This window comes from Pseudomonas sp. ENNP23, from assembly GCF_001728945.1.
GTDB classification, from domain to species: domain Bacteria; phylum Pseudomonadota; class Gammaproteobacteria; order Pseudomonadales; family Pseudomonadaceae; genus Metapseudomonas; species Metapseudomonas otitidis.
This window is the reverse complement of record NZ_LYSP01000006.1, coordinates 112,494-162,330: the sequence shown is the minus strand read 5'-3', so window position 1 is coordinate 162,330 and position 49,837 is coordinate 112,494. Positions and strand designations below refer to the sequence as shown.

The 49,837-nt window shown below is 68.4% G+C and carries 44 protein-coding genes and 1 pseudogene (1 of these 45 running past the window's edge); 22 read left to right on the top strand and 23 right to left on the bottom strand.

Features of this window, described 5'->3' with window-relative positions:
- The 7 genes from A9G05_RS05710 to A9G05_RS05680 all read left to right on the top strand — a co-directional run.
- The coding region (locus A9G05_RS05710; RefSeq protein WP_139131083.1) for an OprD family outer membrane porin at positions 1 to 229 on the top strand (229 nt) is incomplete at its 5' end.
- 326 nt (positions 230 to 555) lie between these two features.
- Complete coding sequence (locus A9G05_RS05705; RefSeq protein ID WP_069560041.1) at positions 556 to 1,194, top strand: peroxiredoxin; 639 nt, start codon at positions 556 to 558, stop codon at positions 1,192 to 1,194.
- Between the two features lie 187 nt (positions 1,195 to 1,381).
- Entirely contained in the window at positions 1,382 to 2,347 is a 966-nt protein-coding gene (locus A9G05_RS05700) for a sulfonate ABC transporter substrate-binding protein (RefSeq protein ID WP_069560040.1), read from the top strand.
- Positions 2,348 to 2,455: 108 nt separating this feature from the next.
- A complete protein-coding gene (ssuD, locus tag A9G05_RS05695) occupies positions 2,456 to 3,613 on the top strand; it encodes an FMNH2-dependent alkanesulfonate monooxygenase (protein ID WP_069560039.1) in 1,158 nt (385 codons plus the stop codon).
- Positions 3,614 to 3,623: 10 nt separating this feature from the next.
- On the top strand, positions 3,624 to 4,409 hold the full coding sequence (gene ssuC, locus A9G05_RS05690; RefSeq protein ID WP_069560038.1) for an aliphatic sulfonate ABC transporter permease SsuC: 786 nt from the start codon (positions 3,624 to 3,626) through the stop codon (positions 4,407 to 4,409).
- Positions 4,406 to 5,215 (top strand): aliphatic sulfonates ABC transporter ATP-binding protein, encoded by an 810-nt coding sequence (gene ssuB, locus A9G05_RS05685; RefSeq protein ID WP_069560037.1) that lies wholly within the window; start codon positions 4,406 to 4,408, stop codon positions 5,213 to 5,215. Before ssuC ends, ssuB begins: the two co-directional genes overlap by 4 nt.
- Before the next feature lie 36 nt (positions 5,216 to 5,251).
- Positions 5,252 to 5,467 (top strand): molybdopterin-binding protein, encoded by a 216-nt coding sequence (locus A9G05_RS05680; protein WP_069560036.1) that lies wholly within the window; start codon positions 5,252 to 5,254, stop codon positions 5,465 to 5,467.
- Between the two features lie 323 nt (positions 5,468 to 5,790).
- Here A9G05_RS05680 and aguA read toward each other — a convergent pair whose 3' ends face one another.
- From aguA to A9G05_RS05645, 7 genes are all read right to left on the bottom strand, one after another.
- The gene (aguA, locus tag A9G05_RS05675) at positions 5,791 to 6,897 is read right to left on the bottom strand and encodes an agmatine deiminase (protein WP_069560035.1); all 1,107 of its coding nucleotides are present in this window, start codon (positions 6,895 to 6,897) and stop codon (positions 5,791 to 5,793) included.
- Positions 6,898 to 6,958: 61 nt separating this feature from the next.
- Positions 6,959 to 7,840, bottom strand: a complete 882-nt coding sequence (gene aguB, locus A9G05_RS05670) for an N-carbamoylputrescine amidase (RefSeq protein WP_069560034.1) — start codon at positions 7,838 to 7,840, stop codon at positions 6,959 to 6,961.
- A 187-nt stretch (positions 7,841 to 8,027) separates the two neighbouring features.
- A complete protein-coding gene (locus A9G05_RS05665) occupies positions 8,028 to 8,672 on the bottom strand; it encodes a TetR/AcrR family transcriptional regulator (protein ID WP_069560033.1) in 645 nt (214 codons plus the stop codon).
- A 63-nt stretch (positions 8,673 to 8,735) separates the two neighbouring features.
- The gene (locus tag A9G05_RS05660; RefSeq protein ID WP_069560032.1) at positions 8,736 to 9,191 is read right to left on the bottom strand and encodes an NfeD family protein; all 456 of its coding nucleotides are present in this window, start codon (positions 9,189 to 9,191) and stop codon (positions 8,736 to 8,738) included.
- Between the two features lie 2 nt (positions 9,192 to 9,193).
- Complete coding sequence (locus tag A9G05_RS05655) at positions 9,194 to 10,114, bottom strand: SPFH domain-containing protein (protein ID WP_069560031.1); 921 nt, start codon at positions 10,112 to 10,114, stop codon at positions 9,194 to 9,196.
- A 122-nt stretch (positions 10,115 to 10,236) separates the two neighbouring features.
- The gene (locus tag A9G05_RS05650) at positions 10,237 to 12,021 is read right to left on the bottom strand and encodes a GspE/PulE family protein (RefSeq protein ID WP_069560030.1); all 1,785 of its coding nucleotides are present in this window, start codon (positions 12,019 to 12,021) and stop codon (positions 10,237 to 10,239) included.
- Positions 12,022 to 12,153: 132 nt separating this feature from the next.
- Positions 12,154 to 12,486, bottom strand: coding sequence for a hypothetical protein (locus A9G05_RS05645; protein ID WP_083265742.1), 333 nt, complete (start codon positions 12,484 to 12,486; stop codon positions 12,154 to 12,156).
- A gap of 126 nt (positions 12,487 to 12,612) precedes the next feature.
- On the opposite strand from A9G05_RS05645, the gene A9G05_RS05640 reads away from it, so the two are divergent.
- Positions 12,613 to 13,083 (top strand): Lrp/AsnC family transcriptional regulator, encoded by a 471-nt coding sequence (locus tag A9G05_RS05640; RefSeq protein ID WP_069560029.1) that lies wholly within the window; start codon positions 12,613 to 12,615, stop codon positions 13,081 to 13,083.
- A gap of 386 nt (positions 13,084 to 13,469) precedes the next feature.
- On the opposite strand, the gene A9G05_RS05635 is transcribed toward A9G05_RS05640, so the two are convergent.
- From A9G05_RS05635 to A9G05_RS05620, 4 genes are all read right to left on the bottom strand, one after another.
- Positions 13,470 to 13,910, bottom strand: coding sequence for an NUDIX hydrolase (locus A9G05_RS05635; RefSeq protein ID WP_069560028.1), 441 nt, complete (start codon positions 13,908 to 13,910; stop codon positions 13,470 to 13,472).
- 100 nt (positions 13,911 to 14,010) lie between these two features.
- Positions 14,011 to 14,958 carry an N-acetyl-gamma-glutamyl-phosphate reductase gene (gene argC, locus A9G05_RS05630; protein WP_069560027.1) on the bottom strand — a complete coding sequence of 316 codons (948 nt, stop codon included), beginning with the start codon at positions 14,956 to 14,958 and terminating at the stop codon, positions 14,011 to 14,013.
- A 75-nt stretch (positions 14,959 to 15,033) separates the two neighbouring features.
- Positions 15,034 to 15,699 carry a DUF502 domain-containing protein gene (locus A9G05_RS05625; RefSeq protein ID WP_069560026.1) on the bottom strand — a complete coding sequence of 222 codons (666 nt, stop codon included), beginning with the start codon at positions 15,697 to 15,699 and terminating at the stop codon, positions 15,034 to 15,036.
- Positions 15,700 to 15,741: 42 nt separating this feature from the next.
- Positions 15,742 to 17,109 carry an inorganic triphosphatase gene (locus tag A9G05_RS05620; protein WP_069560025.1) on the bottom strand — a complete coding sequence of 456 codons (1,368 nt, stop codon included), beginning with the start codon at positions 17,107 to 17,109 and terminating at the stop codon, positions 15,742 to 15,744.
- A 133-nt stretch (positions 17,110 to 17,242) separates the two neighbouring features.
- On the opposite strand from A9G05_RS05620, the gene argE reads away from it, so the two are divergent.
- Together argE and argA are read left to right on the top strand one after the other, a co-directional pair.
- Positions 17,243 to 18,406 (top strand): acetylornithine deacetylase, encoded by a 1,164-nt coding sequence (argE, locus tag A9G05_RS05615; RefSeq protein WP_069560024.1) that lies wholly within the window; start codon positions 17,243 to 17,245, stop codon positions 18,404 to 18,406.
- A 268-nt stretch (positions 18,407 to 18,674) separates the two neighbouring features.
- On the top strand, positions 18,675 to 19,973 hold the full coding sequence (argA, locus tag A9G05_RS05610) for an amino-acid N-acetyltransferase (RefSeq protein ID WP_069560023.1): 1,299 nt from the start codon (positions 18,675 to 18,677) through the stop codon (positions 19,971 to 19,973).
- A gap of 45 nt (positions 19,974 to 20,018) precedes the next feature.
- On the opposite strand, the gene A9G05_RS05605 is transcribed toward argA, so the two are convergent.
- The 4 genes from A9G05_RS05605 to hslO all read right to left on the bottom strand — a co-directional run bounded on the left by A9G05_RS05605 (position 20,019) and on the right by hslO (position 25,939).
- A complete protein-coding gene (locus A9G05_RS05605; RefSeq protein ID WP_069560022.1) occupies positions 20,019 to 20,621 on the bottom strand; it encodes a nitroreductase family protein in 603 nt (200 codons plus the stop codon).
- A 99-nt stretch (positions 20,622 to 20,720) separates the two neighbouring features.
- Positions 20,721 to 22,661 carry an ATP-dependent DNA helicase RecQ gene (locus A9G05_RS05600; RefSeq protein ID WP_069560021.1) on the bottom strand — a complete coding sequence of 647 codons (1,941 nt, stop codon included), beginning with the start codon at positions 22,659 to 22,661 and terminating at the stop codon, positions 20,721 to 20,723.
- Positions 22,662 to 23,142: 481 nt separating this feature from the next.
- Positions 23,143 to 24,687 carry a phosphoenolpyruvate carboxykinase gene (locus tag A9G05_RS05595; RefSeq protein WP_069560020.1) on the bottom strand — a complete coding sequence of 515 codons (1,545 nt, stop codon included), beginning with the start codon at positions 24,685 to 24,687 and terminating at the stop codon, positions 23,143 to 23,145.
- Positions 24,688 to 25,045: 358 nt separating this feature from the next.
- A complete protein-coding gene (gene hslO / locus A9G05_RS05590) occupies positions 25,046 to 25,939 on the bottom strand; it encodes an Hsp33 family molecular chaperone HslO (protein WP_069560019.1) in 894 nt (297 codons plus the stop codon).
- Between the two features lie 103 nt (positions 25,940 to 26,042).
- Here hslO and A9G05_RS05585 point away from each other — a divergent pair, with 103 nt between their 5' ends.
- On the top strand, positions 26,043 to 26,834 hold the full coding sequence (locus A9G05_RS05585) for a phosphatase PAP2 family protein (protein WP_083272505.1): 792 nt from the start codon (positions 26,043 to 26,045) through the stop codon (positions 26,832 to 26,834).
- Position 26,835: 1 nt separating this feature from the next.
- Here A9G05_RS05585 and A9G05_RS05580 read toward each other — a convergent pair whose 3' ends face one another.
- Positions 26,836 to 27,231: an RNA-binding S4 domain-containing protein gene (locus tag A9G05_RS05580; protein ID WP_069560017.1), complete on the bottom strand. Its 396-nt coding sequence runs from the start codon at positions 27,229 to 27,231 to the stop codon at positions 26,836 to 26,838.
- A gap of 179 nt (positions 27,232 to 27,410) precedes the next feature.
- On the opposite strand from A9G05_RS05580, the gene A9G05_RS05575 reads away from it, so the two are divergent.
- Positions 27,411 to 27,821 carry an ATP-dependent zinc protease gene (locus A9G05_RS05575; RefSeq protein WP_240915804.1) on the top strand — a complete coding sequence of 137 codons (411 nt, stop codon included), beginning with the start codon at positions 27,411 to 27,413 and terminating at the stop codon, positions 27,819 to 27,821.
- Entirely contained in the window at positions 27,818 to 28,723 is a 906-nt protein-coding gene (gene rimK / locus A9G05_RS05570; protein WP_069560015.1) for a 30S ribosomal protein S6--L-glutamate ligase, read from the top strand. Before A9G05_RS05575 ends, rimK begins: the two co-directional genes overlap by 4 nt.
- 18 nt (positions 28,724 to 28,741) lie before the next feature.
- Here rimK and A9G05_RS05565 read toward each other — a convergent pair whose 3' ends face one another.
- From A9G05_RS05565 to ompR, 3 genes are all read right to left on the bottom strand, one after another.
- Entirely contained in the window at positions 28,742 to 32,518 is a 3,777-nt protein-coding gene (locus tag A9G05_RS05565) for an EAL domain-containing protein (protein WP_069560014.1), read from the bottom strand.
- A gap of 164 nt (positions 32,519 to 32,682) precedes the next feature.
- Positions 32,683 to 33,996 carry an ATP-binding protein gene (locus A9G05_RS05560; RefSeq protein ID WP_069560047.1) on the bottom strand — a complete coding sequence of 438 codons (1,314 nt, stop codon included), beginning with the start codon at positions 33,994 to 33,996 and terminating at the stop codon, positions 32,683 to 32,685.
- Between the two features lie 56 nt (positions 33,997 to 34,052).
- Complete coding sequence (gene ompR / locus A9G05_RS05555) at positions 34,053 to 34,784, bottom strand: two-component system response regulator OmpR (protein WP_044405307.1); 732 nt, start codon at positions 34,782 to 34,784, stop codon at positions 34,053 to 34,055.
- Between the two features lie 190 nt (positions 34,785 to 34,974).
- Between ompR and A9G05_RS05550 the strand changes: the two genes are divergently transcribed.
- The 4 genes from A9G05_RS05550 (at position 34,975) to rmf (ending at position 39,731) form a co-directional block, all read left to right on the top strand.
- The gene (locus A9G05_RS05550; RefSeq protein ID WP_069560013.1) at positions 34,975 to 37,293 is read left to right on the top strand and encodes a Tex family protein; all 2,319 of its coding nucleotides are present in this window, start codon (positions 34,975 to 34,977) and stop codon (positions 37,291 to 37,293) included.
- A 4-nt stretch (positions 37,294 to 37,297) separates the two neighbouring features.
- Positions 37,298 to 37,681, top strand: coding sequence for a PaaI family thioesterase (locus tag A9G05_RS05545; protein WP_069560012.1), 384 nt, complete (start codon positions 37,298 to 37,300; stop codon positions 37,679 to 37,681).
- A gap of 123 nt (positions 37,682 to 37,804) precedes the next feature.
- The gene (gene gshA, locus A9G05_RS05540; RefSeq protein ID WP_069560011.1) at positions 37,805 to 39,391 is read left to right on the top strand and encodes a glutamate--cysteine ligase; all 1,587 of its coding nucleotides are present in this window, start codon (positions 37,805 to 37,807) and stop codon (positions 39,389 to 39,391) included.
- Between the two features lie 124 nt (positions 39,392 to 39,515).
- A complete protein-coding gene (gene rmf / locus A9G05_RS05535; protein WP_069560010.1) occupies positions 39,516 to 39,731 on the top strand; it encodes a ribosome modulation factor in 216 nt (71 codons plus the stop codon).
- A gap of 60 nt (positions 39,732 to 39,791) precedes the next feature.
- Here rmf and A9G05_RS05530 read toward each other — a convergent pair whose 3' ends face one another.
- Complete coding sequence (locus A9G05_RS05530; protein WP_069560046.1) at positions 39,792 to 40,691, bottom strand: LysR family transcriptional regulator; 900 nt, start codon at positions 40,689 to 40,691, stop codon at positions 39,792 to 39,794.
- Positions 40,692 to 40,801: 110 nt separating this feature from the next.
- Here A9G05_RS05530 and A9G05_RS05525 point away from each other — a divergent pair, with 110 nt between their 5' ends.
- From A9G05_RS05525 to sstT, 5 genes and pseudogenes are all read left to right on the top strand, one after another.
- The gene (locus A9G05_RS05525) at positions 40,802 to 42,040 is read left to right on the top strand and encodes a 3-hydroxyacyl-CoA dehydrogenase (protein ID WP_069560009.1); all 1,239 of its coding nucleotides are present in this window, start codon (positions 40,802 to 40,804) and stop codon (positions 42,038 to 42,040) included.
- Between the two features lies 1 nt (position 42,041).
- Positions 42,042 to 42,200, top strand: a pseudogene (locus A9G05_RS26425) (acyl-CoA dehydrogenase N-terminal domain-containing protein); the annotation flags it as partial.
- Between the two features lie 113 nt (positions 42,201 to 42,313).
- Positions 42,314 to 43,477, top strand: coding sequence for an iron-containing alcohol dehydrogenase (locus A9G05_RS05515; protein WP_069560007.1), 1,164 nt, complete (start codon positions 42,314 to 42,316; stop codon positions 43,475 to 43,477).
- A gap of 11 nt (positions 43,478 to 43,488) precedes the next feature.
- The gene (locus A9G05_RS05510) at positions 43,489 to 43,926 is read left to right on the top strand and encodes a thioesterase family protein (RefSeq protein ID WP_069560006.1); all 438 of its coding nucleotides are present in this window, start codon (positions 43,489 to 43,491) and stop codon (positions 43,924 to 43,926) included.
- Between the two features lie 307 nt (positions 43,927 to 44,233).
- Entirely contained in the window at positions 44,234 to 45,481 is a 1,248-nt protein-coding gene (gene sstT / locus A9G05_RS05505) for a serine/threonine transporter SstT (protein ID WP_069560005.1), read from the top strand.
- A 20-nt stretch (positions 45,482 to 45,501) separates the two neighbouring features.
- Here sstT and A9G05_RS05500 read toward each other — a convergent pair whose 3' ends face one another.
- The 3 genes from A9G05_RS05500 to A9G05_RS05490 all read right to left on the bottom strand — a co-directional run.
- Positions 45,502 to 46,374, bottom strand: a complete 873-nt coding sequence (locus tag A9G05_RS05500; protein WP_069560004.1) for an ABC transporter substrate-binding protein — start codon at positions 46,372 to 46,374, stop codon at positions 45,502 to 45,504.
- Positions 46,375 to 46,885: 511 nt separating this feature from the next.
- Positions 46,886 to 47,494, bottom strand: coding sequence for a nucleotidyltransferase family protein (locus A9G05_RS05495; RefSeq protein WP_256548277.1), 609 nt, complete (start codon positions 47,492 to 47,494; stop codon positions 46,886 to 46,888).
- A 99-nt stretch (positions 47,495 to 47,593) separates the two neighbouring features.
- Positions 47,594 to 49,837: the 3' portion of an FdhF/YdeP family oxidoreductase gene (locus tag A9G05_RS05490; RefSeq protein WP_069560003.1), read on the bottom strand. It continues 78 nt past the right edge of the window; 2,244 of the gene's 2,322 nt are visible here — the last part of the coding sequence; its start codon lies beyond the right edge, outside the window; its stop codon occupies positions 47,594 to 47,596.

Below are 49,837 nucleotides of genomic sequence, written 5' to 3'. Positions count from 1 at the left end.
CCTGACCTTCATGACCCGCTACCTCTCCGGCGACAACGTCGACCTGGGCGCCGGCAAGCCGGATGGCAAGGAATGGGAACGCAACACCGACATCGCCTACGTGTTCCAGGACGGCCCGCTGAAGAACCTGGGCGTGAAATGGCGCAATGCCACCGTGCGAACCACTCACTTCGGTAACGATATCGACGAAAATCGCCTGATCGTCAGCTACACCTTGCCGCTGCTGTAAGCAGCGTCATCGAGCCCCGCTTCCGCCCCTGGCGGAGGCGGGGCTTTTTTGTGCCAGGGATTCGGGGGAGGGCAGGGCGTTGGCCTGCTGGGAGGGCGTTCGCCTGGCGTGCGGTACGGCGCCCCAACCGGTCCACGCAGCCAGGAAAGGCCGTCGTCCGGGGCACGGATTTGGCGAGCAGCGCGCGCTCCTGCGGGGAGGGAAGTGAGCCGATCTATATAGATTTTAAAGTTATAAATAAATTGTCATTTATTCTTTTTAATTTTCAAAAGCCTTGCGCATAGTGAGCTCCACGGAACGCCACCCCACGACAGAGGAGCCACACCATGACCATCCGACTCGGCGACATCGCCCCCGACTTCGAACAGGATTCCAGCGAAGGCCGCATCCGCTTCCATGAGTGGCTCGGCGGCAACTGGGGCATCCTGTTCTCCCACCCGGCGGACTTCACCCCGGTGTGCACCACCGAGCTGGGCCTGACCGCCAAGCTCAAGGACGAATTCGCCGCCCGCGGCGTCAAGGCCATCGCCCTGTCGGTGGACCCGGTGGACTCCCACATCCGCTGGATCGATGACATCAACGAGACCCAGAACACCGTGGTCAACTTCCCGATCATCGCCGACGCCGACCGCAAGGTGTCCGACCTCTACGACCTGATCCACCCCAACGCCAACGACACCCTCACCGTGCGTTCGCTGTTCATCATCGACCCGAACAAGAAGGTGCGGCTGATCATCACCTACCCGGCCAGCACCGGCCGCAACTTCAACGAGATCCTGCGGGTGATCGACTCCCTGCAACTGACCGACAACCACAAGGTCGCCACCCCGGCCAACTGGCAGGACGGCGACGACGTGGTGATCGTCCCCTCGCTCAAGGACGAGGACGAGATCAGGCAGCGCTTCCCCCGTGGCTACAAGGCTGTACGCCCCTACCTGCGCCTGACCCCGCAGCCCAACCGCTGAGCCTGGAGGAGGTCGCCCCTATCCGGCAGCCTCCGCCCGAGCTGATGCTCCACCGCCCTGCGCCACGCGCGCTGGAGCGTCTGACACCTATCACCGGCTCCCTGTGGAGCCATCGAACCGGCCTTACTCTCCCGCCAACGAGGTGAGCAGGCGCACACAAGCACGAGCGAAGTACGAGGAGAGCGCCATGCGCACCATCACTTTGCGTCGGAGCCTGGCTGCGCTGTTCACCGCGGCCCTGGCATTCGGCGCCATCACCCAGGCCCAGGCCGAGACCCTGCGGATCGGCTACAAGAAGTACGGCACCCTGGTGCTGCTCAAGGCCAAGGGCTCCCTGGAGAAGCGCCTGGCCGCCCAGGGCATCGACGTCAAATGGACCGAGTTCCCCGGCGGCCCGCAGCTGCTGGAAGGCCTCAACGTCGGCTCCATCGACTTCGGCGTTACCGGCGAGACTCCGCCGGTGTTCGCCCAGGCCGCCGGCGCCGACCTGCTCTACGTCGCCTACGAACCGCCGGCGCCCACCAGCGAGGCGATCCTGGTGCCGAAGGATTCGGCGATCCAGTCGGTCAAGGAACTGGCCGGCAAGAAGGTGGCTCTGAACAAGGGCTCCAACGTGCACTACCTGCTGGTCCGCGCCCTCGAAGAGGCGGGCCTGAAGTACAGCGACATCCAGCCCGTGTACCTGCCCCCGGCCGATGCCCGCGCCGCCTTCGAGCGTGGCAGCGTCGACGCCTGGGTGATCTGGGACCCCTTCCAGGCCGCCGCCGAGCAACAACTGCAGGCACGCACCCTGCGCAACGGCAGCCAGCTTGTGGATAACCACCAGTTCTACCTGGCCACCCGTGACTACGCGACCCAGCACCCGCAGGTGATCAGCGCCCTGGTGGAAGAGGTCCGCGCCGTGGGCGAGGACTCCAAGGCCGACCCGGACAAGGTGACCGAGCAGGTCGCACCGCTGCTCGGCCTGCCCAGGGACATCACCGCCATCGCGGTGAAGCGCCAGGGCTATGGCGCCCAGTTCCTCAGCCCGGAGGTGGTCACGGCGCAGCAGAAGATCGCCGATACCTTCACCGACCTGAAGCTGATCCCGAAAAAACTCAGCATCAAGGATGTGATCTGGACGCCGCCCGCCAAGGTCGCCCAGCAACCCTGACCCACGCCTTCCCCGCGCCCGCACGGCGCGGGGAAGGCCCTGCCAGCGCACACGGACCATCATCGCGCGGCTACGCCACGCCGGCGCCCTCACCCTGGAGTTATTGCGATGAGCCTCAACCTCTTCTGGTTCCTGCCGACCCACGGCGACGGCCACTACCTCGGCACATCCGAAGGCGCCCGCGCCGTCGACCACGGCTACCTGCAGCAGATCGCCCAGGCCGCCGACCGCCTCGGTTTCGGCGGCGTGCTGATCCCCACCGGCCGTTCCTGCGAGGACTCCTGGCTGGTCGCCGCCTCGCTGATCCCGGTGACCCAGCGCCTGAAGTTCCTCGTCGCCCTGCGCCCGGGGATCATTTCGCCCACCGTCGCCGCACGCCAGGCCGCCACCCTCGACCGCCTCTCCGGCGGCCGGGCCCTGTTCAACCTGGTGACCGGGGGCGACCCGGACGAGTTGGCCGGCGACGGCCTGCACCTGAACCATGAGGCGCGCTACGAGGCTTCCGTCGAATTCACCCGCATCTGGCGCCGCGTGCTGGAGGGCGAGACCGTCGACTACGACGGCAAGCACATCCAGGTGAAGGGCGCCAAGCTGTTCTACCCGCCGCTGCAGCAACCGCGCCCGCCGCTGTACTTCGGCGGTTCCTCCGAGGCCGCCCAGGACCTGGCCGCCGAACAGGTGGAGCTGTACCTGACCGGGGGCGAGCCACCGGCCGCCGTGAAGGAGAAGATCGAGCAGGTGCGCGCGAAAGCCGCCCGGCTCGGCCGCAGCGTGCGCTTCGGCATCCGCCTGCACGTGATCGTGCGCGAAACCAATGAAGAAGCCTGGGCTGCCGCCGACCGCCTGATCGCCCACCTCGACGACGCCACCATCGCCAAGGCCCAGGCGGCCTTCGCCCGCTTCGACTCGGTCGGCCAGCAACGCATGGCCGCCCTGCACAACGGCAAGCGCGACCAGTTGGAGGTCAGCCCCAACCTCTGGGCCGGCGTCGGCCTGGTGCGCGGCGGTGCCGGTACCGCACTGGTGGGCGATGGCCCCACCGTGGCCGCGCGGGTCAGGGAATACGCGGACCTGGGCATCGACACCTTCATCTTCTCCGGCTACCCGCATCTGGAAGAGTCCTACCGCGTGGCGGAACTGCTGTTCCCCCACCTGGACGTGGCGCGCCCGCAAGCGAGCGATGGCCTGGCCTTCGTCAGCCCCTTCGGCGAGATGGTGGCCAACGAGGCGCTGCCCGAGCGTCGCCTCAAGGTCTCGCAGAGCTGAGGACGCCCCGATGAACCTGCAATCAATCCTCCAGCGCCTGGCGCCCTGGGCACTGCCCTTCGTGCTGCTGGCCACCTGGCAGATCGCCGTCGAGACCGGCCTGCTCTCCACCCGCATCCTCCCGGCGCCCAGCGCCGTGGTCACCGCTGGCTGGCAACTGGTGGCCAGCGGCGAGATCTGGACCCACCTGGCCATCAGCGGCTGGCGCGCCAGCATCGGCTTCGCCATCGGTGGCGGCCTCGGCCTGCTGCTGGGCTTCATCACCGGCCTGTCGAAATGGGGCGAGCGCCTGCTCGACAGCTCGGTGCAGATGATCCGCAACGTGCCGCACCTGGCGCTGATCCCGCTGGTGATCCTGTGGTTCGGCATCGACGAGTCGGCGAAGATCTTCCTCGTCGCCCTCGGCACCCTGTTCCCCATCTACCTCAACACCTACCACGGCATCCGCAACGTCGACCCGGCGCTGGTGGAGATGGCGCGCAGCTACGGCCTTTCCGGTTTCGGCCTGTTCCGCCAGGTGATCCTGCCCGGCGCGCTGCCCTCGATCCTGGTGGGGGTGCGCTTCGCCCTCGGCTTCATGTGGCTGACGCTGATCGTCGCCGAGACCATCTCGGCCAGTTCCGGCATCGGCTACCTGGCGATGAACGCCCGGGAGTTCCTGCAGACCGACGTGGTGGTGCTGGCGATCCTGCTCTACGCGGTGCTCGGCAAGCTGGCCGACCTCGCCGCCCGTGGCCTGGAGCGCCTGTGGCTGCGCTGGCACCCGGCCTACCAGGCCAAGGGAGGTGCGGCATGAATGCGTTGTCCACGCCGCAGCACCTCAAGCGCGGCATTCCCCTGGTGGTGCAGGGCATCGGCAAATCCTTCGGTGAGCGGGAGGTGCTCAAGGGCATCGACCTGCTGATCCCCGCCGGCCAGTTCGTCGCCGTGGTCGGCCGCAGCGGCTGCGGCAAGAGCACCCTGCTGCGCCTGCTGGCCGGGCTCGACCAGCCCAGTCGGGGCGAACTGCTGGCCGGCTCGGCCCCTCTGGCCGAGGCCCGCGAGGATACCCGGCTGATGTTCCAGGACGCGCGCCTGCTGCCCTGGAAACGGGTGATCGACAACGTCGGCCTCGGCCTTTCCGGCAACTGGCGGCCCAAGGCCCTGGACGCCCTGGAAGCGGTGGGCCTGGCCGACCGCGCCCGGGAATGGCCGGCAGCGCTGTCCGGCGGCCAGAAGCAGCGCGTGGCCTTGGCCCGTGCGCTGATCCACCAGCCGCGCCTGCTGCTGCTGGACGAACCGCTGGGCGCGCTGGACGCGCTGACCCGCATCGAGATGCAGCAACTGGTCGAGCGGCTCTGGCAGCAGCACGGCTTCACCGTGCTGCTGGTGACCCACGACGTGAACGAGGCGGTGGCCATCGCCGACCGGGTGATCCTGATCGAAGACGGTGCCATCGGCCTCGACCTTACGGTCGACCTGCCCCGGTCGCGTACCCGTGGCTCGGCCCGGCTGGCGGCGCTGGAGGCCCAGGTCCTCGAGCGCGTGCTGTCGCAGCCGGCCCCGCCGCCGGAACCCGAGCCTGTTTCACCCCTGCCCACGCAGTTGCGCTGGGCACTCTGATCTTCATCCCACGACCCCGAGCCAAGGAAAAACGCCATGACCATCAAAGCCATCAACGTGCGCAACCAGTTCAAGGGCACCATCAAGGAAATCATCGAAGGCCCGGTGCTGTCGGAGATCGACGTGCAGACCGCCGCCGGCATCGTCACCTCGGTGATCACCACCCGCTCCGTGCGCGAGCTGGAGCTGGGCATCGACTCCGAGGTGATCGCCTTTGTGAAGTCCACCGAGGTGTCCATCGCCAAGCTGTGAGGCAGCGGGGCGTGATCGTGGGGGGAGGCGGAGATCGCTGCGCGGTCCTTCGCGGATGAATCCGCTCCCACGTGAACGTGCCTTGTACCGACATGAAGAGCCCCCGCGTTTGCGGGGGCTCGTTCGTTGGGGACCGCTGCGCGGTCCTTGGGCGAATGAATTCGCCCCTACAAACCGATCCGCGTGGGAACGCATTCGTGACGACGCACGGTGCGCCCCCGGGGTGTAGGGGGCTGCCCGACGAAACCGCTCCCACAGGAAAGTGTCTTGTGCCGGAATGAAAAAGCCCCGCATTCGCGGGGCTTCGTTCATCCAGCGGTGGCTCAGCGCTTCTGCGGTGCCGGCTGCTGCTGGGTGATGCAGTGGATGTTGCCGCCGCCGAGGAGGATCTCGCGGCCGGGCACCATCACCACCTCGTGCTGCGGGAACAGGCGCTTGAGGATCGCCTCGGCTTCGGCGTCCTTCGGGTCGTCGAACTTCGGCGCGACGATGCCGCCGTTGACGATCAGGAAGTTGACGTAGGAACCCGCCAGGCGGATCGATGGGTCGCGTTCCTGGGTGCCTTCCACCAGGTCGACGCCGGCGCATTCTTCCTCGGTGGCGTGGATCGGGCCGGGGATCGGCATCTTGTGCACCACCAACTGGCGGCCCTTGGCGTCGCGGGCCTGCTCCAGCACCTTCATCGCGGCCTGGCAGCGCGGGTAGTTGGGGTTGGCCGGGTCGTCGGTCCAGGCCAGCAGCACTTCGCCCGGGCGCACGTAGCAGCAGAAGTTATCCACATGGCCGTCGGTCTCGTCGTTGTAGAGGCCATCCGGCAGCCAGATGATGGTGTCCACAGCCAGGTGGTCGCGCAGCACCGCTTCGATCTCCTCGCGGTTCAGGTGCGGGTTGCGGTTGCGGTTGAGCAGGCATTCCTCGGTGGTGATCAGGGTGCCTTCGCCATCCACATGGATGGAGCCGCCTTCGAGCACGAAGCCTTCGGTGCGGTAGCGGGCGCAGCCTTCGATCTCGAGGATCTTGCGGGCCACCTGGTCGTCACGCTGCCAGGGGAAATAGAGGCCGCCGTCGAAGCCGCCCCAGGCGTTGAACGCCCAGTCCACGCCGCGCACTTCGCCCTGGTCGTCGATGACGAAGGTGGGGCCGGTGTCACGCACCCAGGCGTCGTCGGTGGTGATCTCCACCAGGCGGATGTTGGCGTCGTCCAGGCGCGCGCGGGCGTTCTCGTACTGGGCGGCGGAGGCGCACACGGTCACCGGCTCGAAGCGGGCGATGGCCTTGGCCACGGCGGTGAAGGCGGCCTGGGCAGGCTTGCCGCCGAGGCGCCAGTTGTCCGGGCGCTCGGGCCAGACCATCCAGGTGCGGGTGTGGGGCGCCCACTCGGCGGGCATGTGGAAGCCATCGGCGCGGGGCGTGCGGATCGGGGTGCTCATGGGGCGGTCCTTGGTGGAGGGCGCAGGCCGTTGATGAGGCCGGCCTGCGGCGCCGGGTCGGTCATTCGGAGAGGGTTTCGCCGTCGAGGGTCGCGATCGGCCAGTACAGGTTAGGACGGCGGTCGCGGAACACGCCCCAGGCGGTGCGTACCTTCTCCAGTTCGTCGAGGTCGAAGCGGTGGACAAGGATACCTTCTTCGACCTCGTTGAGTTCAGCCACCTTCCGGCCGAACTGATCGGCGATGAAGGAGGAGCCGTAGAAGGTGATGGCGTAGCCGTCCTGCTCTTCGCGGCCGATGCGGTTGGAGGCGATCAGCGGCATGACGTTGGCGCCGGCATGGCCCTGTTGCACGCGCTGCCAGTGGTCGCGGGAGGTGATGGTGGCGTCGTGGGGTTCGCTGCCGATGGCGGTGGGGTAGAGCAGCAGTTCGGCGCCCATCAGCGCCATGCTGCGGGCGCACTCGGGGAACCACTGGTCCCAGCAGATGCCGACGCCGATGCGGGCGTAGGCGGTGTCCCAGACCTTGAAGCCGGTGTCACCGGGGTTGAAGTAGTACTTCTCGTGGTAACCGGGGCCGTCCGGGATGTGGCTCTTGCGGTAGACGCCGAGGTTGCTGCCGTCGGCGTCGAGGATGGCGATGCTGTTGAAGCGGGCACGACCGGCGCGTTCGAAGAAGCTGATGGGCAGCACCACCTTGAGCTCGGCAGCGAGCCGGCTGAAGTGGGCGATGGCGGCGTTCGCCTCCACCGGGGTGGCCAACTGGGTGTAGTCGGCGTTGGGCTTCTGGCAGAAGTAGGGCGTCTCGAACAGTTCCTGGATCAGGATGATCTGCGCGCCCTGGGCGGCAGCCTGGCGCACCAGCTTCTCGGCGTTGGCGATATTCGCGGCACGATCCCAGGAGCAGGCCATCTGGGTGGCGGCGACGGTAACGATGCGGGACATGGAACACCTCGTCGAACGGTTGCGGGCCGGTGCCGGATATTCATCGGCATTCCGGGGGATTCCGTGCGATCGGTCGCGGTCCAGTCGCGCGGATGGCATCGTTATATTCGATAAAAATCCGTTTTTAAAGGGATTTTTAGCGCTCGTTCAGCACGGTTAGGCTTTTAGCTCGATAACTATCGGCTTTTCAGGCGTCCTGGATGACGTCGCGCTTGGGCAGGCAGTGCGGCAGGTAGAGCCCCAGGTAGGCGTCGAACACGCGCATGCCTTCCTCGGCCAGGCGCGGGGTGATGTGGCCGTACTGCTGCACGGAGCGCGCATAGACGCGGTCGCCCAGCTCCATGGCCAGGGAGAAGACGTTCAGGTCCTCGGGCAGGGCGGGCAGCGGGAAATGGCGTTCGAACACGGCGTGCATCAGGTGGCCCAGCTCGATGTCCAGTTGGCGGTCGGCCTGGGTCACTTCGGTGAGTCCGTGCTGGGCGAGGATCAGTTGGCGGGCGGCGGCGTCGGCGTCGTAGATCGCCAGCATGCGCTCCTCGACGATCCGCGACAGGTCGCGCCAGTTGCGCAGCGCGGCGTGGTCCACCGGTTGCTGCAGGCTGGCGCGGAAGGCGGCGTGGACGTCGGCGGTCAGCGCTTCGAGGATCGCCGGGACGCTGGAGAAGAAGTGGTAGACGGAGGAGGGCGGCATCTCCGCCCGCTCGGCGACGCTGTAGATCGACAGGTTGGCCACGCCCTGTTCGGCGAGCAGGCCCCGGGCGGCGTCGAGGATGGCGGCGATGCGCAACTGGCTGCTGGCGCGGGGCTTGCGGGCGGTGGCAGGGCGGGACATCGGCGGCTCCTCGGCGGTGAGGCGCTATTGGACGCCAGCCGCCGGGGCCGGGGCAAGGGGGGCTCAGTCCGTTGGGACGGGCTCGACCTTGAGCAGCACGCCGTCCTGACCGACCACCCGGACCTGGCTGCCGGCCGGCAGGTCCGGGCCGACCACCAGCCACACCGAGTCGCCGGCGCGGATCTTGCCGCGCCCACCTTCGATGGCCTGGGACAGGGTGAACTGTCGGCCCAGAAGCTCCTGGCCGCGATGGTTGAGGCCGGGCTGATCGGAGGTGCGGATCGCCACCCGCTGGCGCCGCCACCAGTAGGCGGCGGTGGCCACGGCAAGCAGCCCGAAGGTCACGAATTGCGCCTGCCAGGGCAGGTCCGGCACGAAGAACACCAGGGCTCCAACCCCGGCGGCGGCCAGGCCGATCCACAGCAGGTAGCCGCCGGCGCCGAAGACTTCGAGGATCAGCAGCAGGGTGCCGAGGGCCAGCCAGTCCCAGAAGGCGAGGTTCTGCAGGTACGCCAGCATGTTCAGCCCTTCTTGTCGCCGAAGGTGGCCTTGACGATCTCGCCGATGCCGCCGACCGAGCCGATCACCTGGCTGGCTTCCAGCGGCATGAGGATCACCTTGCTGTTGTTGGCGCTGGCCAGGCTGCCGAGGGCTTCGACGTACTTCTGGGCGACGAAGTAGTTCACCGCCTGGACGTTGCCGGTGGCGATGGCATCGGACACCACGCGGGTGGCCTCGGCTTCGGCGGCGGCGGCCCGTTCGCGGGCTTCGGCTTCGAGGAAGGCGGCGGCGCGCTGGCCTTCGGCGCGGAGGATCTCGGCCTGCTTCTGGCCTTCGGCGGTGAGGATGGCGGCGGAGCGGGAGCCTTCGGCCTCGAGGATCTGCGCGCGCTTCAGGCGCTCGGCCTTCATCTGGCTGGCCATGGCTTCCACCAGGTCGTTGGGCGGGCTGATGTCCTTGATCTCGATGCGGGTGACCTTCACGCCCCAGGGCGCGGTGGCCTCATCCACGGTGTGCAGCAGGCGTTCGTTGATGGCATCGCGCTGGCTGAGCATGGCGTCCAGTTCCATGGAGCCGAGCACGGTGCGGATGTTGGTCATCACCAGGTTGCGGATGGCGTGTTCGAGGTTGTTCACCTCGTAGGCGGCCTGGGCGGTGTTGACCACCTGGAAGAAGCACACGGCGTCGATCTGCACCATGGCGTTGTCAGCGCTGATGGCCTCCTGCGGGGGGATGTCCAGCACGCTTTCCATGACGTTGAGCTTGCGCCCGATGCGGTCCACCACCGGGACGATGATGTTCAGGCCGGGCTTGAGGGTGGTGGTGTAGCGGCCGAAGCGCTCGACGGTCCACTCGAAGCCTTGGGGCACGATCTTGAACCCCATGAAGACGATGGCCACCGCGAGGGCGACGAAGAGGATGACGACGGTACTGATGCCCATGCTGTTCTCCTTGGCTGTGTGTCGGGCGGGGCATTGCGCCCCGTGGTCCAGGTCGGGTGGCCCGGCACGTTGCACAGCTCAGTGTGGCCTGCAAATGCCCGGGGCGCTGCCGAGTCCTGCGTTTATTTCTGCTCGCTCTGGGGGGTGACGCGCAGCACTTCCTCTACCGTGGTCTGGCCGGCGGCGATCTTCTGCGCGCCGGACAGGCGCAGGCTGCGCATGCCGTCCTTGAAGGCCTGGCGGCGCAGGGCGACGAGGTCGGTGTCGGCGGTGATCAGGCTCTTCACGCCGTCGCTCAGCAGCATGATCTCGTAGACCCCGGCGCGGCCGCGGTAGCCGGTGTCGCGGCATTCCAGGCAGCCCACGGCGCGGTGCGCGCCGGTGGGCAGCGGGGCGCTCCAGGGGCGGGTGAGGTTCTGCCAGTCCTCTTCCTCAAGCTCCATGGGCGCCTTGCAGTGCGGGCACAGGGTACGCACCAGGCGCTGGGCCATGACCCCGAGCAGGGTGGCGCGCAGGAGGTAGTAGGGCACGCCCAGTTCCAGCAGGCGGGTGATGGCGCTGGGGGCGTCGTTGGTGTGCAGGGTGGAGAGCACCAGGTGGCCGGTGAGGGCGGCCTGGATGGCCATCTCGGCGGTCTCCAGGTCACGGATCTCGCCGACCATGATGATGTCCGGGTCCTGGCGCATCAGCGCGCGCACGCCGCTGGCGAAGCTGAGGTCGATGTTGTGTTGCACCTGCATCTGGTTGAAGGCGCCTTCGATCATCTCGATGGGGTCTTCGATGGTGCAGACGTTCACCTCGCTGGTGGCCAGCTGCTTGAGGGTGGTGTAGAGCGTGGTGGTCTTGCCCGAGCCGGTGGGGCCGGTGACCAGGATGATGCCGTTGGGCTGGTGGGTCATGCTCTGCCAGCGCTTGAGGTCGTCCTGGGAGAAGCCCAGTTGGTCGAAGCTCTTGAGCAGCACTTCGGGGTCGAAGATCCGCATCACCATCTTCTCGCCGAAGGCGGTGGGCAGGGTCGACAGGCGCAGCTCCACCTCGCCGCCGTCCGGGGTCTTGGTCTTGACCCGGCCGTCCTGGGGTTTGCGCTTCTCGGCCACGTTCATCCGCCCGAGGCTCTTCAGGCGGCTGACGATGGCCATCGTGACCTGGGGCGGGAACTGGTAGACGTTGTGCAGCACGCCGTCGATGCGGAAGCGCACCGTGCCCTGCTCGCGGCGTGGTTCGATGTGGATGTCGCTGGCGCGCTGCTGGTAGGCGTACTGGAACAGCCAGTCGACGATGTTGACGATGTGGGCGTCGTTGGCGTCCGGCTCCTGGTCGCTGGCGCCGAGCTTGAGCAACTGTTCGAAGTTGCCCACGCCGCTGATCTTCTGGTCCACGGCGGTGGCGCCGCTGACCGACTTGGCCAGGCGGTAGAACTCGGTGGTGAAGCGCTGCAGGTCGGCGGGGTTGGCCACCACGCGCCTGATGGGGCGCTTGAGCACGTGGGTGAGGTTGCTCTCCCAGCTGTGCACGAAGGGCTGGGCGCTGGCGATGGTGACGCTCTCGCTGTCCACCGCCACGGCGAGGATCTTGTGGCGCTGGGCGAAGGCGTAGGACATCAGCGGGGTGACGGCGGCGACGTCGATCTTCAGCGGGTCGATGCGCAGGTACGGCTGGCCGCAATAGTCGGCCATCCACTGGGTGAGGGTCTCCAGCTCCAGCTTGCGGCCGGGGCGCTTGAGGTCGTCCACCTGCTGGCTGGCGAGGAACTCCAGCGGGTGCTGCTGGTTGTTCACCGCGCTGCGGCGGATGGCCATGCATTGCTCGGCGGTGTCCTGGGCGATCCGGCCCTGATTCACCAGCTCCCGGAGCAGGTCATTGAGATCCAGCCAGCGATCCTGGGCGGCCGATGCGAAAGCCGACATGCGTTCTCCTTGGTCGTACAGTCCCGACGGGAAAGCGTAGTCAATGCGCCTTCCCTGCAGGGTGCCAAGGATGCCCGAAACCACCCTCCCAGGGCCAAGCTGTTTGCGTGACCCGGTCGGCAGCCTGACCGATCAGCCCGTGACCTGCAGCTCCACACCGAGGATGCCGACCTGGCCACGCAGGCGCCGGGCGATGACCTCGGCGCGGTGCAGCGGCAGGTCGGTGAGGACCACCTCGATGCGCAGGTCGTCGTCCAGGTGGCGGGCCTCCACCCGCAGCGGCAGCACCTGCAATTGGGCGAAATGGCCGAGCAGGCGCAGCAGCAGGTCCGCTTCGGCAGCGGCGTGCACGGCGAAGCGCAGTGGGCGGGTGGCCTCGTCGGGCTTCCAGGGGTCGACGCGCGTCCCTTCGGCGGACGGGGTGACGGGCAGCGGCTGGCAGGCGGCGGATTCGCGTTCGAACATGGCGGGGGCTCCGGTTGGGATGGGCACAGTTTCCCAGCCGAAGCGGCAAAATATCTGCCTATCTCGCGGGCTTATCCGGTTTTTTGCACATAGAATTTCCCCGTATCGCCTGATGAGGGGAAAAACATGCCTTTGGAACTGGACGCCTATGACCGCCGCATCCTCGACCTGTTGCAGGAAGACGCCGGGCTTTCCACCGCCGAGATCGCCGAGCGCGTGGGGTTGTCCCAGTCGCCGTGCTGGCGACGCATCCAGCGGCTCAAGGAGGAGGGGGTGATCCGCCGCCAGGTCACCCTGCTGGACCGGCGCAAGATCGGCCTCAACGCGCAGATCTTCGCCCAGGTGAAGCTCAACGCCCACGGCCGCTCCAACCTCACCGAGTTCGCCGAGGCCATGCGCGGCTTCCCGGAGGTGCTGGAGTGCCATGTGCTGATGGGGGCGGTGGATTTCATGCTGCGCGTCGTCACCCGGGACATCGAGGCCTATGAGCGCTTCTTCTTCGAGAAGCTGTCCATGGTGCCGGGCATTCAGGAGGTGAACTCCATCGTCGCCCTGTCGGAGATCAAGTCCACCACCTGCTTGCCGGTGGAGGGGTAGGGGGGAGGCACGGCTTGTGGAAGGTACCCGTTGGAGCGAATTCATTCGCGATGGCAGCCGGCAGGCTGCTGCTCGTTGTTGGATCGCACCTGGGGCCGCTGCGCGGCCCTTTCGCGAATGAATTCGCTCCTACCGGGCAGGTCCGCGTTGCTCGGCGGGACTGCTGCGCAGTCCTTGGGCGAATGAATTCGCCCCTACGGGAGCTACCCATGTGCCGGCGTGCGTAGGGTGGACCGCGCTTCATCGGTCCACCATGTGGGCTCACGGCGAACGCCATTGGTGGATGGAAAAAGCGCCATCCACCCGACGCCCCGACTGGCGACACGCCGCTCCTATCGGGAGGCCCACGGTGCACGGGGCGGGCTATTCCCGGGCTGAAGCCCGGGCTACTGGTGTGGCGAGCGGGCCAGCAGTTCTGCCAGGCCCTCGGGATACAGCGGCAGTTCGGGGCCGAACTCGTCCAGGCTGCGCCAGGTGGCGGTGAAGGTTGCGCCGTCGCTTTCCACCACGGACAGGTGAGTGGCGTTGTAGAGCGTCGGATCGACGAACTCGCCGTCGTAGATCATCACCAGTTCGTGCCCCGGCTTGCCGTTGTAGATGAAGAGGTTTTCCAGCGTGCCGAGCAGGCGCAATGCCTTGACCTCGGCGCCGAGTTCTTCGCGGATTTCCCGGGCCACGGCCTGCGCCGAGGTTTCTCCGAATTCGATGCCGCCGCCCAGTGGCCGGCAGAAGGTCTGCTGCTTCAGCGGGTCGTGGGCTTGGTTGACGAGAATGCGGTTGCCCTGGCGGAGCAGGCAGAGGGCGACGGCGCGTATTTGTTTCGACATGACGGGTGCGTTCCTTGTACCGGGGTGGGCCTTGAGGCCCGAGGGGAGGCCACAAGCGAGAAGGGCCGGCAGAGGCCGGCCCTTCTCGTTGTGCGGCGGATCAGGCGTTGAGGCCGGTGGCCTCGTCAGCGCCGATGTGCACGTTCATGCACTGCACGGCGGCGCCGGCGGCGCCCTTGCCGAGGTTGTCCAGGCGGGCGACCAGGTTCAGGCGGTCGGCGGAGCCGAAGACGAAGAGGTCGACGCGGTTGGTGTCGTTGCAGCCCTGGACGTCGAAGAAGCCGCCGTCGAGGTTGCCTTCGTCACCGGCCGGCATCACCCGCACGAACTGCTCGCCGGCGTAGTGCTGGCGGTAGATCTCGGCGATCTCGGCGGCGCTGGCCTTGCGCGCCAGGCGCTCGGTGCAGAGCGGCACGGTCACGGCCAGGCCCTTGAGGAAGGGGCCGACGATGGGGTTGAACACCGGTGCCTGGGCCAGGCGGGCCTGGACGCGCATTTCCGGCAGGTGCTTGTGCTCCAGGCCCAGGGCGTAGGGGCGCGGGCTCATCAGCCTGGCGTCATTGCCGGCTTCGTACTCGGCGATCATGCCCTTGCCGCCGCCGCTGTAGCCGGTGAGGGAGAAGGCGGAGAGCGGGTAGTCGGCGGGCAGCAGGCCGGCGTCGATCAGTGGGCGCACGGCGAGGATGAAGGCGCTGGCGTGGCAGCCGGGCACGGCGATGCGCTTGCTGGTGCGGATCTTCTCGCGCTGGCCGGCGGCCAGTTCCGGCAGGCCGTAGGCCCAGCTTTCGTCGGTGCGGAAGGCAGTGCTGGCGTCGATGATGCAGGTGTTCGGGTTGGTCACCAGGGACACCGCCTCGCGGGAGGCGACGTCGGGCAGGCAGAGGAAGGCGACGTCGGCGGCGTTGAGGAAGCGCGCGCGCTCGGCCGGGTCCTTGCGCTTGTCATCGGCGATGCGCAGCAGCTCCACGTCGGAACGGCCGGACAGGTAGTCGAGCAACCGGAGGCCGGTGGTGCCTTCCTGACCATCTACGAACACTTTGAAAACCATGGCGGACTCACTCGGTAAAGACGAAGGAACCCCAGCCGGGGCTGATGGGGCGTGCATTGTAACCAGGCCCGCAGGTCACGGCGATGGGCGTTCCTCGGCGGCCTTGCGGGCGGCGCCCGGGGGCGTCAGGCCCATGGAGACGTAGACGCTGGTGAGGGCGTCGACGCCCATGTCGGCGGGGCGTACCCAGTCCACTGGGACGTAGAGCAGCCCGCCGCCCACCGGGATCGGCGCGGTGGGCACGAGGATGGCGCAGTAGGCGCGGCCTTCCAGCTCGATGGGCTCGGAGCTGGGCTGCAGCGCCAGCACGGCGGCACCGTCGCCGCCGAAGAAGCACCACACCGGCTGCATGGTGGTGATGTCGGCGTTCTTGTCCTTGTCGAGCATGCCGACGAAGCGGTCGGCGACGTTGTAGACGTTGCCGATCAGCGGGGTGCGGCGCAGGGTCTGGTCGAACAGCCAGGCCAGCGGCCGGCGCAGGCCCAACTGCACGGCGAGGCCCAGGGGGTAGAGGCTGCCCAGCAGCACCAGGGTGCCGACGAACCAGGCCAGGACCGGGTTGCTTGCGAACGGCTGGCCGAGGGCGGCGAGCAGTTGGCCGATGAGGGTGGAGGGGCCCACCAGGCGGTTCAGCAGGCTGACGATCCAGGCCAGCAGCGCCAGGGTCAGGACCAGCGGCAGCAATGCCAGCAGGCCGGTGAGCCAGGTGGTGATCAGGGAGCGGAGGCTGTGCTTGAACATGCAGGGGCTCCAGGCCCGCCACCTGGGTGGCGGGCCGGCGGGTCACTTCAGCAGGTGTTTCCAGCCCTTCAGGGTCAGCAGGTGCTGGGCCTGGGCGCTGCGGGCTTCACGGCTGGCGTCGTCCAGGGGCTGGGCAGCCAGCTCGGCGAGCTTGCTCAGTTCGCCGAAGCAGCGGTCCACCTCGGGCACTTCCACCAGCACGCCCCGGGCCAGGCGCAGCCAGACCAGCAGGCGCTCGATGCGAGGCAGCTGCTCGGCCAGGTCTTCCGGCTGGCGGCGGTAGCGGTCCAGTTGCAGGGCGACGGCTTCCTCGGCCAAGAGGCGCGGCAGCCAGCGGCCGATGGCCGCCTGGCCCTGGCGCTCGCCGCGGGCGTTGCGGCCCTGGGTCCAACTGCGGCCCAGCAGCCAGCGCGAGGCTTTCAGGGAGAACAGGCCCCAGCGGGTACCGGCCAGTTCCTCGGCGAAGCGCGCCGGGGCGGTCTGGCGAACGCTTTCGTCGTCCTGGCCGGCGTTGACCACCGGGCGCCAGTCGCCGATCAGTGCATCCAGGGCCTGGCGCAGCTCGTGGCTGGTGGGGCGCGGTGCGGCCTGGCCGAGGCTGCCCAGCAGGGCGCGCAGGTCGACCAGTTGCTGCAGCCAGTCGGCCAGCAGCTTCCAGTGACCGTTGAAGCGGTACTGCTCGGCCAGGCGCTGGCTGTTGCCCAGCAGGGTCCAGCCGAGGGCGGGGATGGTGTCGTCCAGCGGCTGTTCGAAGGCGAGTTCGGGGGCGGGCAGGCTGACGTTGTAGCTCTGGGCGTCATACAGGCGGTAGCCACGCTCGGCCTTGCTGATGTCGCAGGGCATCAGCGGCAGGTCGGCGGCCAGGGCCTCGGCCAGCTCCAGCAGGGCTTCGGGCTCGCCCTGGCGCAGTTCCAGCTCCAGCTCGCAGATTTCTTCTTCCTGGTCGCCGGCGATGACCTTGCCCAGGTCCAGGGCGGCTTCGATCACCACCTTGGCCTTGCCACGGCCCCAGGCCACTTCGGCGCGCTGGCGGACGAAGTCGGTGGTGAACAGCGGGGCCAGGGTCTTCTTGTCCAGCTCGGCGAGGCTGGCGGGCCAGCACTCGTCGCTGAGCTTTTTGGTGTCCAGCTTGGCCTTGGGCAGGTACCAGTCCCACTCGTTGCGCTCGGACAGCCCGGCCACGCTCTGGCCACGGGTCTTCAGGGTCTGGATGAACTGGTCGCCGTCGCGGCGCATGCGCAGCGCCACGCGGGCCTGGGCCAGGTCGCGGGCGGGGGTGTCGTAGTACTGGTTGAACAGTTCGCGGGTCTCCCAGCCACCCTTGATGCGCTTCTTCAGCAGCGGGTGGTCGCGGAGGGCGTCGAGGGTCTCGCGGCTGGCGCGGAGCTTGATTTCGGTTTCTTTCTGCATGGCCGGACTTTCTGGTGCAGCGCGGGATGGCTGTCGAGGGCGTGAAGTCTACAGCAGCGCGGCGGGGCCTGCCGGGTGGTTTCGCCAGCGGTGACGCCTGCCTATGATGGGCGCTCGTCGGTGGAGAACCCCCATGCGCCTTCCAGACCTGAAGACCCAGTTCGCTGCGCTGATCGCGGCGCCCTCGGTCAGTTGCTCCCAGCCCCATTGGGACCAGTCCAACCTGCCGGTCATCGAGCTGTTGGCCGCCTGGCTGGGCGAGCTGGGCTTCACCTGCGAGATCCAGACCGTGGCGCCGGGCAAGGCCAACCTGCTGGCCACCCTGGGCAGCGGCCCCGGCGGCCTGGTGCTGGCCGGGCACAGCGACACCGTGCCCTTCGATGCGGCCCTGTGGAAAACCGACCCGCTCGCCCTGACCGAGGTGGGCGACCGCTGGTACGGGCTGGGCAGTTGCGACATGAAGGGTTTCTTCCCGCTGGTGATCGAAGCGGTGCGCGAGCTGGACGGGCAGATGCCGTGCCAGCCGCTGATCATCCTCGCCACCTGCGACGAGGAAAGCTCGATGTCCGGTGCCCGCGCGCTGGCGGCGGCCGGTCGGCCCCTGGCGCGGGCTGCGGTGATCGGTGAGCCCACCGGGTTGAAGCCGATCCGCCTGCACAAGGGCGTGATGATGGAGCGCATCGACATCCTCGGGCAGAGCGGCCACTCCTCCGACCCGGCCCTGGGCCGCAACGCCCTGGAGGCCATGCACGAGGGCATCGGCGAGCTGCTGGCGCTGCGCCGCGAATGGCAGGCGCGCTTCCACAACCCGCTGTTCAACGTGGCGGGGCCGACCCTCAACCTGGGCTGCATCCACGGCGGCGACAACCCCAACCGCATCTGTGGCCAGTGCAGCCTGGAGTTCGACCTGCGGCCCCTGCCGGGCATGGAGCCCGACATGCTGCGCGAGGCCATCGGCCAGCGTCTGCGCCCGGTGGCCGAGCGCCACGGTGTGGCCCTCGACTACCGGCCGCTCTACCCGGCGGTGCCGCCGTTCGAGGAGCCGGCCGACAGCGAGCTGGTGCAACTCGCCGAACGTCTGACCGGGCATGCCGCAGAAGCGGTGGCCTTTGGCACTGAAGCACCGTATCTTCAGCACCTCGGCTGCCAGACCCTGGTGCTGGGCCCTGGCGACATCGCCTGCGCGCACCAGCCCGACGAGCACCTCGAACTGTCACGGATCACACCTACGGTGGCGCTGTTGCGCCAGTTGATCCGTCACTACTGCATCACCCCAACCCAACCAGGGCACCTCTGAAAACGTAGGCGAGGCCGTCAGCGCAAGGCAAAAACAGGCGAAAAAGCGCAGTTTACGTACGGTAAATGAGCATTTTGATCGGACTCGCGCACGAGCCGGTTTTTAACGCCGCGATGACAACGCAGGTAGTTTTCAGAGGTGCCCGCCAGATGACTCCCCAGGAGGGCTTCCGCTGATGTTGCTGCGACGACGATAAACGCAACGCCACCTGCTCCGTTTCCGGAGTAGCACCGTTCATTTCGCCCCCGTCACAGGCACTCGGAATCCCATGCACGACTACGTTAACTGGCTGCGCCATGCTTCGCCCTACATCAACGCCCACCGGGACTGCACCTTCGTGGTGATGCTGCCCGGCGAGGGGGTTGCCCACCCGAATTTCGGCAACATCGTCCACGACCTGGTGCTGCTGCACAGCCTGGGCGTGCGCCTGGTGCTGGTGCACGGCTCGCGCCCGCAGATCGAGGCACGCCTGGCCGCGCGCGGGCTGACCCCGCACTTCCACCGCGACCTGCGCATCACCGACGGTCCGACCCTGGAGTGCGTGATCGATGCCGTGGGCCAGCTTCGTATTGCCATCGAGGCGCGCCTGTCCATGGACATCGCCGCCTCGCCGATGCAGGGCTCGCGGTTGCGGGTCACCGGCGGCAACTTCGTCACCGCGCGGCCCATCGGCGTCGTCGACGGTATTGACTACCACCACACCGGCGAGGTGCGCCGGGTCGACCGCAAGGGCATCGGCCGCCAGTTGGACGAGCGCTCCATCGTGCTGCTCTCGCCCCTGGGTTATTCCCCCACCGGGGAGATCTTCAACCTCGCCTGCGAGGACGTGGCGACCCGCGCCGCCATCGACCTGGGCGCGGACAAGCTGGTGCTGTTCGGCGCCGAACGCGGACTGATCGACGAACACGGCCGGCTGGTGCGCGAGCTGCGCCCGCAGCAGGTGCCGCAGCACCTGGCGCGGCTGGGCAACGGTTACCAGGCCGAGTTGCTGGATGCGGCGGCCCAGGCCTGCCGCAGCGGGGTAAAGCGCAGCCACCTGGTGAGCTATGCCGAGGACGGTTCGCTGCTCACCGAGCTGTTCACCCGTGACGGTGGCGGCACCCTGGTTGACCAGGAGCAGTTCGAGTCCCTGCGCGAAGCCACCATCGATGACGTGGGCGGGCTGATCGAGCTGATCACGCCGCTGGAGGAGCAGGGCATTCTGGTGCGCCGTTCGCGGGATGTGCTGGAGCGGGAGATCGGCCAGTTCAGCATCGTCGAGCGCGACGGGCACATCATCGCCTGCGCGGCGCTCTACCCGATCGCCGAGTCCGAGGCGGGGGAGCTGGCGTGCCTGGCGGTGAACCCGGAGTACCGCCATGGCGGTCGCGGGGACGAGCTGCTGGAGCGCATCGAGGAGCGGGCGCGGGCCCTGGGCCTGAAAACCCTGTTCGTCCTCACCACCCGTACCGCCCACTGGTTCCGCGAGCGCGGCTTCCAGTCCAGCGGTGTGGAGCGTCTGCCGGCGGCGCGGGCCTCGCTGTACAACTTCCAGCGCAACTCCAAGATCTTCGAGAAGGCGCTGTAACGACGCGGGCGGCGCACCCAGGGTGCGCCGCCCGGTGGGGCCGGATCAGAAGCGGTCGCGGATCACGGCTTCATCCAAGGCCAGCTTGCCGATGCGCGGTTTGGGCTCCAGGGCCTGTTTGCCGACGGCGACCATCAGGCCGATGACGTGGTTGTCCGGCAGGTTGATCAGCTTGGCCACGGCGTCGAAGTCGAAACCGTCCATGGGGCAGCTGTCCAGGCCACGGCCGCGTGCGGCCAGCATCAGGGTCTGGGCCACCAGACCGCAGCTGCGCATGGTCTCGTCACGCTGTACCTGGGGTTTGTCACGGTAGTAGTTATCGATGGCGCCTGCCATGAACTCCTGCACCGGTTGCGGCGCGTCGGCCCAGACGCGGGCGGCGTCCTGTTCCCAGGCGTCGAGGCGGGCGCAGACCACCACCAGCATCGAGGCCTCGGTCACCTGGGCCTGGTTCCACGCCACGTCGCGGATCTGCTGGCGCAGGACCGGGTCGCTGACTTCCACCAGGCGCACATGCTGCAGGTTGAAGGCGGTGGGGGCGAGCAGGGCCAGCTTCAGCAGCTCGTCCTTCTCTTCGCGGCTCAGGCTGTGCTGGGTGTCGTAACCCTTGACGGCGCGGCGGGTGCGGATGGCTTCGTCGATGTGCATGGTCGGCTCCTGGTTAAGCGCAACGGTGGAAAGGGTGCGCCATCCTAAGCAGGCCGGCGGGAGCCGACCAGTGAGGAATGGCGATAAAACGCATCGAATTCATTGCGCCAGGGCATCGGCCAGGTGCTGGCGTACCTCGGCGTAGGGGTAGGCCTCCAGGGTGCCGAAGGCCGGCAGGTTGCGGGCCTTTAGGCGGGTGAGCACCGGGGTGGCGATGCCGCAGAGCAGGCGCGTGAGGCAATCGACGCTGGGCGCGCGGCCCTTGGCCTCGCGGTAACGCTCGATGAAGGCCTGGCAGCGGCCGAACAGGTCCTGCCCGGCCAGGGGGCTCAGCGGGGCCGGCGGCGGCAGCACGGCCACCTGGCCGGCGCACACCGAGCAGTGGCCGCAGGCGGCAGGGGCGGCCTGGTCGCCGAAGTAGCGGGCCAGCCGGGCGCTGAGGCAGGTGTCGCTGGCAAACAGCGCGAGCATGGCCTGTATGCGGGCGATCTCGCTGTCTTCCTGCTGGCGGAAGTAGCGGTAGAGCTCATCGGCCAGGGCCTCGGCGTCGAAGTCGGGCTGGCGCAGGGCGTAGACCTCGGTCATCTGCTTGCTCTCCAGCTCGATCCAGCCGCGCTCCTGGAAGAAGTCCAGGGCCTTCACGGCCCGCGCGCGCTCGGCGGCGTGGTCGCGGTAGAGCCGGTCGAAGTCCACGGTGCACCAGGTACGCGCGCGGGTGGAGCTGTCCACCAGGGCCTGGACGAACTGCCGGCGCTCGCCCTCGAAGCGCGCCAGAAGCGCCTCGGGCTCGATCAGGTACTTGAAGCGGTATTCGGCGAAGTAGGCGAACAGCGGGGCGATCAGGCCGCGCAGCTCCAGTTGCACCAGCAGGGTCTTCAGCGGCAGCGGGCGGATGTTGCTCTGCTCGGAGAGGGCGCCGGCCATCAGCTCCCAGCGCCCGTCGGGGCCGGTGGCGCTGCGCAGTTCCTGCAGCACCTCGGCGATGCCGTCGCGCTCGGGGGTGTCGCCGTAGACGAAGTTCTCCAGCACGTTGAGGCCGTCGCGGTTGGCCAGCACCAGGCATTCCGAGGGGTGGCCGTCGCGGCCGGCACGGCCGATCTCCTGGCTGTAGTTTTCCACCGACTTGGGCAGGTCGTAGTGCACCACCAGGCGGATGTCGGCCTTGTCGATGCCCATGCCGAAGGCGATGGTGGCGACCATCAGGTTCACCTCGCCGCTCATGAAGCGCCGCTGCAGGCCCTCGCGCACGCTGTGCTCGAGGCCGGCGTGGTAGGCGCAGGCGTCGATGCCCTGGCGGGTGAGGTGGGTGGCCAGCTCCTCGGCGGTCTTCTGCTGGGTGACGTAGACGATGCCGGGCTTGCCGGGCCGGGCCCGCAGCCAGTCCGCCAGGTAGCGGCGGCGCTGCTCGCCGGCCACGGGCTCAACCTGCAGGTGCAGGTTGGGCCGGTAGAAGCCGGTGGTGACCACGTCGGCGGAGTCGATGGCGAACTTGCGCTGCATGTCGGCGATCACCGCCGGGGTGGCCGTGGCGGTGAGCAGCAGCACCTGGGGGATGCCGAACTCGCGCTGGTAGTCCGGCAGCTTGAGGTAGTCGGGGCGGAAGTTGTGGCCCCACTCGGAGATGCAGTGGGCCTCGTCCACCACCAGCAGGGAGATTGGCACCTGCTGGATGAAGTGACGGAAGCGTTCGTTCTTCAGCCGCTCCACCGAGATCATCAGGATCTTCAGCTCGCCGCTGCGGGCGCGGGCCATGACGTCGGCAGCCTCTTCGCGGCTCTGGGCCGAGTCGATGCTGGCGGCGGCGATGCCGTGGGCGTGGAGGAAGGCCAACTGGTCCTGCATCAGCGCCAGCAGCGGTGACACCACCAGGGTCAGGTGCGGCAGATGCAGTGCGGGCAACTGGTAGCACAGCGATTTGCCGGAGCCGGTGGGGAAGATCGCCGCGGCCGAGCGGCCGGCCAGCACGGCGCTGACGGCGGCTTCCTGGCCGGGGCGGAAACGGTCGTAGCCGAAGACGCGGGCGAGGGTGGCGAGGGGCATGGCGTCACTCCGTTGTGAGGGCTGGGGATGATGGACTATCTGTGGGGGGGTGTTGGGCCGAGGGGCAACCCGCTGGTACCCGCCCTGTGGCCACGGCCAGGCTGGTTATCGCGTTTTGCGGATGTCTTCTGTTTCGCCCCGCCGGGCGAGTCTCTTTTCTCAATCGCCCAGAAAAGTAACCAAAAGGGCTCGCCCCTGCATCCGGGTCCCGCTTCGCGGGACTTCCCTCGCTCCGTCGCCGCTACGGGGGCCAGCGCGATGGGCCATCCCTGGCCTGGCGCGCCTCTCGCGGCATCCATGCCGCTCGTCCCCCTGCGCAACGACTGCGCTCGGCCTCCTGAAGGGGCAGGTTCCCCGCCCCACCATCCTGGTCAGGTTTGGCTCCGGAGCGCGCTTCTATGCTGTGTAGATCGGGCAAGTCTATAGGGACACGAAAAATGAAAAAGCCGCCCGTAGGCGGCTTCTTCGTACAACGGGTCCCTTACAGCTTGGGACCGGCGTTGCGGATGGCGTCGGAGACGTCGAACTTCTTGAAGTTCTCGACGAATTTCTCGGCCAGGGCCTTGGCGGCCGCGTCGTAGGCGGCCTTGTCAGCCCAGGTGTTGCGCGGGTTGAGCAGCTCGGTCTCGACGCCCGGAACGGCTTTCGGCACGTCCAGGTTGATGATGTCCAGGTGCTCGGTTTCGGCACCGATCAGTGCGCCGCTCTGGATGGCTGCGATCACGCCACGGGTGGTGGGGATGCTGAAGCGCTTGCCGACGCCGTAGCCACCGCCGGTCCAGCCGGTGTTGACCAGGTACACCTTGGAGCCGAAGCCCTGGATGCGCTTGATCAGCAGTTCGGCGTACTCACCGGCCGGGCGCGGGAAGAAGGGGGCGCCGAAGCAGGTGGAGAAGGTGGACTTGATGCCGCCGCCGGAGCCCATTTCGGTGGAGCCGACCAGGGCGGTGTAGCCGGACAGGAAGTGGTAGGCCGCCTGTTCGTTGTTGAGGATGGAGACGGGCGGCAGTACGCCGGTCAGGTCGCAGGTCAGGAAGATGACCGCGTTCGGCTCGCCGGCACGGTTGGCTTCGACGCGCTTTTCCACCAGGTGCAGCGGGTAGGCGGCACGGGTGTTCTGGGTCAGGCTGTCGTCGCTGTAGTCGGGCAGGCGGGTTTCCGGGTTGAGCACGACGTTTTCCAGCACGGCACCGAACTGGATGGCTTTCCAGATCACCGGCTCGTTCTTCTCGGACAGGTCGATGCATTTGGCGTAGCAGCCGCCTTCGACGTTGAACACGGTGCCCACGCCCCAGCCGTGCTCGTCGTCACCGATCAGGTAACGGCTCGGGTCGGCGGAGAGGGTGGTCTTGCCGGTGCCGGACAGGCCGAAGAACAGGGTGGTGTCGCCGTCTTCGCCGACGTTGGCGGCGCAGTGCATCGGCAGCACGTCTTTTTCCGGCAGCAGGAAGTTCTGCACGGAGAACATGGCCTTCTTCATCTCGCCGGCGTAGCGCATGCCGGCGATCAGGACTTTCTTGGCGGCGAAGTTGAGGATCACGCAACCGTCGGAGTTGGTGCCGTCACGCTCGGGCTCGCAGACGAAGTTCGGGGCGTTGATGATCTGCCATTCCTGGCGGCCCTGCGGGTTGTACTGCTCGGGGTTGATGAACAGGCAGCGGCCGAACAGGTTGTGCCAGGCGGTCTCGGTGGTCATCTTGACGGCCAGGTAGTGCTCGGGGTCGGCACCGACGTGTACGTGGGAGACGAAGCGCTCGCGTTCGGTCACATAGGCTTCGACACGGGCCCACAGTGCATCGAACTTGTCCGCCGGGAAGGGACGGTTGATGGCGCCCCAGGCGATCTTGGCGTCGGTGCTCGGCTCCTGGACGATGAAGCGGTCAGCCGGAGAACGGCCGGTGCGATGGCCGGTCTGCACGACCAGCGAACCGTTGGCGGCCAGTTCACCTTCGCCACGGCGGATGGCTTCTTCCACCAGTTGCGCGGCGCTGATGTCGGTGTACACGGCTTTATTGGCTTGCGTCATGTGGTTCCCCGTCGGCCAGAGGCCGAGTCCTCCAATGCGAAATGTAGTGAGCCTTGCGACCCGCTACAGCGAAAAAAGTGCGCCGGATTATGCCAGAGGAAACCGGGCGATTGCGAGATGACTGGACGTAAGGCACGCCCCGCCTGGGGTCCAGGCGAAATCGGGGGGCGCTGGAAGGGTTCTCCGTGACCACTGGTCGGGGGCCGAAAGGCCGCTACAAGACTTGAATCGCATCCGCCGGTCACGTTCCGGACCGCAGCCGCTGAAGCGACGATGCAGCGGGGGCCCCGGCGACATATCCACAGGGGCGTCCTCGCTACAAATGGGTAGCAGCCTTACGAATTCCGCCGAGGGGTGCTCAGTGGCGGGTTTGCGACGGCGCGTGGCTGCCGCCACCGGCGAAGAGCTGGGCTACGTCGGCGGCGTCGAAGCGGTAGCGCTGGTTGCAGAACTGGCAGTCGATCACCACGGCGCCGCCCTGTTCCTCCACCAGTGCCTCGGCGTCGGCCTGGCCGAGGCTGACCAGGGCGTTGGCCGAGCGCTCCCGCGAGCAACTGCAGTGGAAGCGCAGCGGGCGGGGGTCGAACAGGCGCACGGTCTCTTCGTGGAACAGGCGGTGCAGCACGGTTTCGTTGTCCAGCCCCAGCAGCTCCTCGGCGGTGAGGGTGTCGGCCAGCGTGGTCAGGTGCTGCCAACTGGCGGCTCGGGCTTCCGGGTCCTTCTGGCGGTCGGCGGGCAGGGCCTGCAGCAGCAGGCCACGGGCGTTGCGACCGTCTGCGTTGAGCCAGAAGCGAGTCGGCAACTGTTCGGAGTTGGCGAAGTAGGTGGACAGGCACTCGGCCAGGTTGGCGCCTTCGAGGGTGACGATGCCCTGGTAGCGCTGGCCCTGGCGCGGGTCCACGGTGAGGGTCAGCACGCCCTCTGGCATCAGTTGCTGGAGGTCGGCGCCGGGGCTGATCTGCTCGGCGTGGTAGCGGGCGATGCCGCGGATCTCGCGCTCGCTGGAACATTCCACCATCAGCAGTGGCACGGCGCCGCTGGAGCGTGCCTGCAGCACCAGCAGGCCGTCGAACTTCAGGGTACCCACCAGCAGGGCGGCAGCGGCGAGGATCTCGCCCAGCAACTGGGCCACCGGTTCCGGGTAGGGGTGCTTGGCCAGGACGTGGGTGTAGCTCTCGCCGAGGGACACCATTTCACCGCGCACGTCGGTGTCGTCGAAGAGGAAGCGCTGGGTATTGTCGGAAATCGGCATGGGGGGCAACCACAAGAAGGTGACAGATCGGTGACGTCGCACTATAAAGCGCGCCATTCCGCTGCCCGCGATAGATGAGGATGGGAATTTTATGGAGAAACCAATGCGTGTCCAAGCCTCCTGGCGATGGCCGGCCCTGGTCGGGCTGCACCTGCTGGCGGCCCTGGTACTGGCCAGTTGGCTGTGGCCGGCCACCCGTGAGCTCTGGGACCTGGCCGATGCTGCTGTCTACCGGGCGCTGAACGGCTCCCTCGAGGGTCGCCCGGTGTGGATGGCTTTCTGGGCCTTCGCCAGCACCCGCCTGTTCGACATCCTCGCCGGCGGCCTGATGCTGGCGCTGCTGATCCGCCAGGACTGGACCTTCCGTCGCCATGAGCTGCGCCCGGCGCTGTTCACCTTCCTTGCCCTGCTGGCGATGTTGCTGGTGGTGCGCTCGCTGTTCACCAAGATCGGCGTGCACTTCGGCTGGCAGCACGCGAGCCCCTCGGTGGTGCTGGGCGGTATCCAACTGAGCGACCAGTTCCCGCTGCTGGAAAGCGTGTTCGAGGTGAAGGACCGCTCCAGCCGCAGCTTCCCGGGGGACCACGCCTCGGTGCTGATGCTCTGGGGCCTGTTCATGGCGATCTTCGCCCGTGGCTGGGCGCGTGTGACCGTGCTGGCCATCGCCACGGCGCTGATGCTGCCGCGCCTGGTGGCCGGCGCCCACTGGCTGACGGACGATGTGGTCGGTGGCCTGGTGATCACCCTGGTGGTCATCGCCTGGGGCTTCTGCACCCCGGCCGGCAGCCACCTGGCGCACCTGCTGCAGTGGCTGGCCAGCCCGGCGCTGCGCCTGGGCGGCTACATCCCGCTGGTGAACCGCCTGGCGCTGCTGGACACCAAGCGCCTGCGCTGACCTATTCGGCGGCGCCGCGCAGGGAATGGATCTGCCGGCGCTGCTTCTTGGTGGGCCGTCCGTCGGTCTGCACCCCCAGGGCCCCGGCCTTGCGCAGGGCCGCTGCCTCTTCCCGGCGGGCAATGCTGTCGGCCGTTTCCTCGTACAGCGCCTGGGCCTCCGGCGCGCCCCGGCGCACCACCGACAGGGCGCGGACCACCACGGTGCGTTCGTCGAAGCCGGTGCGGATCACGTACTCGTCGCCGATACGTGGCTCCTTGCCCGGCTTGCAGCGCTCGCCCCGGTGATGGACCTTGCCGCCCTCGATGGCCTCCTTGGCCAGGGCGCGGGTCTTGTAGAAGCGCGCGGCCCAGAGCCACTTGTCCAGGCGCACCTTGTCGTCGTCTTTCTCGCGCATCGTTGCTTTCCCTCCGGGGCGCCCTGCGGGCGCCCGCACATCGTCGGCCGGTGGCGGATGCAGTTGTCACGCGGCCCATCTAGAATGCCGGCAACTCTACCGGAATCCCCACCGTGAAGACCTTCGATCACCTCTCCGTGGTCGGCCTGCGTGAATGGATCGCCCTGCCGGAACTCGGCATGGTCGGTCTGCGAGCGAAGGTCGACACCGGGGCGAGTACCTCCAGCCTGCACGCCAGCGACATCGTGCCCTTCGAGCGCGATGGCGAGCGCTGGGTGCGCTTCACCGCGCACCTGGGCACCCTGGTGCAGCGGCGCCACCGCTGCGAGGCGCGACTGGTCTCGGTGCGCACGATCAAGAGTTCCAACGGCCAGGCCCAGAGCCGCTATGTCATCAGCACCACTGTGGTGCTGGGTGATCGCGCCTGGCCCATCGAATTCACCCTGGCCTGCCGCAAGACCATGCGCTACCGCGTGCTCATCGGCTCCAAGGCCCTGGTGGACGGGCAACTGGTGGTCAACCCCGCCCTCAGCTACGTACAGGACAAGCCGACCCTGCCGGCGTTCGACTCCCTCCCAGGTGCCCAATGAAGATTGCCGTGCTGTCGCGCAACCCGCGTCTGTATTCGACCCGTCGTCTGGTGGAGGCCGGCCAGCAGCGCGGTCACGAGATGGTGGTGATCGACACCCTGCGGGCCTACATGAACATCGCCAGCCACAAGCCGCAGATCCACTACCGTGGCCGCGCGCTGGACGGCTTCGACGCGGTGATCCCGCGCATCGGTGCCTCGGTCACCTTCTACGGCTGCGCGGTGCTGCGGCAGTTCGAGATGATGGGCGTGTGCCCGCTCAACGAGTCCGTGGCCATCACCCGCTCCCGCGACAAACTGCGCTCCCTGCAACTGCTCGCGCGCAAGGGCATCGGCCTGCCGGTGACCGGCTTCGCCCACTCGCCGGACGACATCCCCGATCTGATCCGCATGGTCAACGGCGCTCCGCTGGTCATCAAGGTGCTGGAAGGCACCCAGGGCATCGGCGTGGTGCTATGCGAGACGGAGAAGGCCGCCGAGTCGGTGATCGAGGCCTTCATGGGGCTGAAGCAGAACATCATGGTGCAGGAGTACATCCGCGAAGCCGGCGGTGCCGACATCCGCTGCTTCGTGGTGGGGGACAAGGTGATCGCCGCCATGAAGCGCCAGGCCAAGCCCGGCGAATTCCGCTCCAACCTGCACCGGGGCGGCACCGCCAGCCTGATCAAGATCACCCCGGAGGAGCGCATGACGGCGATCCGCGCCGCCAAGGTCATGGGCCTGTCGGTGGCCGGGGTGGACATCCTGCGTTCCAACCACGGCCCGCTGGTGATGGAGGTGAACTCCTCGCCGGGTCTGGAAGGTATCGAGACCACCACCGGCAAGGACGTCGCCGGCATCATCATCCAGCACCTGGAGAAAAACGCCGGCCCCAACCTCACCCGCACCAAGGGCAAGGGCTGAGGCCCGTCTCCCTGCTCCTCAGACCGAATCGGCCAGGGCGCGCTCGCGGTGCTGCACCCAGGCCAGGAAGGCCGGCCCGTCCAGCGGCGGGCTGATGTGGAAGCCCTGGCCCAGGGCGCAGCCCAACTGGCGCAGGGACTGGTACTGGCCGTCCGCCTCGATGCCTTCGGCCACGCATTCCAGCCCCAGGTTGCGGCCGATGGCGAGGATGGTCTCCACCAGGGCAGCGTCGCTGCCCTCGCGCTCCAGCCCCTCGACGAAGCTGCGGTCGATCTTCAGCCGGTCCAGCGGCAGGCGCTTGAGGTAGATCAGCGAGGAGTAACCGGTGCCGAAATCGTCGATGGCAAAGCGCACCCCCAGCCGTTTCAGCTCCAGCATGGCGGCGATGCAGCGCTCCACGTCCTCCATCAGGCTGCCTTCGGTGATCTCCAGCTCCAGCGCATGGGCCGGCACGCCGTGGCGCTGCAGGCAGGCGCTGACCCGGGCGACGAAGTCCGGCTGGCGCAGGTCGCGGGGGCTGATGTTGATCGCCAGCACCAGGGCGGGCCGGTGTGGCAGCCACTGGGCGAGGTGGGCGCAGGCCTGGTCCAGCACCCAGTTGCCCAGTTCGAGGATCAGCCCGGTTTCCTCCGCCAGGGGGATGAACTGCGACGGTGACACCACGCCCCGGCTGGGCGTGCACCAGCGCAGCAGCGCCTCGGCGCCCACCACCTGGCCGCCGGCCAGCTCCAGTTGCGGCTGGAACTGGAGGAACAACTGGTCCCGCGCCAGGGCCTGGCGCAGCTCGCTCTGCAACTGCAGGCGCTGGTCGATGGCGGCCTGCATGGCCGGGGCAAAGAAGTGCAGCGCGTTGCGCCCGCCCTGCTTGGCCCGGTACATGGCGGTGTCGGCCTGCTTGAGCACGTCGGCGGCGCCCTGGCGCTCGAAGGGGTGCAGGGCGATGCCGATGCTGGCGCTGACCGCCAGCTCGTGCTCGCCGATGCGGTAGCTGCCGCGCAGGCTCTGCAGCAGTTTGGCGCCCACTTCGGCGGCGTGCTCGGCGGCGCCGTCGGCATCCGGCGCCAGGGCCTCCAGCAACACCACGAACTCGTCGCCGCCCAGCCGCGCCAGGGTGTCCTCGGCGCGCAGGCAGCCGGCCAGGCGCGCGGTCACCTCGCGCAGCAGGGCATCGCCCACCGGGTGGCCGAGGCTGTCGTTGACGGTCTTGAAGTGGTCCAGGTCGATGAACAGCAGTGCGCCGAAGCGCCCGTCGCGGCCCTCGCGGGCCATGGCGTGCTGCAGGCGGTCCAGCAGCAGGCGGCGGTTGGGCAGGCCGGTGAGTTCGTCGCTGTAGGCCAGGCGCTCGATCTCGCGCTGGTAGCGCTGACGTTCGGAGATGTCGGTGATGCTCAGGCGGATCAGTTGCCGATCGCGTCCCGGCAGGCGCACCAGGCGCACCTCGCAGGGGCGTATGCGCCCGGCGAAGTCACGCATCAGCCATTCGAACAGTGGCGTCTCGCCGGCCAGGGCGGCGCGGGCGTGGGTGCGGCCGACTTCCTGGGAGCTGCGCCCGTCGGCCTGGTGGGGCGGGCTGAAGCTGTCGGGCATGCGGCCGAGCAATTGCTCGCGGGGCAGGCCGTAGAGCCGTGCGGCGTTCTCGTTGGCGTCGGTGATGCCGTGTTCCGGGTCGAACACCAGGATCGCCTCGGGGGCGTGCTCCACCAGCACGCGGTAGCGGTCCTCCGCCTCGCGCCGGGCGCTGACGTCTTCCACCAGGATCAGCAGGGCATACAGCTTGCCCTCGGCGTCACGCACGCCGCGAACGTTGACCCGGGTGTCCACCACACTGCCGCCTGGCCGCAGGAAGCGCTTGTCCAGCTCGTAGCCGTCCCGCAGGCCCTGGCGCAGTTCCACCAGCAGTTCGTCTTCCTGGGGGCGGTCATCCGGGTGGGTGATGCTCATCCAGTCTCGCCCCTGCAATTGCTCGCGGGAGCGCCCGAGGATGCTGCACAGCTTGAAGTTCACTTCCTGCCAGCCCTGTTCCGGCGAGCACAGGGCCATGCCCATCAGCGGGGCCTCGAAGAACAGGTGCAGGTGCTCGTCGCGCTCGCGCTGGCGGCGTTCGGTGCGCTTCTGCTCGGTGAGGTCCTGCACTGCGCCGTAGATGCGCATCACCTGGTCGCCGTCGCATTCGGCCAGGCCCTTGAAGCGCAGGGTGCGCGGGATGCCCTTGGCACTGGTGATGTGCAGCTCCATGTCGAAGGGGGTACCGGTTTCCAGCACCCGCTGCAGGGTGGCTTCGGCCTGTTGGCGGCTGGCGGCGTCGAAGAAGTCCAGCACCTGTTCGAAACTGGGCGCACCGTCGGCGGGGTCGAGGTCGAAGATGCGGAAGGTGCCTTCGCTCCAGAACAGCGTGCGTGCCGGCAGTTGCAGCACCCAGCCGCCCAGGTCGGCGATGGCCTCGGTCTGGCTCAGCAGGTGGGTCTGGCGCAGCAGCTCCTCGCGGCGCATGGCCAGCTCCTCGGCCAGCAGCTCGCGGGTGCTGACGTCGTGCTGCAGGGCGACGAAGTGGCTGATGCCCTCGCCGTCGCGCATCGGCGCCAGGGTCACCTCGTTCCAGAACAGGCTGCCGTCCTTGCGGTAGTTGCGCAGGATCACCTGGGTCGGTTCGCCCTGCTCAATGGCAGTGCGCAGGCGTTGCAGGGCGGACTGGTTGCGGTCGTGCCCGACGAGGAAGCGGCAGTTGCGGCCGATTGCATCCTCGCGGCGGTAGCCGGTGATGCGCTCGAAGGCGCTGTTGCAGTAGATCAGCGGGAAGTCGGGGTCGCGGGCGTCGGCGATGGTGACGCCCAGCGGCGTCGCCTCCATGGCCAGGCTGGCCATGGCCAGCTCGCGTTGCATCTCGGCGCGTCGCCGCAGGTTAAGGCGCAGGTCGCTGAGGCTGCGGCCCACCAGCAGGGCGGAGACCATCAACAGCAGCACGCTGAACTGCAGCTCGTTGCGCCGCGTCTCCAGCCACTGGCTGGCGTCGCCGAGCTCGCGCAGGGCCGGCAGCGCCAGCACGCTGATGGTGGTGACCACGGCACCCCAGAGTGCGCCGCTGAAACCCCAGCCCAGGGCCAGGCTGAGGATCGCCAGGCCGATCACCGGCAGGGTCATGGGCAGTGGCATCACCGCCATCAGCAACGGCAGCGCCACTGCCGGCAGCAGCAGGACGGGCCACGGCGGCAGGCGGCGGATGGCCTCCGGCAGCGGCTCGTAGACGCCGAGCGCCCAGCCGTTGCGACGCAGCCAGGGGGTGCCGTAGACCAGCAGCGGCAGACTCAGCACCAGGGTGGTGAGGCTGTCGCCCAGCCACATCTCCAGGCTGGCCAGCAGCCAGGCTTCGTGGGTGATGACGCCGGTGGCCAGCAGGTTGCCCTGAACGCCGAGGCTGACCAGGGTCACCGGCACCAGCACGCCCAGCAGCATGAAGCGCAGCAGGCTGGCGAAGTCCGGCAGGCCGGCCTCGGCCTGGTGGCGGCGCAACAACAGCCAGGCGGCGCCGATGGAGAGGGTCTCAGGCAGGGCGTAGAGCGGCGCCAGGCGCCAGTCCAGCCCCCACAGCGGGATGCTCGCCAGGGCGTTGAGGTAGACGCTGGCCAGCACCCGGGGGCCCCACCAGAGGGTGAGCACCAGGCCGAGGGCGAATGGCAGGTACCAGAGCGCGACACCGCCGGAAACCTGGGTGCCCAGCGACATCCAGGTGGCCAGGTGCAGCAGGGGCAAGGGCACCCACCAGGTCCATCGGGGCGCAAGGGCGTGGGCGTCGGGCATGGGGGCCTCTTGTCGACGCAGGGCTGGGCAGGGTTCAGGGCGCCTAGAGTACGTGGATCAGGGCAAAGTGACACTATCGAAATGAGCGCCGTTGCGGCGCGTCGACAGAAGGCAGGCAAGCCCCGGGCCGGCCAGGCGACCCGGGGCTTGCAGCAGCGATGGGGTCAGGCTGCGTCGCGGGGCAGCAGCAGGCCCAGGGGCAGGCAGACGCGGGCTTCCAGGCCGCCGCCGGAGCGGTTGCGCAGCTCGACGCTGCCGCCGTGCTGGGCCGCGATACGCTTGACGATGGCCAGGCCCAGGCCGGTGCCCTTGCCCCCCCGGGCGCGGTCGCCACGGATGAAGGGGTTGAAGATGTCGCCCAGCTCGGCCGGGTCGATGCCCTGGCCGCGGTCCAGCACGCTCAGCACCACGTAGGGGGCGCTGTGGTCACCGGCCACATAGGCCGCCACTTCCACGCCGTCGTTGGCATAGCGCAGGGCGTTCTCGATGAGGTTGGTGAGCAGGCGCTTCATCGACACCCGGCGCAGCGGCACCAGCGGCACCGGCTCCAGGCAGAGGCGTACCTGTTCCTCCTGCTGGTTGTAGGGCGCCACCACTTCACGCACCAGCTCGCCCAGGTCCATTTCCTCCACGCGCTCATCGCGGCCGTCGCGGATGAAGGCGAGGAACTGATCGAGGATGGCGTCCATGTCCTCGATGTCGCGGACCATGTCCTCGGTCAGTTCCGAATCGGCGCTCATCAGCTCCAGGGACAGCCGCAGGCGGGTCAGCGGCGTGCGCAGGTCGTGGGAGACGCCGGCCAGCATCAGCTCGCGCTCGCGGGCGGCCTGCTCGACGTCTTCGGCCATCTGGTTGAAGGCGCGGTACACCTCGGTCATCTCGCTGGGCGTGTCGCTCACCGGCAGGCGCACGCTGCGGCCCTGGCCGAGGTGGCGGGCGGCGAACACCAGGCGCTTGAGCGGGGCATTGAGCTGGCGCACGAAGATCCAGGCGGCGGCGGTGGACAGCAGGCCGATGCCGAGGAACCAGCCGAGCACGCTCCAGATGCGCTGACCGCGCAGCGGGTGCGGGTAGAGCGGGATGCGCACCCAGTCCGGGCCGAGGCTGGGGGCGTGAACCCAGAGCGCCGGCGGGCTTTTGGCACGCAGGCGCACTTCGGTCTGCGGGCCCAGTTCGGTCTGCATCTGCCGCTCGAAGATTTCACTGTAGGGCCAATGCTGCTCGGTAGGCGGGACCTCGTCCTGGACCACCCGGGCCAGGCCGGCGGCGCGCGCCAGTTGTTCGCGCTCGCCCTCGCTGGCGGCCCAGTAGGCACGCAGGGTCAGCGCCGCGCCGTGGCTGTACTGGCGGTCCACCAGCACGTCCTCGTTCATCATCAGGTACACCAGGGTCAGCGCCTTGGAGAACAGCACGACGATGAGCACCAGCCAGAGGGTGCGGGAGAAGAAGCTCTGCGGGAACCAGTAGGGCGTTTTCATGGGGGGGCGGTTGCCGGGAGCAGGGGTGCCGCGCGGGGCGCGCGCGGCGGAAAGGGTCACTTGTTGCCGTCCGGCACGAAGACGTAGCCGACGCCCCAGACGGTCTGGATGTAGCGCGGCTTGGACGGGTCTGGCTCGATCAGTCGGCGCAGGCGCGAGATCTGCACGTCGATGGAGCGCTCCAGGGCGTCCCATTCACGGCCACGGGCCAGGTTCATCAGCTTGTCGCGGGTCAGCGGTTCGCGGGCGTGCTGGACCAGGGCCTTGAGCACGGCGAACTCACCAGTGGTGAGCATGTGCACGTCATCGCCGCGCTTGAGCTCGCGGGTGGCCAGGGACAGCTCGTATTCGCCGAAGCTGACCACTTCGTCCTCGCTGGACGGCGCGCCCGGCACCTGGGGCGCCTGGCGGCGCAGCACGGCCTTGACCCGGGCCAGCAGCTCGCGCGGGTTGAAGGGCTTGGCCAGGTAGTCGTCGGCGCCCAGCTCCAGGCCCTGGATGCGGCTGGATTCGTCGCCCTTGGCGGTGAGCATGATGATCGGCACCTGGTTGTTCGAGGCGCGCAGGCGGCGGCAGGCGGAGAGGCCGTCCTCGCCGGGCAGCATCAGGTCCAGCACCAGCAGGTGGAAGAGCTCGCGGGCCAGCAGGCGGTCCATCTGCTCGACGTTTTCCACCGCGCGCACGCGGTAGCCCTGTTCCTCGAAGAAGCGTTCGAGCAGACGGCGCAGGCGCGCGTCGTCGTCGACGATCAGGATCTTTTCACCCTCGGCGTTGGGGATGCTGCTCATGGTCACTCCAGATTCTTCGGCGCGGTATTATCGCTCAGGCCACCGGTGCGGCGGCCCGTCCATTGTTAGCAGATTTTTCCCCCAACGGTTCCCTGGCCGGCGCGGGCCGGTGTTTATAATGCGCCGCTCTTTTGCCCGGCCGGGCCTTGCCGGCCGGTTCTTCCGTTGCTTACAGGTGTGTTTTCTCTCAATGGACAGCATCAACAACCGTATCGCTGAAGAGCTGGGTGTACGCCCGCAGCAAGTCGCCGCCGCCGTTGCCCTGCTCGACGAGGGCTCCACCGTGCCCTTCATCGCCCGTTACCGGAAGGAAGTCACCGGCAGCCTGGACGACACCCAGCTGCGCACCCTGGAAGAGCGCCTGCGCTACCTGCGCGAGATGGAGGACCGCCGTGGCGCGATCCTCGCCAGCATCGAGGAGCAGGGCAAGCTGACCCCGGAGCTGGCCCGCGAGATCAAGCTGGCCGACACCAAGACCCGCCTCGAAGACCTCTACCTCCCCTACAAGCAGAAGCGCCGCACCAAGGGCCAGATCGCCCTGGAAGCCGGCCTGGGCGAGCTGGCCGATGCGCTGTTCGCCGACCCGAGCCTGGCCCCGGAGGCCGAGGCCGCGCGCTTCATCGATGCCGAGAAAGGCTTCGCCGACACCAAGGCCGTGCTGGAAGGCGCCAAGTACATCCTCATGGAGCGCTTCGCCGAGGACGCCACCCTGCTGGCCAGCCTGCGCAGCTACCTCAAGGACAACGCCACCCTGTCCGCCCGCCTGGTGGCCGGCAAGGAGCAGGAAGGCGCCAAGTTCAGCGACTACTTCGAGCACGACGAAGCCCTCAAGGGCGTGCCGTCCCACCGTGCCCTGGCGATCTTCCGCGGGCGCAACGAGGGCGTGCTGAGCATCGCCCTGAAGGTGGGCGAGGAGCTGCCAGGCACCCTGCACCCCTGCGAGGTGATGATCGGCGAGCGCTTCGGCGTGAAGGACCAGGGTCGCGCCGCCGACAAGTGGCTGGGCGAGGTGGTGCGCTGGACCTGGAAGGTCAAGCTCTACACCCACCTGGAGACCGACCTGCTGGGCGAGCTGCGCGAAGCCGCCGAGACCGAGGCGATCAACGTCTTCGCCCGCAACCTTCACGACCTGCTGCTGGCTGCCCCGGCCGGCCCGCGCTGCACCCTGGGCCTGGACCCGGGCCTGCGCACCGGCTGCAAGGTGGCCGTGGTGGATGCCACCGGCAAGCTGCTGGACACCGCCACCGTCTACCCCCACGTGCCCCACAACAAGTGGGACGAGACCCTGGCCACCCTCGGCAAGCTCTGCGCCAAGCACGGCGTCGAGCTGATCGCCATCGGCAACGGCACCGCCAGCCGCGAGACCGACAAGCTGGCCGGTGAGCTGGTGCGCAAGCTGCCGGGCCTGAAGCTCACCAAGATCATGGTCAGCGAGGCCGGCGCCTCGGTGTACTCCGCCTCGGAGCTGGCGGCCAAGGAATTCCCCGAGCTGGACGTGTCCCTGCGTGGCGCCGTCTCCATCGCCCGCCGCCTGCAGGACCCGCTGGCCGAACTGGTGAAGATCGACCCGAAATCCATCGGCGTCGGCCAGTACCAGCACGACGTCTCCCAGTTGCAGTTGGCGCGCAGCCTGGATGCCGTGGTCGAGGACTGCGTGAACGCCGTCGGCGTGGACGTGAACACCGCCTCCGCCGCCCTGCTGGCGCGCATCTCCGGCCTCAACAGCACCCTGGCGCAGAACATCGTCACCTACCGTGACGCCAACGGCGCGTTCAAGACCCGCGACGAGCTGAAGAAGGTCAGCCGCCTCGGCGAGAAGACCTTCGAGCAGGCCGCCGGCTTCCTCCGCGTGATGAACGGCGACAACCCGCTGGACGCCTCGGCGGTGCACCCGGAGACCTACCCGCTGGTGCAGCGCATCGCCGCCGACACCGGCCGCGACATCCGCACCCTGATCGGCGACTCGGGCTTCCTCAAGCGCCTGGACCCGGCCAAGTTCACCGACGAGACCTTCGGCCTGCCCACCGTCACCGACATCCTCAAGGAGCTGGACAAGCCCGGCCGCGACCCCCGCCCCGAGTTCAAGACCGCCGAGTTCCAGGACGGCGTCGAGAGCCTCAAGGACCTCAAGCCCGGCATGGTGCTGGAAGGCGTGGTCACCAACGTCACCAACTTCGGCGCCTTCGTCGACATCGGCGTCCACCAGGACGGCCTGGTGCACATCTCCGCGCTGTCGGAGAAGTTCGTGAAGGACCCTTACGAAGTGGTCAAGGCCGGCGACATCGTCAAGGTCAAGGTCATGGAAGTGGACATCCCACGTAACCGCGTCGGCCTGTCCATGCGCATGAGCGACACCCCCGGCGAGAAGGTCGAGGGCCCGCGTGGCGGCGGTCGTCCCCAGGGCGGCCAGCGTCCCGATCGGGGTGCCCCGCGCCAGCAGCAGGCCGCCCCGGCGAACAACGCCATGGCCTCGCTGTTCGCCAACGCCAAGCAGATCAAGAAGAAGTAAGGCCATGGCACTCGATGACCCGCAGACCGCCAGCGCCTTCAGCCGGCTGCTCGGCATCGAAGCGGTGAGCCTCGGCGACGGTGTCGCCGAGGCCCGCCTGCCCATGGGCGAGCACCTGCGCAACCGGGGCCAGGTGATGCACGGCGGGGCGATCTTCACCCTGCTGGACATCGCCATGGGCCTGGCCTGCACCAGCGTCCACGGCTTCGACCGGCGCAGCGCCACCATCGAATGCAAGATCAACTACATCCGCCCCGTGGCCGATGGCGAGATCACCTGCCGGGCCCGCGTGCTGCACGCCGGCTCGCGCACCCTGGTGGTCGAGGCCGACGTGCAGCAGGGCGACAAGCTGGTCGCCAAGGGACAAGGCACCTTCGCCCAGTTGTAAGCGCCAGGACGGCGACGCTCTATTCTGGACGAAGCGACAACGCAGTCATGTCCGCCCCTTGTAGACCGATCAGTCCACCCTCATATTGGGGCGACTGTCCACTGGGACCCACAGGATTCCAAATTGAGCGACCTTCTCTCCCGCCGCCTGGCGCTGCTTGGCGAGCGAGCCAACCTGTCCCTGCTGACCCAGTGCCTGCACGGCATCGAGCGTGAATGCCTGCGCGTCGACCCACGTGGCCAACTGGCCCTGACCGACCACCCGGTGGCCCTGGGCTCGGCCCTGACCCACGGGCAGATCACCACCGACTACTCCGAGTCGCTGCTCGAATTCATCACCCCCACCGAGCACGACCCCGCCGCCACCCTCGACGACCTCGACCGCATCCACCGCTTCACCTACCAGAAGCTGGACGGCGAATACCTGTGGAGCGCCTCCATGCCCGGCCGCCTGCCGAGCGAGGAGGCCATCCCCATCGCCCGCTACGGCAGCTCGCCCATCGGCCGGCTGAAGTACGTCTACCGGCGTGGCCTGGCGGTGCGCTACGGCAAGACCATGCAGTGCATCGCCGGCATCCACTACAACTTCTCCCTGCCCGAGGCGCTGTGGCCGCTGCTCAAGGCCGCCGAGGGCGATACCCAGAGCGCGCGCGACTACCAGTCGGCGCGCTACATTGCCCTGATCCGCAACTTCCGCCGCTACAGCTGGCTGCTGATGTACCTGTTCGGCGCCGCCCCGGCACTGGACGAAAACTTCCTGCGTGGCCGTCCCCACGACCTCGACCGCCTCGACGCCGACACCCTCTACCTGCCCTGGGCCACCAGCCTGCGGATGAGCGACCTGGGCTATCAGAACAACGCCCAGGCCGGCCTGACGCCCTGCTACAACAGCCTCGACAGCTACCTGTCGAGCCTGCGCCAGGCCGTCTCCACGCCGTACCCGCCCTATGCCGAAATCGGCACCAAGCAGAACGGCGAGTGGGTGCAGTTGAACACCAACGTCATCCAGATCGAGAACGAGTACTACTCCTCGATCCGCCCCAAGCGCGTCACCTACACCGGCGAACGCCCGATCCAGGCGCTGATGGCCCGTGGCGTGCAGTACATCGAAGTGCGCTGCCTGGACATCAACCCCTTCCTGCCGCTGGGCATCGACCTCGCCGAGTCGCGCTTCCTCGACGCCTTCCTGCTCTACTGCGCCCTGGCCGACAGCCCGCCCATGGCCGGTGACGAGTGCCACGCCTGCACCGACAACTTCCAGCGGGTAGTCAAGGAAGGCCGCCGCCCGGGCCTGCGCCTGCAGCGTCCGGACGGCGAGATCGGCCTGGTGGAATGGGCCGGCGAACTGCTGGAACGCATCGCCCAGACCGCCGCCCTGCTGGACCGCGCCCAGAGTGGCGAGGCCCACGCCCAGGCCCTGGCCGAACAGCGCCGCAAGGTCGGAGACCCGTCCCTGACGCCGTCGGCCCAGGTGCTGGCGGAGCTGCGAGAACGCGGCGAGAGCTTCAGCCAGTTCGCCCTGCGCCAGAGCGAGGCCCATGCCCGCGCGTTCCGCGAGCGCCCGCTGGAGGTCGCCGACGTGCAGCGCTTCGAGGCCATGGCCCAGTCCTCGCTGGAAGAGCAGGCGCGCCTGGAAGCCGAGCCTGAAGGAGATTTCGACACCTTCGTCGCCGCCTACCAGGCCAGCATCCTCGGGCTGCTGAGCAACTGAGGCAGACGGAGCGAGCGCCGCGTCACAAAACCGACAAGCAGGGGCTCCAGGCGGGATAAGTGGCCAACCATGCCGGAAAGCCGACGGCTAGCATGGTCCCTGAACCCTTCTGCGAGCCTGCGTCATGGCGCCGCCCGATCACGATCAAGAGCCCGCTCCGCCGCTGTGGAGCCTGGAAGACCTGAACAAGGCCTACCAGCAGGGCTACATGGCCGGTCTCACCGGCCAGTCCATCTACCCGCAACCCTATGCGGCGGACGTTCTTGCAGCGGCCTGGGAGGCCGGCTGGGACGATGGCCACGACCAGTATCAACTGCAGCGTCCGCCGCGCATCGCCTGAAGCACACCTGGCCACGGCATCCGCCAACCTGCCCTGACCCGCATCCCCTCGGCCGGCCGCTCAGGCCTGGCCGACCGCCATCAACTGCTCCACCAGCCAGCCCAGCGCTGCGTCGGAGTCGCGCTGGGCCAGGCTCACCAGGTCCAGGTGGAACGGCCCCAGGGCGAAGGGCAGGGGGTGCACCGCGAGCGGCAGCAACCGCGCGAAGTGCGCCGCCAGCCGCGCCGGCAGCACCACCGTGAGGTCGGTACCGGCCACGATGTGGGCCGCCTGCAGGTAGTTCGGCGTGGTGTAGACGATCTCCCGCGCCAGACCCTGCTCCCCCAGCCACTGATCCACCATGCCTTTGGTCTGGCCCCCATGTACCCACAGGTGGCGTAGCCTCAGGAAGGTCGCCAGGTCCGGCGCCTGCTGCAGTTGCGGGTGATCGCGGCGGGCCACGAGGCGCAGGCTCTCGCTCATCCAGCGCCGTGCTCGGAAGCGCGCCGGGATGCGCTCGAAGCGCCCCAGCACCAGGTCCAGCTCGCCCTGGTCCAGCGCCTCGGCCGGCAGGCTCGGGGTCAGGTGGCGGATGGCGATGCGCAGCCCCGGCGCCTCCAGGGCCAGTTGCTGCAGCAGCCGGGGCATGGCGATCAGTTCCACGTAGTCGGTCACCGCGATGGTGAAGCGCTGCTGGCTGCGCGCCGGGTCGAAGCCCTCGCCGGTCACCAGGCTCTGCTCGATCTGGCGCAGTGCCGCGCGGATCGGCATCTCCAGCGCCAGGGCCCGTGCCGTGGGCTGCATGCCACGGCCCACGCGGGTCAGCAGCGGGTCGCCGAGCAGCTCCCGCAGGCGGTTCAGGGCGTTGCTCACCGCCGGCTGGCTCAGCGCCAGGCGTTCCGCCGCGCGGGATACGCTGCGTTCGCGCAGCAGGGCATCGAGCACCCGCAGCAGGTTCAGGTCGAAGTTGGAAATATTCACAGCGGGAATGCGGCCTATCACAAGACTAAATTTTAAAAATAGTACCGGCTTCCTTACTGTGTTCCACGGCTCTCAAGCTCCCCCACCCAGAACAACAAGAGGACGAGGCAATGACCCGCACCCCCTACGACATCCAGCACGCCGCCGTGATCGGCGCCGGCACCATGGGCCGCGGCATCGTCATGAGCCTGGCCAGCGCCGGCATTCCCGTGCGCTGGCTGGACAGCAACCCGCAGATGCTCGAACAGGGGCTGGGCGTGGTGGCCGACACCTACGCCCACAACGTGCGCCAGGGCCGCATCGACGAAGCCGAGGCCGCCGCCCGCCGCGCGCGCATCCAGCCGGTGCAGGGCTACGACGACCTGGCCGAGGTGGACCTGGTGATCGAAGCGGTCTACGAGAACCTCGACCTCAAGCAGCAGATCTTCCGCGCGCTGGACGCCCGGCTGAAGCCCTCGGCCATCCTCGCCAGCAACACCTCGGCGCTGGACATCGACGCCATCGCCGCCGTCACCGCCCGCCCCGAGCAGGTCCTCGGCCTGCACTTCTTCAGCCCGGCGCACATCATGAGGCTGCTGGAGATTGTGCGTGGCGCCAGGACCGCCCAGCCGGTGCTGGACGCTGCCCTGGAGCTGGGCAAACGCATGGGCAAGGTCAGCGTCGTCGCCGGCAACTGCGACGGCTTCATCGGCAACCGCATGCTCCACGCCTACGTCCGCGAGGCGCGGATGATGCTGCTGGAAGGCGCCTTCCCCCACCAGGTCGACGCCGCCCTGCAGGCCTTCGGCTTCGCCATGGGCCCGTTCCGCATGTACGACGTGGTCGGCATCGACCTCGAATGGCGCGCCCGCGAACTGGCCGGCAAGGGCCAGGACGATCCGGCGGTGCAGGTGGACAACCGCCTCTGCGCCCTTGGCCGCTTCGGCCAGAAGTCACGCATGGGCTACTACCGCTACGCCGAAGGCAGCCGCCAGGCCGAGCACGACCCGGAAGTGGATGCCCTGGTGCTGGCCGTCTCCGAGCAGCTTGGCTTCCAGCGCCGGGCCATCGGCCAGGAGGAAATCCTTGAGCGCTGCCTGTTGGCGCTGGTCAACGAGGGCGCGAAGATCCTCGAAGAAGGCATCGCCGCCTCCAGCGCCGACATCGACACCGTCTACCTCAACGGCTACGGCTTCCCTGCCGACAAGGGCGGCCCCATGAGCTGGGCCGACGGCCAGGGCCTGGAGGCCCTGCGCGAGCGCCTGGAGTACCTCGCCGGCCGCCACGGTCTGCACTGGCAACCCGCCGCCCTGATCCAGCGCCTGGCCGCCGAAGGCCGGGGCTTCGCCGACTGCTGCCTGGAGGCTTGAGATGAGCTACACCGCCCCCCTGCGCGACATGCGCTTCGTGCTCCATGAACTGTTCGACGCCGCCGGCCATTGCGAACGGCTGGGCAATGGCCTGGACCGCGAGCTGATCGACGGCGTGCTGGAAGAAGGCGCGCGCTTCTACCTGCGCCGCGTGCTGCCACGGGCCAGCGGCCACCGCGAGGCGCTGCTCGGCGGCGCCGACTGCCTGATGGCGCTGCCGGAGGCGCACTTCGCCTTCTGAGTCCGGGCCACACAACAACAAGAGGACGCCCCATGCAGCCCTTCAGCTTTGCCACCACCGCGCAGATTCTCTGCGAATCCGGCTCCGCCACCCGCCTCGCTGAGCTGTGCCGCGAGCGCGAGGCCCGGCGCGTACTGATCGTCACCGACCCGGGCATCACCCGCCTGAACCTGCTTGACCCGATCCTGCCGGGCTTCGCCGCCGCCGGCGTGGCGGTGGAGGTGTTCGACCAGGTGCAGGCCGACCCGCCGGAGGCGGTGGTGCTGCAGGCGGTGGACCAGGCGAAGGTCCTGCGCGCCGAACTGGTGATCGGCTTCGGCGGCGGCAGCTCCATGGACGTGGCCAAGCTGGTGGCGCTGCTGGCCCACCCGGCGTGCGTGCAGGGGCTCCAGGACCTCTACGGCGTCGGCAACGCCCGGGGCCGGCGCCTGCCGCTGATCCAGGTGCCGACCACCGCCGGCACCGGTTCGGAAGTCACCCCCATCGCCATCGTCACCACCGGCGAGACCACCAAGCTGGGCGTGGTGTCGCCGCTGCTGCTGCCGGACCTGGCGCTGCTGGACGCCGATCTCACCCTCGGCCTGCCCGCAGCCGTCACCGCCGCCACCGGCATCGACGCCATGGTCCACGCCATCGAGGCCTACACCAGCCGCCACAAGAAGAACCCGCTGTCCGACCTGCTCGCCCGCGAGGCCCTGCGCCTGCTCTGCGCCCACCTCGACGAGGCGGTGCACAACGGCCGCAACCGCGAGGCGCGCCAGGCCATGCTGCTGGGCGCCTGCCTGGCCGGGCAGGCCTTCGCCAACGCCCCGGTGGCAGCGGTGCACGCCCTGGCCTATCCCCTGGGCGGGCACTACCACATCCCCCACGGGCTCTCGAATGCGCTGGTGCTGCCCCACGTGCTGGGCTTCAACGCCGAGGTGGCCGCGCCGCTCTACGCCGAACTGGCGCCGCTGGTGCTGGGCCGCAAGTTGCAGCCGGGCAACGCGCTGCACCTCACCGAGCAGCTCATCGTCGAGCTGGCCGACTGCAGCGAGCGCAGCGGCCTGCCCACGCGCCTGCGCGATGCCGGCGTGGCCGAGGCCATGCTGCCGCAACTGGCGAAGGACGCCATGTTGCAACAGCGCCTGCTGGTGAATAATCCGCGCGATGTCAGCGAGCGCGATGCGCTGGCGATCTACCAAGCCGCCTACTGAGACGAAGCGTGATGAACCAACCCCAGCACCTGCGCAGCGACTACCGCCACTTCCAGCCGATCACCACCCGCTGGCACGACAACGACGTCTACGGCCATGTGAACAACGTCGTCTACTACGGCTTCTTCGACACGGCGGTGAACACCTACCTGATCGAAATGGGTGGGCTGGACATCCACGACGGCGACGTCGTCGGCTTCGTGGTCAGCTCCGCCTGCGACTACTTCGCCTCCATCGCCTTCCCCGAGCGCATCGAGGTGGGTCTGCGGGTCGGCAAGCTGGGCAACAGCTCGGTGCAGTACGAGCTGGCCATCTTCAAGGCCGGCGAAGACGATGCCTGCGCCGCCGGCCGCTTCGTCCACGTCTTCGTCGACCGCACCAGCAATCGCCCGGTGCCGATCCCCGAGCGCCTGCGCGCGGCCCTGGCGGAACTGCTGGTGGCGGGCTGACCACGGCGTCGGCAGGACCCTTCCCGGGCTGAAGCCCGGCCTACGGCGCCTCCGTTTGCCGGCGCTTTTTTCACCAGATCGACCCTAAACAGCCGGAATGGCGACATCCTGCGGGGTGCGCCGACCGGTCGCTCTACCCTAAAGCGCCGCGAGCACGCAGAATGCGCAGCCAAATCCGCTGCGCTTCCACCGACTGCAGGGCGACAAGACCCTGCGGCCCGAGGGATTTTTTCCCCGTGAAGGCCGGTGAAGTGCAGGGGGGTCCATTGGTACGGTCGCTGCGGCGACCCCTGTCTGTGAACCTGCCATGTCCCAAGCCAACCGCTCCATCCTCCAGCGCCTGAAGGGCACCAGCCTGGTCACGCGCATCCTCGTCGGGCTGGTGGCCGGCGTTCTCCTGGCGGTGTTCGAGCCCGAAGCGGCTGCGGCCGTCGGCCTGCTCGGCACCCTGTTCGTCACCGCCCTGAAGGCCGTGGCACCGGTGCTGGTGTTCGTCCTGGTGATCGCCGCCATCGGCAACCACAAGCCCGGTGAGCGCACCCACATCCGCCCGATCCTGTTCCTCTACCTGATTGGCACCTTCTCTGCTGCCGTTGTGGCGGTGCTGGCCTCCAGCCTGTTCCCCTCGACCCTGCACCTGAGCGCCGCCGCCACCGAGCTGGCGCCGCCCGGGAACATCTCCGAGGTGCTGCTGAGCCTGCTCTCCAGCGCGGTGGCCAACCCGGTCAAGGCGCTGATGGAGGCCAACTTCATCGGCATCCTGGTCTGGGCCGTGGGCCTGGGCATCGCCATCCGCCAGGGCAGCGAGACCACCCGCGCGGTGTTCAGCGACCTGTCCCACGGCGTGTCGCTGATCGTCCGCGTGGTGATCGCCTTCGCTCCGCTGGGCATCTTCGGCCTGGTGGCTTCGACCCTGGCGACCAACGGCCTGACGGTGCTGGCGGACTACGCCCACCTGCTGGTGGTGCTGGTCGGCTGCATGCTGTTCGTGGCCTTCGTGGTGAACCCGCTGATCGTTTACTGGAAGATCCGCCGCAACCCCTTCCCGCTGGTGCTGGCCTGCCTGCGCGAGAGCGGCATCACCGCGTTCTTCACCCGCAGCTCGGCGGCCAACATCCCGGTGAACCTGCAACTGTGCGACAAGCTCGGCCTGCACGAGGACACCTACTCGGTGTCGATCCCCCTGGGCGCGACCATCAACATGGCCGGCGCGGCCATCACCATCACCGTGCTGGCCCTGGCGGCGGTGCACACCCTGGGCATCGCCGTGGACATCCCCACCGCCATCCTGCTCAGCGTGGTGGCAGCCGTCTGCGCCTGCGGCGCTTCGGGCGTGGCCGGTGGTTCGCTGCTGCTGATCCCGCTGGCGTGCAGCCTGTTCGGCATCCCCAGCGACGTGGCGATGCAGGTGGTGGCCGTGGGCTTCATCATCGGCATCCTGCAGGACGCCGCCGAGACCGCGCTGAACTCCTCCACCGACGTGCTGTTCACCGCCGCGGCCTGCATGGCCAAGGGTGACGTGCGCGATCCGGCCCAGGTCGGCAACGCCGGCTGATCCCTCCGGCACGCCCGCACTCAGGGCGTGCCGTCTTTCCCGTCCGCCGTCGGCGGGTCCAGCCAAAGGCTGGCATCCGTTGCCGGCAGGCCGCTCTCCAGTTCGATGATCCGCCGCTCGCCGAGCCGTGCCAGGCCATTCAGGTGCCCGTAGTGGCGCTGGAACAGCACGCGGAAGCTGCCGTCTTCGCGCACCTGCTCGAAGCCTTCGGCAAAGCGCTGGGCCAGTTCGGCATCCCCCCGGTTGAAGGCGAAGTACACCGGCATGGCGTAACGCAGGGCCAGGTGCGGCTCGACCATCAGGTCCGGGTGTCCCTGCACCTCCAGCCAGGCTTCGCTCAAGGCGCGGTGGAAGTAGTCGAAGCGACGCTGCTCCAGCATCGGCAGCAGGCTGCCGGCGTTGGCCATGCCCAGCACCGGCAGGCGGTTGCGTGCGAAGAGCGGGAAGTCGCTCCACTGGCTGCCGAAGCCGCCGGTGTGCCTGCGCAGCCCGTCGACCTCCTGAACCCCAGCGAAGTCGGCCTGGCGGTCGCGGCGGATGATCAGCACCCGGTAGCCGAGCATGCCGGCGTGCATGTCCACCGGCAGCATGTTCAGGGTGGTCAGGCGCTCGGCATTGGGCGGTACGTAGGCGAGGTCCACCTGGCCTTCGCGCAGCAGCGCCAGGCAGCGCTCCTGGGACGGGTCGGGGCGCTCATCCCCGGGGGCTATGCGGGCGGCACCGTAGCGGTCGGCGGTGCGCGCGAGGATCAGGTTGGCCAGCTCGATGCGGTAGGCGTAGTTCGCGCCGTGGTATTGGCAGACGCGCAGCAGGCGTTCCGCTCGGGCGGGCAGGGCAGGCAGCAGCAACAGGCAGCACAACAGCAGGATCAGGGGGTGGCGGACAGGACCCATGACGGTTCCACGGCAGTCAGCGAACAGGCACCAGCACAGTAAGGGGGCAAGGTAACAGGCTTCGGGGCGGCGCTGCGCGCCTGCGGCTTAAAGGAGGCGTGTGGTGTGGCGCAAAGGTGTTTATCGAGTTCTGTGGATGTTTTCTGTTTCGCCTTCCCAGGCGAGTCACTTTTCTCAATCGTCGGAATGCCGCCCACAGAAAAGTAACCAAAAGGGCTCGCCCCTGCATCCGGGTCCCGCTTCGCGGGACTTCCCTCGCTCCATCGTTGCTACGGGGGCCGGCGCGATGGGCCATCCATGGCCTGACGCGCCTCTCGCGGCATCCATGCCGCTCGTCCCCCTGCGCAACGACTGCGCTCGGCCTCCTGAAGGGGCACTGTCCCCGCCCCACCATTCCAGGTCCGGCAACAACACGGCGTGCGCTCACGGATTGCTCATCTTTTTCACGGAGATGGGTAGGGCATTGGCGGTTATAGGGGGGAGAGCCGCAATAGACGATTGAGGCATTGCCTTAAAGGGGCTCATCGGCGGCCTGCCCAAGTACCAGGGCGGGCCAGTGTTCGAGCCAGCCTTTTGCCTGCACGCGCTCGGCGAAGGTGTGCGGGTGGCGATGCTGCAGGTTGGGGGTCAACCGCAACGCAAGCAGGCCGGTCTGGACGAAGGGCGTGGCGATCTCGATGCCGCCGCCGGGGCGCAGGCGCACGCCGATGGCGGTTTCCACTTCGGGCCAGCGGGCCATGGCGTCGCAGCTGTCGTGGTAGGGGGCGTCGCCGTTGCGCAAGTGCATGCGTGCCTGGTTCTTCACCGACCAGCGCAGGTGCCCGGCCTGCTGGCGCAGGTGCGCCTCGATGCGGGCGTCGGCTTCGGCGTCGGGCTGGTCGGGGTCGAAGTGGATCAGGTCGATGTCGTTGAGCGGGGTGGGATGCCGGTAGCCGTGCAACTGGTCCCAGGCGAGGTTGCGGACGAAGCCGGCAGCCAGCCAGGCGTCCTTCAGGCCGAGGCTGGCCAGGCAGCGCAGGGCCAGCAGGCGCTGGGCGTCCGCCCGTATCCAGCGCTGCAGGTGCAGGTAGGTGCCGGCCCGGGTCAGGGCCGGTGGTTGCGGTCGATCATCCGTGGTCAATGGTGGTGCCTGTGCTTGCGCGGGCACCAGCCACGGCCGAGGTGGTGGCGCTCGCCGCGATGGCGGCCGAGGGCGTTGCCGCCGGGGGCCGGCGGCGCCTCACAGGATGCGGTTGCCTTCCCGGCTCGGTTGCAGGCGGATGGCCACGAACTTGGAGGTGGGCGTGTGGCTGCCCACGCCGTGGCTGTCCAAAGGCACCAGCGGGTTGGTCTCCGGGTAGTAGGCGGCGGCCTGTCCGGCGGGGATGTCGAAGGCCAGCAGGGTGAAGCCTTCCACCTTGCGCTCCACGCCGTCGTCCCACAGCGACACCATGTCCACTTTCTGCCCCGGCTGGTAACCCAGGCGGTCGATGTCGGCTGCGTTGGCGAACACCACGTGGCGCTGGCCACGCACGCCCCGGTAGCGGTCGTCGAGGCCGTAGATGGTGGTGTTGTACTGGTCGTGGGAACGCAGGGTCTGGAGGATCAGGTCCGGCTGCTGGCCGGTGGCGCGCACGCGCTCGTGCAGCAGGGTGGCCGGCAGGGCGTGGGCCTTGAAGTTGGCCTTGCCGGTGGCGGTCTTCCAGGTGCGCTCCGCTGCGGAGTTGCCGAGGTGGAAGCCGCCCGGGTTCTTCACCCGCTGGTTGAAGTCGTGGAAGCCGGGGATGGTTTCGGCGATCAGGTCGCGGATGCGGTCGTAGTTGGCCACCAGGGCGTCCCACTCCACCGGGTGGTCACCCAGGGTGGCCTTGGCGATGCCGGCGACGATGGACGGCTCCGAGCGCATCTGCTTCGACAGCGGGGCCAGTTGGCCGTAGGAGGCATGGATCATGCTGAAGGAGTCCTCCACCGTTACCGCCTGCGGGCCGTGGGCCTGGTGGTCGATGTCGGTGCGGCCGAGGCACGGCAGGATCAGCGCGTCGCGGCCGACGGTGAGGTGGCTGCGGTTGAGCTTGGTGCTGATCTGCACGGTGAGGTCGCAGTTCATCAGCGCCTGGTGGGTGCGCGGGCTGTCCGGGGTGGCCTGGGCGAAGTTGCCGCCGAGGCCGATGAAGACCTTGGCGCGGCCTTCGAGCATGGCGTTGATGGCTTCCACCGTGTTGTGGCCGTGCTCCCGCGGGACCTTGAAGCGGAAGCGTTGCTCGATGGCGTCCAGCAGGGCCGCCGGCGGGCGGTCGTTGATGCCCATGGTGCGGTCGCCCTGCACGTTGCTGTGGCCGCGTACCGGGCACAGGCCGGCGCCGGGGCGGCCGATGTTGCCGCGCAGCAGTTGCAGGTTGACCAGCTCCTGCAGGGTCGGCACCGAGTGGTGGTGCTGGGTGAGGCCCATGGCCCAGCAGACGATGACGCGGTCGGCGCGGCGGTACATCAGCGCCGCCTGCTCGATCTCGGCCTTGGCGAGGCCGGACTGCGCCTCGATGTGGGCCCAGTCGGTGGTGTCCAGCTCGGCCAGGTAGGCGTCGAGGCCGTCGGTGTGCTCGGCGATGAAGGCGTGGTCGAACACCGCCGGCTCGCCCTTGGCCTGGGCTTCGCGCTCCCACTGCAGGAGGAACTTGGCGATGCCGCGGATGGCGGCCATGTCGCCGCCCAGGGCGGGGCGGAAGAAGGCGGTGTTCAGCGGGGCGGAGCCGTTGGTGAGCATCTCCAGGGCGTGCTGGGGATGCTGGAAGCGTTCCAGGCCGCGCTCCTTGAGCGGGTTGAAGCAGACCACCTGGGCGCCGCGTTTCACCGCTTCGCGCAGCGGTTCGAGCATGCGCGGGTGGTTGGTGCCGGGGTTCTGGCCGAAGACGAAGATGGCGTCGGCGTGCTCGAAATCGCCGAAGGTCACGGTGCCCTTGCCGATGCCGACGCTCTGGCCGAGGGCGACGCCGCTGGCTTCGTGGCACATGTTCGAGCAGTCGGGGAAGTTGTTGGTGCCGTAGGCGCGGACGAACAACTGGTAGAGGAAGGCGGCTTCGTTGCTGGCCCGGCCGGAGGTGTAGAACTCGGCCTGGTTCGGGTCGGGCAGGCGCTTGAGGTGGCTGGCGACGAGGGCGAAGGCGGCGTCCCAGTCGATGGGCACGTAGTGGTCGCTGTCGCGGTCGTAGCGCATCGGCTCGGTGAGGCGGCCCTGGTATTCGAGCCAGTAGTCGCTCTGTTCGCGCAGTTGGCTGACGCTGTAGCGGGCGAAGAAGGTGCGGTCCACGCCGCGCTTGGTGGCTTCCCAGTTCACGGCCTTGGCGCCGTTCTCGCAGAACTTCACGCGGCCGTCTTCGGGGGAGTCGCCCCAGGCGCAGCCGGGGCAGTCGAAGCCGCCGTTCTGGTTGGTCTTGAGCAGGGCGCGCAAGTTCTTGAACGGCTGTTTGCTGTCCAGCCAGAAGCGCGT

Bases quoted from the DNA above. Each gene is read 5' to 3' on its own strand.
- A9G05_RS05705 (WP_069560041.1), top strand. From the start codon at position 556: ATGACCATCCGACTCGGCGACATCGCCCCCGACTTCGAACAGGATTCC.
- A9G05_RS05700 (WP_069560040.1), top strand. From the start codon at position 1,382: ATGCGCACCATCACTTTGCGTCGGAGCCTGGCTGCGCTGTTCACCGCG.
- ssuD (WP_069560039.1), top strand. From the start codon at position 2,456: ATGAGCCTCAACCTCTTCTGGTTCCTGCCGACCCACGGCGACGGCCAC.
- ssuC (WP_069560038.1), top strand. From the start codon at position 3,624: ATGAACCTGCAATCAATCCTCCAGCGCCTGGCGCCCTGGGCACTGCCC.
- ssuB (WP_069560037.1), top strand. From the start codon at position 4,406: ATGAATGCGTTGTCCACGCCGCAGCACCTCAAGCGCGGCATTCCCCTG.
- A9G05_RS05680 (WP_069560036.1), top strand. From the start codon at position 5,252: ATGACCATCAAAGCCATCAACGTGCGCAACCAGTTCAAGGGCACCATC.
- aguA (WP_069560035.1), bottom strand. From the start codon at position 6,897: ATGAGCACCCCGATCCGCACGCCCCGCGCCGATGGCTTCCACATGCCC.
- aguB (WP_069560034.1), bottom strand. From the start codon at position 7,840: ATGTCCCGCATCGTTACCGTCGCCGCCACCCAGATGGCCTGCTCCTGG.
- A9G05_RS05665 (WP_069560033.1), bottom strand. From the start codon at position 8,672: ATGTCCCGCCCTGCCACCGCCCGCAAGCCCCGCGCCAGCAGCCAGTTG.
- A9G05_RS05660 (WP_069560032.1), bottom strand. From the start codon at position 9,191: ATGCTGGCGTACCTGCAGAACCTCGCCTTCTGGGACTGGCTGGCCCTC.
- A9G05_RS05655 (WP_069560031.1), bottom strand. From the start codon at position 10,114: ATGGGCATCAGTACCGTCGTCATCCTCTTCGTCGCCCTCGCGGTGGCC.
- A9G05_RS05650 (WP_069560030.1), bottom strand. From the start codon at position 12,021: ATGTCGGCTTTCGCATCGGCCGCCCAGGATCGCTGGCTGGATCTCAAT.
- A9G05_RS05645 (WP_083265742.1), bottom strand. From the start codon at position 12,486: ATGTTCGAACGCGAATCCGCCGCCTGCCAGCCGCTGCCCGTCACCCCG.
- A9G05_RS05640 (WP_069560029.1), top strand. From the start codon at position 12,613: ATGCCTTTGGAACTGGACGCCTATGACCGCCGCATCCTCGACCTGTTG.
- A9G05_RS05635 (WP_069560028.1), bottom strand. From the start codon at position 13,910: ATGTCGAAACAAATACGCGCCGTCGCCCTCTGCCTGCTCCGCCAGGGC.
- argC (WP_069560027.1), bottom strand. From the start codon at position 14,958: ATGGTTTTCAAAGTGTTCGTAGATGGTCAGGAAGGCACCACCGGCCTC.
- A9G05_RS05625 (WP_069560026.1), bottom strand. From the start codon at position 15,699: ATGTTCAAGCACAGCCTCCGCTCCCTGATCACCACCTGGCTCACCGGC.
- A9G05_RS05620 (WP_069560025.1), bottom strand. From the start codon at position 17,109: ATGCAGAAAGAAACCGAAATCAAGCTCCGCGCCAGCCGCGAGACCCTC.
- argE (WP_069560024.1), top strand. From the start codon at position 17,243: ATGCGCCTTCCAGACCTGAAGACCCAGTTCGCTGCGCTGATCGCGGCG.
- argA (WP_069560023.1), top strand. From the start codon at position 18,675: ATGCACGACTACGTTAACTGGCTGCGCCATGCTTCGCCCTACATCAAC.
- A9G05_RS05605 (WP_069560022.1), bottom strand. From the start codon at position 20,621: ATGCACATCGACGAAGCCATCCGCACCCGCCGCGCCGTCAAGGGTTAC.
- A9G05_RS05600 (WP_069560021.1), bottom strand. From the start codon at position 22,661: ATGCCCCTCGCCACCCTCGCCCGCGTCTTCGGCTACGACCGTTTCCGC.
- A9G05_RS05595 (WP_069560020.1), bottom strand. From the start codon at position 24,687: ATGACGCAAGCCAATAAAGCCGTGTACACCGACATCAGCGCCGCGCAA.
- hslO (WP_069560019.1), bottom strand. From the start codon at position 25,939: ATGCCGATTTCCGACAATACCCAGCGCTTCCTCTTCGACGACACCGAC.
- A9G05_RS05585 (WP_083272505.1), top strand. From the start codon at position 26,043: ATGCGTGTCCAAGCCTCCTGGCGATGGCCGGCCCTGGTCGGGCTGCAC.
- A9G05_RS05580 (WP_069560017.1), bottom strand. From the start codon at position 27,231: ATGCGCGAGAAAGACGACGACAAGGTGCGCCTGGACAAGTGGCTCTGG.
- A9G05_RS05575 (WP_240915804.1), top strand. From the start codon at position 27,411: ATGGTCGGTCTGCGAGCGAAGGTCGACACCGGGGCGAGTACCTCCAGC.
- rimK (WP_069560015.1), top strand. From the start codon at position 27,818: ATGAAGATTGCCGTGCTGTCGCGCAACCCGCGTCTGTATTCGACCCGT.
- A9G05_RS05565 (WP_069560014.1), bottom strand. From the start codon at position 32,518: ATGCCCGACGCCCACGCCCTTGCGCCCCGATGGACCTGGTGGGTGCCC.
- A9G05_RS05560 (WP_069560047.1), bottom strand. From the start codon at position 33,996: ATGAAAACGCCCTACTGGTTCCCGCAGAGCTTCTTCTCCCGCACCCTC.
- ompR (WP_044405307.1), bottom strand. From the start codon at position 34,784: ATGAGCAGCATCCCCAACGCCGAGGGTGAAAAGATCCTGATCGTCGAC.
- A9G05_RS05550 (WP_069560013.1), top strand. From the start codon at position 34,975: ATGGACAGCATCAACAACCGTATCGCTGAAGAGCTGGGTGTACGCCCG.
- A9G05_RS05545 (WP_069560012.1), top strand. From the start codon at position 37,298: ATGGCACTCGATGACCCGCAGACCGCCAGCGCCTTCAGCCGGCTGCTC.
- rmf (WP_069560010.1), top strand. From the start codon at position 39,516: ATGGCGCCGCCCGATCACGATCAAGAGCCCGCTCCGCCGCTGTGGAGC.
- A9G05_RS05525 (WP_069560009.1), top strand. From the start codon at position 40,802: ATGACCCGCACCCCCTACGACATCCAGCACGCCGCCGTGATCGGCGCC.
- A9G05_RS05515 (WP_069560007.1), top strand. From the start codon at position 42,314: ATGCAGCCCTTCAGCTTTGCCACCACCGCGCAGATTCTCTGCGAATCC.
- A9G05_RS05510 (WP_069560006.1), top strand. From the start codon at position 43,489: ATGAACCAACCCCAGCACCTGCGCAGCGACTACCGCCACTTCCAGCCG.
- sstT (WP_069560005.1), top strand. From the start codon at position 44,234: ATGTCCCAAGCCAACCGCTCCATCCTCCAGCGCCTGAAGGGCACCAGC.
- A9G05_RS05500 (WP_069560004.1), bottom strand. From the start codon at position 46,374: ATGGGTCCTGTCCGCCACCCCCTGATCCTGCTGTTGTGCTGCCTGTTG.